The organism is Variovorax glucosi (assembly GCF_051216695.1).
GTDB lineage: Bacteria > Pseudomonadota > Gammaproteobacteria > Burkholderiales > Burkholderiaceae_C > Variovorax.
Genome location: NZ_JBPJZE010000004.1, coordinates 1 through 53300, shown reverse-complemented (window position 1 = coordinate 53300; position 53300 = coordinate 1). Strand labels below are relative to the sequence as shown.

Annotated in this window: 63 protein-coding genes (1 of these 63 running past the window's edge); 21 read left to right on the top strand and 42 right to left on the bottom strand. The window is 64.0% G+C overall.

Annotated features, from left to right (window positions below):
• From ACSFA3_RS18630 to ACSFA3_RS18610, 5 genes are all read left to right on the top strand, one after another.
• Nucleotides 1-380 carry the 3' portion of a TetR/AcrR family transcriptional regulator gene (locus ACSFA3_RS18630; protein ID WP_435506996.1) on the top strand. Its footprint begins 274 nt before the window's first position, so 380 of the gene's 654 nt are visible here — the last part of the coding sequence; its start codon lies beyond the left edge, outside the window; it ends in the stop codon at nt 378-380.
• Nucleotides 381-579: 199 nt separating this feature from the next.
• Nucleotides 580-1074 (top strand): DUF892 family protein, encoded by a 495-nt coding sequence (locus ACSFA3_RS18625; RefSeq protein ID WP_435506995.1) that lies wholly within the window; start codon nt 580-582, stop codon nt 1072-1074.
• Between the two features lie 35 nt (nt 1075-1109).
• Nucleotides 1110-1787, top strand: a complete 678-nt coding sequence (locus tag ACSFA3_RS18620; protein ID WP_435506994.1) for an endonuclease III domain-containing protein — start codon at nt 1110-1112, stop codon at nt 1785-1787.
• An 18-nt stretch (nt 1788-1805) separates the two neighbouring features.
• Nucleotides 1806-2879 carry an alkene reductase gene (locus tag ACSFA3_RS18615; RefSeq protein ID WP_435506993.1) on the top strand — a complete coding sequence of 358 codons (1074 nt, stop codon included), beginning with the start codon at nt 1806-1808 and terminating at the stop codon, nt 2877-2879.
• Nucleotides 2880-2929: 50 nt separating this feature from the next.
• Nucleotides 2930-4237 carry an FAD-binding domain-containing protein gene (locus ACSFA3_RS18610; RefSeq protein WP_435506992.1) on the top strand — a complete coding sequence of 436 codons (1308 nt, stop codon included), beginning with the start codon at nt 2930-2932 and terminating at the stop codon, nt 4235-4237.
• An 84-nt stretch (nt 4238-4321) separates the two neighbouring features.
• On the opposite strand, the gene ACSFA3_RS18605 is transcribed toward ACSFA3_RS18610, so the two are convergent.
• Complete coding sequence (locus tag ACSFA3_RS18605; protein ID WP_435506991.1) at nt 4322-4723, bottom strand: hypothetical protein; 402 nt, start codon at nt 4721-4723, stop codon at nt 4322-4324.
• Between the two features lie 200 nt (nt 4724-4923).
• On the opposite strand from ACSFA3_RS18605, the gene ACSFA3_RS18600 reads away from it, so the two are divergent.
• On the top strand, nt 4924-5139 hold the full coding sequence (locus tag ACSFA3_RS18600; RefSeq protein ID WP_435506990.1) for a TOBE domain-containing protein: 216 nt from the start codon (nt 4924-4926) through the stop codon (nt 5137-5139).
• A 34-nt stretch (nt 5140-5173) separates the two neighbouring features.
• On the opposite strand, the gene oiaK is transcribed toward ACSFA3_RS18600, so the two are convergent.
• Genes oiaK through ACSFA3_RS18585 form a run of 3 tightly spaced genes read right to left on the bottom strand, consistent with a single transcriptional unit; the run spans nt 5174 to nt 8645 of the window.
• The gene (oiaK, locus tag ACSFA3_RS18595; protein ID WP_435506989.1) at nt 5174-6547 is read right to left on the bottom strand and encodes a 3-oxo-isoapionate kinase OiaK; all 1374 of its coding nucleotides are present in this window, start codon (nt 6545-6547) and stop codon (nt 5174-5176) included.
• Complete coding sequence (locus ACSFA3_RS18590) at nt 6544-7788, bottom strand: ribulose-bisphosphate carboxylase large subunit family protein (RefSeq protein ID WP_435506988.1); 1245 nt, start codon at nt 7786-7788, stop codon at nt 6544-6546. The genes oiaK and ACSFA3_RS18590 overlap by 4 nt, the downstream gene beginning before the upstream one ends.
• Nucleotides 7789-7811: 23 nt before the next feature.
• On the bottom strand, nt 7812-8645 hold the full coding sequence (locus ACSFA3_RS18585) for a phosphogluconate dehydrogenase C-terminal domain-containing protein (protein ID WP_435506987.1): 834 nt from the start codon (nt 8643-8645) through the stop codon (nt 7812-7814).
• Nucleotides 8646-8877: 232 nt separating this feature from the next.
• Between ACSFA3_RS18585 and ACSFA3_RS18580 the strand changes: the two genes are divergently transcribed.
• Together ACSFA3_RS18580 and ACSFA3_RS18575 are read left to right on the top strand one after the other, a co-directional pair.
• Nucleotides 8878-9588 carry a transcriptional regulator NanR gene (locus ACSFA3_RS18580; RefSeq protein ID WP_435506986.1) on the top strand — a complete coding sequence of 237 codons (711 nt, stop codon included), beginning with the start codon at nt 8878-8880 and terminating at the stop codon, nt 9586-9588.
• A gap of 106 nt (nt 9589-9694) precedes the next feature.
• Nucleotides 9695-10681 (top strand): Bug family tripartite tricarboxylate transporter substrate binding protein, encoded by a 987-nt coding sequence (locus tag ACSFA3_RS18575; RefSeq protein ID WP_435506985.1) that lies wholly within the window; start codon nt 9695-9697, stop codon nt 10679-10681.
• Here ACSFA3_RS18575 and ACSFA3_RS18570 read toward each other — a convergent pair.
• Together ACSFA3_RS18570 and ACSFA3_RS18565 are read right to left on the bottom strand one after the other, a co-directional pair.
• Nucleotides 10653-11642 carry a delta(1)-pyrroline-2-carboxylate reductase family protein gene (locus ACSFA3_RS18570; protein ID WP_435506984.1) on the bottom strand — a complete coding sequence of 330 codons (990 nt, stop codon included), beginning with the start codon at nt 11640-11642 and terminating at the stop codon, nt 10653-10655. The two genes, ACSFA3_RS18575 and ACSFA3_RS18570, sit on opposite strands and share 29 nt — an antisense overlap.
• Nucleotides 11639-12334 (bottom strand): nitroreductase, encoded by a 696-nt coding sequence (locus ACSFA3_RS18565; RefSeq protein ID WP_435506983.1) that lies wholly within the window; start codon nt 12332-12334, stop codon nt 11639-11641. Before ACSFA3_RS18565 ends, ACSFA3_RS18570 begins: the two co-directional genes overlap by 4 nt.
• Nucleotides 12335-12475: 141 nt before the next feature.
• Between ACSFA3_RS18565 and ACSFA3_RS18560 the strand changes: the two genes are divergently transcribed.
• Complete coding sequence (locus tag ACSFA3_RS18560; RefSeq protein ID WP_435506982.1) at nt 12476-13603, top strand: SMP-30/gluconolactonase/LRE family protein; 1128 nt, start codon at nt 12476-12478, stop codon at nt 13601-13603.
• A gap of 8 nt (nt 13604-13611) precedes the next feature.
• On the opposite strand, the gene rsmI is transcribed toward ACSFA3_RS18560, so the two are convergent.
• Entirely contained in the window at nt 13612-14550 is a 939-nt protein-coding gene (rsmI, locus tag ACSFA3_RS18555; protein WP_435506981.1) for a 16S rRNA (cytidine(1402)-2'-O)-methyltransferase, read from the bottom strand.
• Here rsmI and ACSFA3_RS18550 point away from each other — a divergent pair.
• From ACSFA3_RS18550 to ACSFA3_RS18540, 3 genes are read left to right on the top strand one after another with little or no spacing between them, the layout of a single operon-like run.
• Complete coding sequence (locus ACSFA3_RS18550) at nt 14550-14954, top strand: YraN family protein (protein WP_435506980.1); 405 nt, start codon at nt 14550-14552, stop codon at nt 14952-14954. The two genes, rsmI and ACSFA3_RS18550, sit on opposite strands and share 1 nt — an antisense overlap.
• 21 nt (nt 14955-14975) lie before the next feature.
• A complete protein-coding gene (locus ACSFA3_RS18545) occupies nt 14976-15575 on the top strand; it encodes an SIS domain-containing protein (protein ID WP_435506979.1) in 600 nt (199 codons plus the stop codon).
• Nucleotides 15572-16327 carry a BON domain-containing protein gene (locus ACSFA3_RS18540; protein WP_435506978.1) on the top strand — a complete coding sequence of 252 codons (756 nt, stop codon included), beginning with the start codon at nt 15572-15574 and terminating at the stop codon, nt 16325-16327. The genes ACSFA3_RS18545 and ACSFA3_RS18540 overlap by 4 nt, the downstream gene beginning before the upstream one ends.
• Before the next feature lie 9 nt (nt 16328-16336).
• On the opposite strand, the gene ACSFA3_RS18535 is transcribed toward ACSFA3_RS18540, so the two are convergent.
• From ACSFA3_RS18535 to ACSFA3_RS18520, 4 genes are all read right to left on the bottom strand, one after another.
• The gene (locus tag ACSFA3_RS18535) at nt 16337-17239 is read right to left on the bottom strand and encodes an NAD(P)-dependent oxidoreductase (protein WP_435506977.1); all 903 of its coding nucleotides are present in this window, start codon (nt 17237-17239) and stop codon (nt 16337-16339) included.
• Nucleotides 17240-17261: 22 nt separating this feature from the next.
• A complete protein-coding gene (locus ACSFA3_RS18530; RefSeq protein ID WP_435506976.1) occupies nt 17262-17948 on the bottom strand; it encodes a Fe2+-dependent dioxygenase in 687 nt (228 codons plus the stop codon).
• A 28-nt stretch (nt 17949-17976) separates the two neighbouring features.
• Nucleotides 17977-20307 carry a TonB-dependent receptor gene (locus tag ACSFA3_RS18525; protein ID WP_435506975.1) on the bottom strand — a complete coding sequence of 777 codons (2331 nt, stop codon included), beginning with the start codon at nt 20305-20307 and terminating at the stop codon, nt 17977-17979.
• 188 nt (nt 20308-20495) lie between these two features.
• Nucleotides 20496-23126: a ligase-associated DNA damage response DEXH box helicase gene (locus tag ACSFA3_RS18520; protein ID WP_435506974.1), complete on the bottom strand. Its 2631-nt coding sequence runs from the start codon at nt 23124-23126 to the stop codon at nt 20496-20498.
• A 48-nt stretch (nt 23127-23174) separates the two neighbouring features.
• Between ACSFA3_RS18520 and ACSFA3_RS18515 the strand changes: the two genes are divergently transcribed.
• Both ACSFA3_RS18515 and ACSFA3_RS18510 read left to right on the top strand, forming a co-directional pair.
• Nucleotides 23175-23399 carry an addiction module protein gene (locus tag ACSFA3_RS18515; protein WP_435506973.1) on the top strand — a complete coding sequence of 75 codons (225 nt, stop codon included), beginning with the start codon at nt 23175-23177 and terminating at the stop codon, nt 23397-23399.
• On the top strand, nt 23396-23689 hold the full coding sequence (locus tag ACSFA3_RS18510; protein ID WP_435506972.1) for a type II toxin-antitoxin system RelE/ParE family toxin: 294 nt from the start codon (nt 23396-23398) through the stop codon (nt 23687-23689). The genes ACSFA3_RS18515 and ACSFA3_RS18510 overlap by 4 nt, the downstream gene beginning before the upstream one ends.
• Nucleotides 23690-23700: 11 nt before the next feature.
• Here ACSFA3_RS18510 and ACSFA3_RS18505 read toward each other — a convergent pair whose 3' ends face one another.
• Both ACSFA3_RS18505 and ACSFA3_RS18500 read right to left on the bottom strand, forming a co-directional pair.
• Nucleotides 23701-25371 (bottom strand): ATP-dependent DNA ligase, encoded by a 1671-nt coding sequence (locus ACSFA3_RS18505; protein WP_435506971.1) that lies wholly within the window; start codon nt 25369-25371, stop codon nt 23701-23703.
• Entirely contained in the window at nt 25368-26480 is a 1113-nt protein-coding gene (locus ACSFA3_RS18500) for a ligase-associated DNA damage response exonuclease (protein ID WP_435506970.1), read from the bottom strand. The genes ACSFA3_RS18505 and ACSFA3_RS18500 overlap by 4 nt, the downstream gene beginning before the upstream one ends.
• 200 nt (nt 26481-26680) lie before the next feature.
• Here ACSFA3_RS18500 and ACSFA3_RS18495 point away from each other — a divergent pair, with 200 nt between their 5' ends.
• Complete coding sequence (locus ACSFA3_RS18495) at nt 26681-27910, top strand: fumarylacetoacetate hydrolase family protein (RefSeq protein WP_435506969.1); 1230 nt, start codon at nt 26681-26683, stop codon at nt 27908-27910.
• Between the two features lie 205 nt (nt 27911-28115).
• Entirely contained in the window at nt 28116-30059 is a 1944-nt protein-coding gene (locus ACSFA3_RS18490; RefSeq protein WP_435506968.1) for a sensor domain-containing diguanylate cyclase, read from the top strand.
• Nucleotides 30060-30138: 79 nt separating this feature from the next.
• On the opposite strand, the gene ACSFA3_RS18485 is transcribed toward ACSFA3_RS18490, so the two are convergent.
• The 9 genes from ACSFA3_RS18485 to ACSFA3_RS18445 form a co-directional block, all read right to left on the bottom strand.
• On the bottom strand, nt 30139-30558 hold the full coding sequence (locus ACSFA3_RS18485; RefSeq protein ID WP_435506967.1) for a F0F1 ATP synthase subunit epsilon: 420 nt from the start codon (nt 30556-30558) through the stop codon (nt 30139-30141).
• Nucleotide 30559: 1 nt separating this feature from the next.
• Entirely contained in the window at nt 30560-31975 is a 1416-nt protein-coding gene (atpD, locus tag ACSFA3_RS18480) for a F0F1 ATP synthase subunit beta (protein ID WP_435506966.1), read from the bottom strand.
• Between the two features lie 44 nt (nt 31976-32019).
• Nucleotides 32020-32895 (bottom strand): F0F1 ATP synthase subunit gamma, encoded by an 876-nt coding sequence (gene atpG, locus ACSFA3_RS18475; protein ID WP_435506965.1) that lies wholly within the window; start codon nt 32893-32895, stop codon nt 32020-32022.
• A 32-nt stretch (nt 32896-32927) separates the two neighbouring features.
• Nucleotides 32928-34481, bottom strand: coding sequence for a F0F1 ATP synthase subunit alpha (gene atpA, locus ACSFA3_RS18470; protein ID WP_435506964.1), 1554 nt, complete (start codon nt 34479-34481; stop codon nt 32928-32930).
• 46 nt (nt 34482-34527) lie between these two features.
• On the bottom strand, nt 34528-35058 hold the full coding sequence (locus tag ACSFA3_RS18465) for a F0F1 ATP synthase subunit delta (RefSeq protein ID WP_435506963.1): 531 nt from the start codon (nt 35056-35058) through the stop codon (nt 34528-34530).
• A 7-nt stretch (nt 35059-35065) separates the two neighbouring features.
• Complete coding sequence (locus ACSFA3_RS18460) at nt 35066-35536, bottom strand: F0F1 ATP synthase subunit B (protein WP_435506962.1); 471 nt, start codon at nt 35534-35536, stop codon at nt 35066-35068.
• 33 nt (nt 35537-35569) lie between these two features.
• Nucleotides 35570-35839, bottom strand: a complete 270-nt coding sequence (atpE, locus tag ACSFA3_RS18455; RefSeq protein ID WP_435506961.1) for a F0F1 ATP synthase subunit C — start codon at nt 35837-35839, stop codon at nt 35570-35572.
• Between the two features lie 72 nt (nt 35840-35911).
• Nucleotides 35912-36790, bottom strand: a complete 879-nt coding sequence (gene atpB / locus ACSFA3_RS18450) for a F0F1 ATP synthase subunit A (protein WP_435506960.1) — start codon at nt 36788-36790, stop codon at nt 35912-35914.
• Nucleotides 36791-36813: 23 nt separating this feature from the next.
• Nucleotides 36814-37314, bottom strand: coding sequence for an ATP synthase subunit I (locus ACSFA3_RS18445; RefSeq protein WP_435506959.1), 501 nt, complete (start codon nt 37312-37314; stop codon nt 36814-36816).
• 173 nt (nt 37315-37487) lie between these two features.
• On the opposite strand from ACSFA3_RS18445, the gene ACSFA3_RS18440 reads away from it, so the two are divergent.
• Genes ACSFA3_RS18440 through lipA form a run of 3 tightly spaced genes read left to right on the top strand, consistent with a single transcriptional unit; the run spans nt 37488 to nt 39495 of the window.
• Nucleotides 37488-37802 (top strand): YbeD family protein, encoded by a 315-nt coding sequence (locus ACSFA3_RS18440; protein ID WP_435506958.1) that lies wholly within the window; start codon nt 37488-37490, stop codon nt 37800-37802.
• Nucleotides 37799-38476, top strand: coding sequence for a lipoyl(octanoyl) transferase LipB (gene lipB / locus ACSFA3_RS18435; RefSeq protein ID WP_435506957.1), 678 nt, complete (start codon nt 37799-37801; stop codon nt 38474-38476). The genes ACSFA3_RS18440 and lipB overlap by 4 nt, the downstream gene beginning before the upstream one ends.
• Nucleotides 38477-38514: 38 nt before the next feature.
• Nucleotides 38515-39495 (top strand): lipoyl synthase, encoded by a 981-nt coding sequence (gene lipA / locus ACSFA3_RS18430; RefSeq protein WP_435506956.1) that lies wholly within the window; start codon nt 38515-38517, stop codon nt 39493-39495.
• A 15-nt stretch (nt 39496-39510) separates the two neighbouring features.
• On the opposite strand, the gene ptsP is transcribed toward lipA, so the two are convergent.
• From ptsP to ACSFA3_RS18405, 5 genes are all read right to left on the bottom strand, one after another.
• The gene (gene ptsP / locus ACSFA3_RS18425; protein ID WP_435506955.1) at nt 39511-41316 is read right to left on the bottom strand and encodes a phosphoenolpyruvate--protein phosphotransferase; all 1806 of its coding nucleotides are present in this window, start codon (nt 41314-41316) and stop codon (nt 39511-39513) included.
• Between the two features lie 7 nt (nt 41317-41323).
• On the bottom strand, nt 41324-41593 hold the full coding sequence (locus ACSFA3_RS18420) for an HPr family phosphocarrier protein (RefSeq protein ID WP_435506954.1): 270 nt from the start codon (nt 41591-41593) through the stop codon (nt 41324-41326).
• Entirely contained in the window at nt 41562-42017 is a 456-nt protein-coding gene (locus ACSFA3_RS18415) for a PTS sugar transporter subunit IIA (RefSeq protein ID WP_435506953.1), read from the bottom strand. Before ACSFA3_RS18415 ends, ACSFA3_RS18420 begins: the two co-directional genes overlap by 32 nt.
• 98 nt (nt 42018-42115) lie before the next feature.
• The gene (locus tag ACSFA3_RS18410) at nt 42116-42679 is read right to left on the bottom strand and encodes a hypothetical protein (protein WP_435506952.1); all 564 of its coding nucleotides are present in this window, start codon (nt 42677-42679) and stop codon (nt 42116-42118) included.
• 35 nt (nt 42680-42714) lie between these two features.
• Entirely contained in the window at nt 42715-43419 is a 705-nt protein-coding gene (locus ACSFA3_RS18405; RefSeq protein WP_435506951.1) for a DUF4197 domain-containing protein, read from the bottom strand.
• Nucleotides 43420-43432: 13 nt separating this feature from the next.
• On the opposite strand from ACSFA3_RS18405, the gene ACSFA3_RS18400 reads away from it, so the two are divergent.
• Together ACSFA3_RS18400 and ACSFA3_RS18395 are read left to right on the top strand one after the other, a co-directional pair.
• The gene (locus ACSFA3_RS18400) at nt 43433-43930 is read left to right on the top strand and encodes a TlpA disulfide reductase family protein (RefSeq protein WP_435506950.1); all 498 of its coding nucleotides are present in this window, start codon (nt 43433-43435) and stop codon (nt 43928-43930) included.
• 24 nt (nt 43931-43954) lie between these two features.
• Entirely contained in the window at nt 43955-44542 is a 588-nt protein-coding gene (locus ACSFA3_RS18395; RefSeq protein ID WP_435506949.1) for a GNAT family N-acetyltransferase, read from the top strand.
• Between the two features lie 29 nt (nt 44543-44571).
• Here ACSFA3_RS18395 and ACSFA3_RS18390 read toward each other — a convergent pair whose 3' ends face one another.
• The 15 genes from ACSFA3_RS18390 to ACSFA3_RS18320 form a co-directional block, all read right to left on the bottom strand.
• Complete coding sequence (locus ACSFA3_RS18390) at nt 44572-45078, bottom strand: peroxiredoxin (RefSeq protein WP_435506948.1); 507 nt, start codon at nt 45076-45078, stop codon at nt 44572-44574.
• Nucleotides 45079-45237: 159 nt separating this feature from the next.
• Entirely contained in the window at nt 45238-45507 is a 270-nt protein-coding gene (rpsQ, locus tag ACSFA3_RS18385) for a 30S ribosomal protein S17 (RefSeq protein WP_435506947.1), read from the bottom strand.
• A 2-nt stretch (nt 45508-45509) separates the two neighbouring features.
• A complete protein-coding gene (gene rpmC, locus ACSFA3_RS18380; RefSeq protein ID WP_435507382.1) occupies nt 45510-45725 on the bottom strand; it encodes a 50S ribosomal protein L29 in 216 nt (71 codons plus the stop codon).
• A 58-nt stretch (nt 45726-45783) separates the two neighbouring features.
• A complete protein-coding gene (rplP, locus tag ACSFA3_RS18375) occupies nt 45784-46200 on the bottom strand; it encodes a 50S ribosomal protein L16 (RefSeq protein ID WP_435506946.1) in 417 nt (138 codons plus the stop codon).
• 55 nt (nt 46201-46255) lie between these two features.
• A complete protein-coding gene (gene rpsC / locus ACSFA3_RS18370) occupies nt 46256-47188 on the bottom strand; it encodes a 30S ribosomal protein S3 (RefSeq protein WP_435506945.1) in 933 nt (310 codons plus the stop codon).
• 14 nt (nt 47189-47202) lie between these two features.
• On the bottom strand, nt 47203-47535 hold the full coding sequence (gene rplV, locus ACSFA3_RS18365; RefSeq protein WP_007838134.1) for a 50S ribosomal protein L22: 333 nt from the start codon (nt 47533-47535) through the stop codon (nt 47203-47205).
• Nucleotides 47536-47544: 9 nt separating this feature from the next.
• Nucleotides 47545-47823: a 30S ribosomal protein S19 gene (rpsS, locus tag ACSFA3_RS18360; RefSeq protein WP_062478874.1), complete on the bottom strand. Its 279-nt coding sequence runs from the start codon at nt 47821-47823 to the stop codon at nt 47545-47547.
• An 11-nt stretch (nt 47824-47834) separates the two neighbouring features.
• A complete protein-coding gene (gene rplB / locus ACSFA3_RS18355; protein WP_435506944.1) occupies nt 47835-48659 on the bottom strand; it encodes a 50S ribosomal protein L2 in 825 nt (274 codons plus the stop codon).
• Nucleotides 48660-48661: 2 nt separating this feature from the next.
• Nucleotides 48662-49000, bottom strand: coding sequence for a 50S ribosomal protein L23 (gene rplW, locus ACSFA3_RS18350; RefSeq protein WP_435506943.1), 339 nt, complete (start codon nt 48998-49000; stop codon nt 48662-48664).
• Nucleotides 48997-49617, bottom strand: coding sequence for a 50S ribosomal protein L4 (gene rplD, locus ACSFA3_RS18345; protein WP_435506942.1), 621 nt, complete (start codon nt 49615-49617; stop codon nt 48997-48999). The genes rplW and rplD overlap by 4 nt, the downstream gene beginning before the upstream one ends.
• On the bottom strand, nt 49617-50297 hold the full coding sequence (gene rplC / locus ACSFA3_RS18340) for a 50S ribosomal protein L3 (RefSeq protein ID WP_435507381.1): 681 nt from the start codon (nt 50295-50297) through the stop codon (nt 49617-49619). Before rplC ends, rplD begins: the two co-directional genes overlap by 1 nt.
• A 212-nt stretch (nt 50298-50509) precedes the next feature.
• Entirely contained in the window at nt 50510-51058 is a 549-nt protein-coding gene (locus tag ACSFA3_RS18335) for a hypothetical protein (protein WP_435506941.1), read from the bottom strand.
• Nucleotides 51059-51069: 11 nt separating this feature from the next.
• Nucleotides 51070-52557, bottom strand: coding sequence for a hypothetical protein (locus ACSFA3_RS18330; RefSeq protein WP_435506940.1), 1488 nt, complete (start codon nt 52555-52557; stop codon nt 51070-51072).
• Nucleotides 52558-52843: 286 nt separating this feature from the next.
• A complete protein-coding gene (gene rpsJ, locus ACSFA3_RS18325; protein ID WP_007838118.1) occupies nt 52844-53158 on the bottom strand; it encodes a 30S ribosomal protein S10 in 315 nt (104 codons plus the stop codon).
• A 25-nt stretch (nt 53159-53183) separates the two neighbouring features.
• A partial coding sequence (locus ACSFA3_RS18320) for an EF-Tu C-terminal domain-related protein (protein WP_296314640.1) occupies nt 53184-53300 on the bottom strand: 117 nt, incomplete at its 5' end.

The window sequence follows — 53300 nt, the reverse complement described above, 5'->3', positions numbered from 1 at the left end:
CACCGGCAGGCGGCAGCACCAGCGACCGCCTGAGGCACGTGGGCCTAGAGCTGGCCAAAAGCCTGCTCGTTCCCCGTTGCATCTCGCTCATGCGCATCACTGCGGCGGAGGCAATCAACTTCCCGGACCTGGCGACGATGGCTTATCAGGTCAGCTTCGAGGGTTCCATGCGCTGTGTCCTGGCCGCGATGAAGAAACGCACGGCAAAGCCCTCGAAACGGGATCTGGACATTGCGCGCCGGTTCGTCGAACTGGTATTTCAACCCGTGTCGTTTCAGGCGGCTTATGGTGCTCCGATCGAAGCGTTGCGCCAACGTTGCGCTCTCGACGTCGAAGACGCCTTGCTGCTGCTCAGAACCAAAGGGTGGCTGGACGATTGACTCGTTTGCCTTGGTCAAACGACTCGTCCTCATGGAGAAAGCCTGGTCCTACGTCCGAAGGCGCCATTGGCGATGGCGCCTTCGATTCAGCACTGTAAACTCGTTAATGGACGAAATCGTTCAATAATGCGCCTGAGCACTGCGACGTCGTTCGGTAGTGCCACCGCAACCCTCAACCGAGTCAACCGGGACCATCACCATGGCAAAAGAGAATTTCATCAAGTGGCACATCGCCGGCCTTCACGCCCTGCGCTCCGCCAGCGAACAGGGCGTCGAAGCCGCTCACGAACTGCATGCAAAGGCCGGCAGCGCGGATGTCAGGTCGTTGCTCGAAGCGTACGCTGCGACAGCAGCCAGACAGCAAGAAGCGTTCGTCGGCTTTCTGAAGGAATTGGACGCCGAGCCGAACGACTTCAAGGATCGGATCATGGAAGGCACCAACAAGGGCATCAGCGAGATGGTCAAGGCGGCACCGGATCAGGACCTTGTGGACATGAGCGCGGTACGCGGCGCCATGTCGGGCCTCGATTACTACATCGGCGCTTTCACCGACCAGAGTGCGTTGTCGGCCAAGCTGGGCTACGCGGATCAGGCGCGGAAGCTGTCGTCGCTGAGCGAAGCGGCTCAACAGTTGCGCGATCGATTTGCCGATGCAGCCGACACGATCCGCGAAAAAGCTGCGACCGAAGCGTGACTGCCGGACTTGCATCCAAGACGGAAAGACGCAAGTTGTCGGCTGTCTACGAGCTGATGAGCAAGGCCTACACCACGTTCGACAAGACGGACGATCCATGGATGACCAACGGCCTTTCCTCCACGCCTTTCCGGAGCCTGGTGTCTGGCTGCCTCTCGACCGTGACCGTCACCACGCGGGTGGTCAGCGCCTGCGTGCCGCTCTACAAGAAGGTTTCGACCTTCGAACAGCTGCTTGCGCTGGATGACGAGGAGCTGAGAGAAATCATCAAGCCGGTTGCGCACTACAACCGCAAAACCGAGGGATTGAAGATCATGGCTCGCCAGATCATCGAAGACTTCGACGGCAGGATTCCGGACAACAGAGACGACCTGCTGAAGCTGCATGGCGTCGGCAACAAGGTCGCCGATCTCATGATGAATTTCCTGTTTTCCGAAGAGCGCATCGCAGTGGACACGCACATCCTGCGGCTGTGGAATCGCCTGGGTTTTGTCGAGACCACGTCCGCGGAGAAGGCGACGGAGGCCATCAACGCGCAGACGCCCAAGCGATACAAGCGCCACGCCCACGAATGGCTGATCCAGCACGGCATGAAAGTGTGCGTGGCTCGAATGCCGAAGTGCGGCGAATGCATGGTGACGAAGTACTGCGACTGGTTCAAGCAGCACGAACCGCTGAAGAGCCGCGCGGCCAATGCCGAGATTGCCCCCTGACTTTCCAAGACCCAGAAAATGCCTACTCTCTTCGACCCCATTCGCCTCGGCAGCATCGACTGCAAGAACCGCATCTTCATGGCGCCGCTGACACGCGGGCGCGGCACGCACACCCACATTCCGACCGACCTTATGGTGGAGCACTATCGCCAGCGTGCGTCCGCTGGCCTGATCCTCAGCGAGGCCACCGGCATTTCCCAGCAAGGCCTGGGCGTTCCGTATGCGCCCGGAATCTGGAACGAGGAGCAGATGGCCGGCTGGAAGAAGGTCACCGCTGCGGTTCACGAGGCCGGAGGCAAGATCGTCCTGCAGCTCTGGCATATGGGACGCGTGGTGCACTCGTCGTTCAACGCTGGCTGCCGGCCCGTGTCGGCATCCGCGACGACTTCGCCGGGCCATGGTCACACGTACCACGGCAATGAGGAGTACGAGACCGCACGCGCTCTGGAAATCGGCGAAATCGCGGACATAGTCAGACAGTACGGTGTCGCTGCCCGCAATGGGATGGAGGTCGGCTTCGACGGCGTGCAGGTACATGCCGCCAACGGCTATCTCGTCGACCAGTTCCTTCGCAACTATTCGAATTTCCGGAAGGACCGATATGGTGGCAGGGTCGAAAACCGCATCCGCTTTCTCAGCGAGGTCGTCGAAGGCGTCGTGGGAGCAGTCGGTGCCGATCAGGTTGGCGTGCGCTTGTCGCCGAATGGCGAAATCCTCGGCGTGAACGACACCGATCCGCATGTGCTGTTTCCGGCGGCAGCTACGCGTTTGCGCGAACTCGGCGTCGCTTATCTCGAAGTGCGCGAGGCACCGGCTGGCAAGTACATGCTGTCCTCGGACACCGAACAGGTGCATCCGGCCATGCGCGAAGCTTTCGGTGGCACGTTCATCATGAACAGCGACTTCGACTTCGAGCGCGGCCAGGATATCCTGCAAAAGGGCGAAGCCGATGCAGTGTCGTATGGGCGACCGTTCATCAGCACGCCCAACCTGCCCGAAGCTTTCAAGGCTGGAAAAAAAGTTGCTCCCGGCAATCCCAAGACCTATTACGGTCTTGGTGCAGAAGGCTACATCGACTACCCGGCAGTCTGAATGCCAGCGCTCATCAGGACACCAGGACCCGTCGTGGGCGGATTTCGCGAATGACCAAAGCACTTTTGTGGCTGGCCGACGACCTGAGAATGGAAGACAACCTGGCACTCGACTTGGGATTGAGTGCTGCGTACTCTGGTTGCATGGCGGTGCGGATTCAGCCCGAGGCCAGAGGCCGGCCTCGACGCACGGCAAACCGGCGCGCCTTGGAAGATGCAGCGGAGTCGGCCCTGATCCGAAGCCTTTCCGTGCTTGGGGTTCACTTGTCGTTGCTGGGCAATGGCGACGAGCTTTCACTTGTGCGGCTGTGCCGTGAGTCTGGCTGCAGCGTCGTGATTCGGAACGCGGCGGATGGGTCTCCAGCAGAGGCCGAATGCCGCGATCGATTGGAACGCGAACTTGCAGACGAGGGAATTCCGCTCCTGATCGTCAACGGCGAACTCATCAGGCGTTCAGGTCCAGGAGGTGATCGACCCGATGTACCTCATCTGTCGGACGACGAAAGCGTTGCTCCGTCGCGAATCGCCGCAGACCATCCGATTGCTTTGCTGCGCGCGTTCCTGAAGCGTCTGCCCGACAGCGACTACGAGGCCGGCATGTGGATGCCCGCAAATGACCGGTCGAGCACGAGCCAGCTTTCCACCCACTTTGCCGCTGGTGTGCTGTCGAGCGACCGGGCCTGTCTGGAGACCATGAGGGCCAAGGCACTGTGGCTGGCGCATCACCCGGGTCAGGCGGGCACGGTTGCCGGTAAGTCTTTCGGCGCTTTCCATCGCCGAGTGAATATGCGGAAAGGATTTCTCGCGAGCTACTCGAAACGATGTTCGAAATATCTGCAACCGCTCGCGGCACCTCGTGACAGCCCTACGGCAGCCACAGCAAATTTATGGCGACTCGGTCAAACGGGAATCCCCATGCCTGACGCTGCGATGCGCGAGCTTGCAGCGACTGGCTGGATCAACTTCAGATTGCGACAGCTTGCTGCTTCCTACGGCATTCAGCTGCTCGGTCTGCATCCCGACGAGGTCGGCGTTGCACTTGCCGAAATGTTCGACGACTACGAGCCCGGCATTACCTGGCTTCAGGTTGCGATCAACGAGGGCACGCTTGGTGAGGAGCGCGGTCCCCGAATACTGAACCCGGTGAAGCAGGGGCACGATCTGGATCCTGACGAAGTTTATGTTCGGCATTGGATTCCGGAACTGTCGGATGTTCCCAAAGGACTTGGTCACGAGCCGTGGATGCTTGACTGCAACCCCCTCTCGCCGCCCATCGTGGATCACCGTGCAGCATTGCGTGACGCAAAAGCGAAATGGAACAAGAACAGCAGGGTCTCGCCGCAGCTTGTATTGTTTTAAGCGCTCGTCCCGATCGATAAACGCGTCAGCCACCCGCACTCAACGTGCCGACCATGCCGCGATAAGCAGCGGCAGGACCTCGGATCAGCGCTGCGGGCTCTCGTTCTTCTCCCGCAGCCGCTCTGCCTCTCGCGCCAGTGCAACCGCTTCGACGACCTGCTCCAGCGTCAGCGGCCCGGTCAGCGACACGTCGCCGGCGACGACGCTGTCCAGCGCTTCCTGCCCGCTGCGCCCCGCCACCCAGGCAAAGGCCGATGTGATCGATCCGCCGCCGAAGCTCGCGCGCAGCGCTTTCGATGCGGCGCGTCCGACTTCGGCAAACGCCGCCTGATCCGCTGCAGTCGACGCTGCACGCACGACGAGGCAGAACGCGGCCAGCTTGTCGGCTTCGGTGCGCAGGCGGCGGGCCTTGCCGGCGCTCTGGGGGGTACGAACGGGGGCGGCTGCCGGGTCGGGAGGCAGTGGCGAATTGGAATTGAGCGGCATCTGTGCGTCTGAATGTCAGTAACGGTTCTCGGCTATCGATTGTCATGCGCCACGCTGCGTGCGGAAAACGATGAAGCAACTGCAGTTTTCTTCGTTCGCAAATAACCGCAGTCTGCATAACCTGCGCCTCCTCATGCATTTTTGCAAGTTGCCGCCATGAGCCAGCGCGCCCCTCCCACCAACCTATTCAAGAAACCATCATGAGCATTCAAGCCATCAACGTGCGCAATCAGTTCAAAGGCAAGATCCGCGAGATCATCCGCGGGGATGTCGTCTCGGAGATCGACGTGGAAACGCCATGGGGCATCGTCACTTCCGTGATCACGACAAGGTCGGTCGACGACCTGAGCCTGGTGGTGGGCACGGAAGTGGTCGCGCTGGTGAAGTCGACGGAGGTGTCGATCGCGAAGCTGTAGAAGAAGTCGTTCGGCGGAAGGCGGAAAGCCCGCTTCAGGTCCCCGCGCCGCCCCGCGCAAGACCGAAGAAATCCTCAAGCCCGATCTGGCCGCCCTTCAGCACGATCTCCAGGCCGTCGCGGCTCGGATTCGTCGACCAGGCCCGGCACAGCGGCGCGCCGGGAGACAAGGCGGCACTGACCGTGAGCGCGTCGATATCGAGTGCACTCGCGACCTCGCCGGAGCTGTCGCCGCCCGCGATCACGATCCGTGGCGGCGACGCCCGATCGAGCAACCGCTTCATTACCAAAGCCAGCGACGCCCCGATGCGCCGCGCCGCTTCAGGCCGCGAAAGCCGCGCGTCAAGGGCCAGCCGGTCGAAGCATTTCACGGCCTCGTCTTCCGGCCCCTCCGCGCTGAAGACCAGAGGAGAGATGCCGCGCCGCAAGGCACCGGCTGCGATCCCCACTACGCGCTCGATTTCCGCTTCGCACGTGTCAGGGTCCAAGGCCTGCGCGACATGCATACGTTCGACATGGAAGCCGTTGGCGCGCGCCCATGCGATCTGCGCCGCCGTCACCGGCGAGCAACTGCCGCTGACCGCAGCGATCGCATCCACGGCCGATCGCGCCGGCAACGAGGGCGTTTTCGGCAGCAATCCGAGCTCGCGCCAATGAGCTGCCAGAGCGTATTGCAGGCCGGACGACGATGCACTGAACAGCCCGTCGCCACGGCGCTCCCAGACCAGCCGGCCGGCCGCAGCAAGCGTCTCGTCGTCGAGCAAGTCGATCAGCACGATGGGCACATCGTCGCCTGCCATTGCAGCGGCGCGTCCGTCCGCCGTGCCCTGGCGCAGCTGCAGCAGATCGATCAGCTCGATACGGCGCGTCGTCTGTGCAGCCAGGTGCAGGCGCAGATCGGATTCGCCCATCGGCGTGACCGGATGCCGCGACATCGTCGGATGCCGGTCGAGCCGGTAACCGACCCCGTCGACCGCCGCGAACAGGTTGCCGAAGACCTGGTAGCGCCCGAGACGCGGCGCGCCGACGAGGGTCGGCGACCATCGCCCCGGCATCGCGCGCGTGCCGATGTCGATCGCACGGCCGATGGAACCGGTCTCGGGGGACGAGTCGAAGGTCGAGCAGACCTTGTAATGCAGGATCGGCGCGCCCAGCGCAGCGAGGGCGGCGAAGACCTGCGGCAACTCGGCATCCATCCAGGCCGGGCTGCGTCCGCGGGAAGATCCGGCGATGCCGATGCACCTCGCTTCGGGAAAGCGCGCGACCATGTCGGCCGTCGGCGTCGCGAGAAACAGCACGGTCGGCACACCGGCCGCCGTCATCGCCTCCATCGCATCGGTCGAGCCGGTGAAATCGTCGCCGTAGTAGGTCAGCAACGGGCCATCCGGCCAGATGTCTGGCGCGTTCATCGCCAGAATCCGAGCGCCTGCGCCAGGGCCGGCACGCGTTCGGCATGGGCTTCAAGAGATTCGCCCGACATCGCGGCATCCCAGGCTGCGCGCAGCGCCTCGACACCCGCGGAAACGCCGCCCGGGTGGCCGAAGATGCCGCCGCCCGCCGTATGGATCAGGTCCGCCGAGCCCAGCGCGGCGAAGGTGTCGTACGCCTGAAGCCCGGTCTGGCCCGAGCTGAAGACCGGCATCGCAGGCAACGCCGCACCGGGCATCACCGGCGCCAGCACGGAACGCGCCGCGGCGATCACGCTCTCGTCGGACTCGCTGAACTTGTTGCGCAGGCCGTTGACGTGCAGGTGATCGGCACCGGCGAGCCGCCAGATCTTCTGCAGCGGCGCGAAGTCGAATCCCAGCGCCGGCGACCGGCTGAGGTAGCCCCAGCCGGCACGGTGCGCGTGGATGGGCAGTTGCGAATGGCGCCTCAGCTCGGTCAGCCCGACGAGGCCAATCGCGTTGAGGCACGCCATCACGCAGGTTCCGCCTTCGGCCACGACGAGATCGTGGCGTCGGCGCATCCGGTCCAGGTCGCCCGTGAGGTTGAACGCGACCATTGCTTTCTTGCCGGTCCGCTCGGCCGCATCGTTGACGACGCGCATCACCGCGCGCACGCGTTCGTCGAACGGGCAGTTCGGACCGTCGGCCTGCAGCTCGTCGTCCTTGATGAAATCGATGCCGCCGGCCACCAGTTCGCGGACCTGGAAAGCCGTTTCTTCCGCCGACAGCCCGACGCTGGGTTTGATGATCGTGCCGATCAGCGGCCCGCGAGCGACGCCGGCCAGCCTGCGCGTGCCGTCGACACCGAAAGCCGGCCCCTGGTAGGCCGTTGCGAACGACGGCGGCAGCTGCAGGTCCAACAGCCGGAGCCCGGTGACGGCGCGAAGCTCGTAGAGGTTGCCCGCCACGGTCGCCATCAGCGTCGGCAGGCAGGGGCCGAGATTCTCGATGGGCCACGACAGCTCCAGCAGGCAGCGCGTGTAGCGCGGCGATACCTTCGGCGTGGGCAGGCTCGGCGTGGCCGAGCTGTCGAGCACTTCGAGGCGCTCGATCCGCGCACCGGCGCGGGCCTTGAGTTCGGGCGTCTCGGTCGCCAGCGCGACGAAGGTGCCGCTCGATTGCTCGCCCGCAATTACCTCGGCCGCGCGCGCCGGCTCATCGCCGGTCTCCAGCCAGTAGGTCGCATGGATTCGTTCGCCCATCGATAGGTCCTCGGCTTTCGTGCTCAGGTGATCCGGCGGATGCTCTCGGCAATCTCCGCGCGATCGAACACCTTCAGCCAGTCGTCTCGCATCAGGCGCGGCTTGCCGAAGGTGATGGCCTTGTTGCAGGCGTCGGAGAACGCGCCCGGAATCTCCTTGAAGATCACGGCGGCGAGGATGTTCATGTGGCCGAGCAGGAAATCGCGCGCGCATTGCTCCGGAACCCCGCGCCTGACGGTTTCTTCCATGGCCTCGCGCATGACGTCGAGCAGCGTCGCGCAGACGGTTTCCGACAGGCCCGGCTCCAGGATCGCCATCTGGTCGACCGTCAGCCGGTACGAACGCAGGATGGGCGCGTAGATCACCTTCGCGATGTCCTCGCCCAGATCGAAGGCTTCGGCCGGCCCCTGCATCAGGGCGCTGGTGATCGATTGCTTCGCCGCACCGCCACCGAAATGATCCTTGCGCGCCTCGGGCTTGGTTTCGTCGTTGAAGATCGTCGGATGGCAGGGATGGGCAACGAAATAGGTCAGGTCGGCGCGGTCGGGCAGATGGCCGGCGAACGGCGCTGCGGCGTCGAGCGTCATCACCATCGTGCCGGGCCTGAGGCGGGGCGCGATCTCGTGGACTACCTTGCCGATCAGCGTGTCGGGGATCGCGAGGATGACGACGTCGGCGTTGTCGAGCGCCGCATCCATGTCGACGCATTCGACGCCGAGCTCGTCCTTCAGGCGCGCGCGGCCCACCGGGCTGGGCTCGATGTGGCTGACGCGATAGTCGGACTTGAGCAGGTTCTTCGACAGGCGAACGCCCATCTTTCCGCCGGCGCCGAACAATGCAATTCTTTTTTCTTTCATGGTGAGTTTCCTTGGAGTTGGATGGGACGCGTGATCGGGCCGTTCACTTGGCATGGGATGTCGGCACCAGCTTTCTGCCGCCGAGTCAACTGGTATGATGAGTACACCATTTGGTGTGATCTATCGTCATCGGGGTTAACGTGAGCGGCGTCGACAGGGCCTGATCGGGGCCTTCAGACACCGTGTTAACGTCATCGGAACCTTTCAAAACCGCCCTCGTCGGGCCGATCTGATGCCCGAGACCATTCCGCGCCGCAAGCTTTATCAGGAGGTCCTGGACCGGTTGATGGAAAGGATCCGATCGGGCGCGATCGCGCCGAACACGCACCTGCCTTCGGAACGCGAACTGATGGAGGAATTCGGCGTCGGCAGGCCGGCTGTACGCGAGGCGCTTCAGTCGCTCGAACGGTCGGGCATCGTCGAGATTGCGCACGGCGAGCGTGCGCGGGTCGTGGTACCGACGGCAGCGCAGCTGATTTCGCAGTTCGCGGGTGGCGCCATGCACATGCTGCGCACTCAGCCCGGGACGCTCGAACATCTCAAGGAGGTGCGGGTGTTCCTGGAAACGGGGACGGCGCGCATGGCGGCGGAACGCGCAACAGAGGAAGACATCGCCCGACTACAGCTGGCGATCGCCACGCACCGCGCGTCGATGGTCGACTTGGACCGGTTCATCGAACTCGACATGGCCTTTCACCGCGAGATCGCGTCGATCAGCCGGAATCCGATCTTTCCGTCAACCGTCGAGGCGCTTTTCGGCTGGGCCGGCGAGTATTACCAGTCGCTGGTGCGCGCGCCGGGTGCCGAGGAACTGACGCTGGCCGAGCACCAGCGCATCGTCGATGCCATTGCCTCACGCGATCCCGATGCGGCCGCAGCGGCGATGCATGCGCATCTGACGCGCGCCAACACGCTGTACCAGCAGCTGCTCCGCCCCGCCTGAAAGACTGCAGGCACGAGCGACGGCACAGGAATTGGGCGCAGGAATTGCTTCCTGGTCGTCTCTGCCCCCGAAGAGGGCAAGCCGTTCACCCATCTGGAGCACCGAAATGAACATCCAACGCAGGCACGCCTGTCTCGCAGCAGCCCTCGGCGCCCTGGCGGTCGCAGTTCCGGCGCTCGCCATCGCCGCCGACAAATACCCCGACCATCCGGTCAAGGTCATGGTCGCCCTGCCCGCCGGCGGCGGCGTCGACATGATCGCCCGCCTGGTCGGGCAGAAACTCGCCACGCAGACTGGCCAGCCTTTCCTGATCGACAACAAGGCCGGCGCCTCCGGCCGCATCGGCCTGCCGCTGGTGACCAAGGCGCCGGCCGACGGCTACATGCTGACCGTCTCTCCCGCGTCCTTCCTCACCACCAACAAGAGCATCTTCAAGACGCTCCCTTACGACCCGGAAACCGACTTCGCGCCCATCACCAAGCTCGCGAACCAGTCGATGGTGCTGGTGGTGAAGGACAAGGACAAATTCCCGAACGCCGCCGCCGTGCTGGCCGCAGCAAAAGCCAAGCCCGAAGGCCTGACCTACGCATCGTCGGGCGACGGCAGTCCGCAGCATCTGGCGGGGCTGATGTTCGAATCGCGCATGAAGGTGCGCATGGTGCACGTGCCCTACAAGGGCGGTGCGCTGGCCATCAACGACATGCTGGGCGGCAACGTTGACCTGCTTTTCGCGCCCCTGCCCGAGGCGCTGCCGCACATCAAGTCCGGCAAGCTCGCGGCGCTGGCGATCATGGACGACAAGCGCTCGCCGCTGATCGCCGAAGTGCCGACGATGCGCGAAGGCGGCATCGCCAACATGACCATGATCACCTGGATCGGCATGCTGGCACCGGCCGGTACGCCGCGCCCCATCGTCGACCAGCTCAACCGCCAGGTCCACGCAATCCTTCAAAGCGAGGACGTGAAAGCGCAGTTGCGCGACGCCGGCATGGACGTGGCGCCGACCACGCCGGAGCAGTTCAGGCAGACGATCGCGCAGGAGATCAAGCTGCACGCGGAACTGGTCAAGGCGTCGGGGCTGATTCCTCAGTAACCGAAAGCTGTAGCGATTCCAGCACGCAGTTCGCCGCGGCCAGGTCCCACAGCGCACATCCGACCGACTTAAAGACGATGGGCCGCTGATTCGAATCGGCATCCGCCGGCGCGCCGGTGTCGACGGCCAGTTCCTGAACGGCATCCCAGTCGACGCCGGCCTTGATCAGGTCGCCGGCCTCGGCGAGGCAGGCGGTCAGCGCATCGACGACGACGAAAGAGCGCCGCACCAGCGAAGGCGGCAGCTCGCTCATCTGCGCGGTGAAGGCGCCGACCGCGCAGACGACGGTGCCATCCGCTATCGCGTCGGCCGCTTCGTCGGACATCACCGGCTCCATGCTGTTGGTGGCGGTGACGACGATGTCCGCCGATGCCAGTGCCGCGGCGAGGTCGTCGACCCAGGAAATCTCGACGCCGGCGTTTTGCGCCGACGGCGCCAGCTCCTCGGCGAGGCCGAGAGCGGACGCCTCGTTGCGCGCGTGAATGCGGATCGACGCCACTTCGCCCTGCGCGATGAAGGCTTCCGCATGCGCCCTGGCCTGCACGCCGGCACCGATGATGACCAGGCGCAGCCCGGGCGTCGCGCGCAACGCGGTCGACGGCGCCAGCTTGGTCGCCGCCAGCACCGACAGCGCAGCAGTGCGTCGCAGCGTCAGCACATCGCCATCGAGCAAAGCGATGCGCTGGCCGTTGTCGGACCGCATCACCACCGCTTCGGCCTGCACGCGCGGCAGCGAGAAGCGCGCGTTGTCGGGATGCACGGTGACGGTCTTGGTCAGCGCATGCGTGCCGTCGCCGGCCAGCATCGACAGCAGACGCCCGCCCGCTGCCAGCGGCAGCACGCCGCGCGTCGGGCAGTGCACGAGACCGTCGGTGCGCAGTGCAAGCATGCGGTCGAGAGCGCGCATGAGGGCGTCGTGCGCGATGCGGGCATCGGTTTCGGTGGCGTCGAGTTCGATCATTCTTCGATCCATCGCGCCACTTCGGCGAGCGGTGCACGTGTCGTGCGGAAGCCGTTGGCCGGATGGCCCGGGTCTTCGTAGCCGAACGAAATCCCGCACAGCACCAGCCATTCCGGCGGCAGCTCGAACCATCGTCGCAGGAACTTCGAACGCGCGGCCAGCGCGCCCTGCGCGATGCTGGCGACGCCGAAGCTGCGCGCGGCCAGCATGAAGTTGTTGACGTAGGCGCCGCAATCCAGCACGCCGTAAGTGCCGAGCACGGCTTCGGTGGTGACCAGCGCGAAGTGCGGCGCGCCGAAGAAGCGGAAGTTCTCGGCTGCCTGCGCCGCCGACGCCGCCCGGTCGCCATGCGCGATGCCGACGCTGTCGTAGAGCTGGAAACCGCATTCCCGGCGCCGGTCGCGGAAGCGCCCATCGTAGGCCTGCGGCGGCGCGATGTCGTGCGAGGTGTCTTCGGTGGCGTCGGGTTGCTGCAGCGCATCGCGCAGGCGGTTCGTGGCCACCGCGCCCGTGACGGCGATCTGCCAAGGCTGGGAATTGCACCAGGACGGCGTGCGCTGCGCGAGCGCGAGGATCGCGTCGACGGTGCTGCGCGGCACCGGGTCCGGCAGGTAGCCCCGGCAGCTGAATCGCGTGTCGAGAAGCGCATGGAAATCGGTATCGGGCGGACGGTCGGCGGAAGATTCGGTCATGGCGTCTGGCGGAAGTGGCGTCCCTCCATTGTGGGTGCGGTCGTCGCGCCGACGACGACCCGCACTGCGCATCAAGACCTACAGCGCCTCGCGAGCGGTGCAGCGAAGTTCGTTGGCTTTTCAACTGTCTCGACACTCCCCATGCGACTTCCTCGATCCCTCGCAGCGATCGGCGCCATTGGCGTTGCGGTGCTGCTTGCAGCCTGCGCCCAGAACCCGACCTACCCCGCCTCCGGCAGCGCCACGCTCCAGACCGTGGCCCGCTTCGACCATCAGGTCACCGGCGTCACCGTCGCCAAGGGTGGCCGCATCTTCGTCAACTTCCCGCGCTGGACGGAAGACTCGCCGGTGTCGGTGGCCGAAGTGCTGAAGGACGGATCGATCCGTGCCTTTCCCGACGACCGCTGGAATGCCTGGCGCAACGCCCGCAAGGACGAACTGAACCCGCGCGAGCACTGGGTCTGCGTGCAGAGCGTCGTTGCCGACCGCCAGGGCAACCTCTGGGTGCTGGACCCCGCCGCGCCCGCACAGAGCCTGCTGGTGCCGATGGGTGCCAAGATGGTCAGGTTCGACATGACGACGAACGCTGCCGTGCAGACCGTGACTTTCGACGAAACCATCGCGCCGCAGGGCAGCTACCTGAACGATGTCCGCTTCAGCCCCGACGGTCGCTTCGCCTACATCACCGATTCGGGCGCGAAGGGCGCGCTGGTCGTCGTCGACCTGACGACCGGCCGCTCGCGCCGCGTGCTCGACGGCCATCCCAGCACGCAGGTCGAAAAAGACGTGCAGGTGAAGGCGGACGGCAAGGTACTGCGCCAGACCGACGGCCGTGGCGTCGGGTTTTCGGCCGACGGCATCGCGCTCTCGCCGGACGGCGCGACGCTGTACTGGCAGGCGATCAAGGGCAGGACGCTTTACAGCCTGCCGACGGCCGCGCTCGTCGATGCGGCACTGACGCCGCAGCAGCTCGCGAGCCGTGTCGTACGCGTCGGCGAGAACGGCGTGGCCGATGGCCTGCTGATTGGCCGGGATGGACGCATGTACGTCACCGCGCCCGAAGACGATGCGGTGAAGGTGCGCGACAACGTGAACGCGCCGCTGCGCACGCTGGTGCGCGATGCCCGCCTGCGCTGGCCCGACACGATGGCCGAAGGCCCGGACGGTGCAGTCTATGTAACCAGTTCGCGGATTCAGGACATGAACTGGTTCAACCCGGCAAGCCCGGCTGCGTTGCCGACGATGCTGTTCCGGATCGACGGGCGCTGAGCAGACGGCTACTCGACGCCGCCTTCGCTGCGAATACGCAACGCCGCGTCGTAGAGCACATTGCGAGATCCTCCGCTGATCTCCGCAGCCAGCTTCACCGCGGTCTTCACCGGCAGTTCGGCGAGCAACAGCCGCAACACGCGGTCGGCTTCGGCGACATCGTCGGCTTTCACGGCGACCGGATGCAGCACCAGCGCAAACTCGCCCCGCGTGCGGTCGCGTCCTGCGGCAAACCATTCGGCCAGCTCGCTCGACGCCACCGTCGCGATCTCCTCGAACTGCTTCGTGAGTTCGCGACCGACCGTTATGCGACGCTCGCCCAGAACAGCCAGCGCGCGCGCCAGCGCCTCGATGCGATGCGGCGCTTCCAGCATCACGACGCTTCGCGGCTCGCCCGCAAGCGCCTGCACGGCGGTATCGCGCTCGCCGGTCTTGGTCGGCAGGAAGCCGGCGAAGACGAAGGCGCTGCTTTCATCGCCCGTCGCCACCAGCCCAGCCGCGCCGAGCAAGGTCGTCACGCTGCTGGCGCCGGGCAGCGGCAACACCCGATAGCCGGCTTCGCGCACGGCAGCCACCAGCCGCGCACCCGGATCGCTCACGCCCGGTGTGCCCGCATCGCTCACATAGGCGATGCGATCGCCGCGCGACAGCCGCGCCACCACCGACTGCGCGGCCTCGGCCTCGTTGTGCTGGTGCAGCGCCAGCAACTGCGCATGCGGCCGGTCGATGCCGTAGGCGCGCAACATGCCTTGCGTATGGCGCGTGTCCTCGCAGGCGACCACATCGACCAGTTGCAGCACATGCAGAGCGCGCAAGGTGATGTCGGCCAGATTGCCGATCGGGGTGGCGACGACGTACAACGTCGCCTGCGGATAATGCTGCGCACCCGCGGCATCGCGCGCGGCCGACAGGGCGGCGCCAAACGTGGCAGGGGCGAGTGAATTCAATGGATTTCCTTCGGGACGACGAGACGACGGTATCTAGAACGACCAAGCAGCGCGGCGATGCGGCCGAGGACGCTGCGCTGGCGCATCTGGAGGCGGCAGGCCTGCAGCTGGTGACGCGCAATTATCAAACCCCGGGCCGCGGCGGCGGCGAGATCGACCTGGTGATGCGCGACTCGCGCGATCCGCGTGACGACACGCTGGTCTTCGTCGAGGTGCGGCAGCGCACAGCCGGCACGCACGGCGGCGCGGGCGGCAGCATCACGGGCGCCAAGCAGCGCCGCATCGTCTTCGCTGCGCGGCATTACCTGCTGGGCTTGAAGGCGCTGCCGCCGTGTCGTTTCGACGTCGTGCTGGTCGAAGACGGCATCGAATGGCTGCAGGGCGCATTCGATGCCGTGCGTTAGTGCCGGTTATCATCGCCGCCCATGCTAGAGCAACGGATTCAGCAGCACTTCATCGACAGTGCCGACCTCAACTACCAGGCAGGCCCGGCCCTCAGCAAACCCATATCCCAGGCCATGCAGGCGATGCTGGCCTGCGTCACCAGCGGCGGCAAGATCCTGGCATGCGGCTCGGGCGTCTCGGGTCTGCTGGCTGCACAGTTCGCGGCCCAGTTCGTCAGCCGGTTCGAACGCGAACGACCCGAACTCGCCGCCATCGCCCTGCCCGGCGACCCCACCGATCCTTCAGCCGACCGCTCCGACGCCATCGACCGCGACCGCTTCGCCCGCCAGGTGCGCGCGCTCGGCCAGGCCGGCGACGTGCTGCTGGTGCTGAGCGTCAGCGGCCAGGCTGCATCGGTGCTCGGCGCGATAGAGGCTGCGCACGAGCGCGACATGACGGTCGTCGCCCTGCTGGCCGGCAACGGCGGATCGGCCGGCCGCGCGCTTCGCGAAACCGATGTCCAGGTCAACGTGCCGCACGAACGCGCCGCTCGCATCCACGAAGTCCACCTGCTCACGCTGCACTGCCTGTGCGATGGGGTGGACGCCCAGTTACTTGGCGAACAGGAAGGTTCCACATGACAACGATTCTTTCAATCCGACGTTTCACGCTGGCGATCACCGCCGTGGCCGCACTGTGCGGCGCACTCACGGCCTGCGTGCCGCTCGTCGTGGCCGGTGCCGCAGGCGGCGCGGGCCTGGTCGCGACCGACCGCCGCACCTCCGGTGCACAGCTCGACGACCAAGGCATCGAACTGCGCGGCGCAGCCCGCATCCGCGAAATCGCCAACGACCAGATGTACGTGAGCCTCACCAGCTTCAATCGCCAGGTGCTGCTGACCGGCAGCGTCGGCAGCGAGGCCGACAAGCGACGCGCCGAAGAGGTGGTCCGCCGCGTGGACAACGTGCGTTCTGTCGTCAACGAACTGTCGGTCGGCTTCTCCAGCTCGTTCCAGCAGCGTTCCAGCGACACATTCATCACCGGCAAGGTCAAGGCCTCGCTGCTCGATGCCAAGGACATCTTCGCCACGTCGTTCAAGGTCGTGACCGAGCGCAACGTGGTCTACATCATGGGTCTCGCGACCCGCCGCGAAACCGACCGCGCCACCGACATCGCACGCGGCGTTCAGGGCGTGAACAAGGTGGTGCGCGTGGTCGAGGTGATCACCGAAGCCGAACTCGCCAGCCAGCAGCGCCAGACGCCGTCGCCCGAGTCGTCGGGTTCTGCCGAGACGGTGGCGCCATCGTCGTCGTCTTCGACCTCCAACGTGCCGCTGCCGCCGATGGCACCGCTGCCGTCCAGCGGCGGCGCAGTCGCGACGCCGATCCGCTGATCTTTCTGGTTACTTGAGTCGGGTGATCAGGCTCGACGTGTCCCAGCGGGCGCCGCCGGCCTGCTGCACGTCGGCATAGAACTGGTCGACCAGCGCGGTCATCGGCAGGCGCGCGCCGTTTCGGTTCGCTTCGCCGAGGACCAGGCCCAGGTCCTTGCGCATCCAGTCGACCGCGAAGCCGAAATCGAACTTGCCTTCGATCATGGTCTTGCCGCGGTTTTCCATCTGCCAGCTCTGCGCCGCGCCCTTGCTGATGACGCCGAGCACGGCTTCCATGTCGAGCCCCGCGCGCTGACCGAAAGCCACCGCCTCGCTCAAGCCCTGCACCACGCCGGCGATGCAGATCTGGTTGACCATCTTGGCCAGCTGACCCGATCCGCTGGCGCCCAGCAGCAGGATCGCGCGGGAGAAAGCGGTTGCCGCCGGCTTGATGGCGTCGAAGGTTGCCGCGTCGCCGCCGCACATCACCGTCAGCGCGCCGTTCTGCGCGCCGGCCTGTCCGCCGGAAACCGGTGCATCGATGAACTGCAGGCCGTGTTCGATGGCGAGCGCCGCAAGTTCGCGCGCCACGTCTGCCGAAGCGGTCGTGTGGTCGACGAAGACGGTGCCCTTCGCCATGCCGGCAAACGCACCGTCATCGCCGAGCACCACCGAGCGCAGGTCGTCGTCGTTGCCGACGCAGCAGAAAACGATCTCGGCGCCGGCTGCCGCCTCACGTGGCGTGGCGGCGCTCTTGCCGCCGAATTCGGCCGCCCATGCCGTCGCTTTTGCCGGCGAGCGGTTGTAGACCGTCACGCTGTGGCCGGCCTTGGCCAAATGGCCCGCCATGGGGAAACCCATCACGCCGAGGCCGAGAAAGGCCACTTTGCGGGACGGGACGGAATCGTATGTCTTGGGGTTGGTGCTGGTCATGGGACGACAGCTTAAAGCCAACTCAGGTGTCGCTCCACTTGCGCAGCAGGTTGTGATACGTGCCCGTCAGGGTGCGGCGCGCGGTCTCGTCGGCGCCGCTCTGGTTCAGGCGCTGGATGGCGTTGTCCATGTCAAACAGCAGCGCGCGGTCGCCGGCATCGCGCACGAGGCTCTGCACCCAGAAGAAACACGCCACCCGCACGCCGCGCGTGATCGGCGTCACGCGGTGCACGCTGGTCGCGGGATACAGCACCATGTCGCCGGCAGCCAGCTTCACGGTCTGCATGCCGAGCGTGTCTTCCATCTGCAGTTCGCCGCCGTCGTAGCTGGCGGGGTCCGAAAGGAACAGCGTCGCGGAAAGATCGGTTCGCAGCTTGCGGCCGGTGCGTGGATCGATGCGCACGCCGCCGTCGACGTGCAGGCCGAAGTGCATCCCCTCGCTGTAGCGGTTGAACATCGGCGGATACAGCAGATTGGGCAATGCCGCGCTGATGAACGTCGGATGACGCTCGAGCGCGCCGGCAATGACCGACTGGCATTCCTGCGCGACCCGCGAGAACTCGTCGACCTGCTGGTTCAGCTTGACCGGCGCACCCTGGTGGCCGGCGGTCACCCGGCCGTCGACCCAGGCGTCGCCGGCCGCGTCCAGGCGCGAGCGGACATCGGCGAGCGCATCGGCGTCGAGGACGCGGGGAATGCAGATCAGCATGATTCGGGCATAGGCAGGTTGCGTCGTGTCAGAAGCGGTAGTTGAGCGACACCGTCGCCGAGCGGCCCGAACCGGGCACCGCGCGGCCACCGTCCGACGGGATCAGCGCATCGTAATAGCGGCGGTCGAACAGGTTGAACACGTTCAGGCGGATGTCGTAGTTCGGCTGGTGGTAAGCCAGCAGCGCGTCGAAGCGGACATAGCTGCCGACCTGCACGAGATTGGTGTTGTTCGCGAAACGCCTGCCCGCATACGTGCTGCCGCCGCCGATCTCCCATTGCGGCGTGATGGCGTAGGTCGCCCAGACGCTTGCCGCGTCCTTGGGCGTGTTGAGCGGTGTCTTGCCGAGCGTGCCCGGCGCGATGCCGTTGATGATGGTCGCGTCCAGATGCGTGTAGGCGCCGAAGATCTGCAGCCGGTCGGTGATGCGGCCCGCTACGCCCGCGCGAGCGCCGTTCACGCGCACCGTGCCGGTGGCGACGTAGGTGCCGTCGGCATTCTGCGAGCGGGCGTTGTCCTGCGTGATCTGGAATGCCGCTGCCGTGAACGACAGGTTGCCGCCGCTCAGGTCCCACTTGCCGCCGACTTCGTAGGATTTGTTTTCCTGCGGCGGCAGCGGCTGCGAGGCACCAGTGGTCGCGACGAGCTGCTCCAGCGACGGGTTGAACGACGTGCTGTACGACACGTAGTACGCCTGTTCCTTCGTCGGCTGCCAGAGGGCGCCGGTGCGAACGCTGGTGAAATTGACCGTCTGGCTCTCCGCACCGAGCAGCGTCGCGGTCGGCAGCGAGTTGCCGATATTGGCGCGGTAATGATCCTGGCGGACGCCGGCGACGAGCTTGAATTCGGGCGTGATCTCCAGCGTGTCGTTCACGTAGGCGGCGACGGTGTTGGCGTCGGCGGTCGCGCGGTTGCCTGGCGTGCTCGCGACGTTCGCGTTGGCCGACGGGTTGAGCAGCGGCGTGCATGCAACGTAGCCGGTGGTGGCGCCGACGGCGTTGAGCGCGCGACCGTTGCAGGTGCCGTTGCGGTAATAGTTCTGGTTGTCGTAGGTGTCGCGGCCAAGTTCCAGTCCCGCGATCAGCGAATGCCTGAGCGAGCCGGTCTCGAACTTCGTGCTGAGTTCGGTCAGGTTGAAGAGCGATTTGTCGTGGATCGTGCGGTCGTGGCTCTGCTGGCGCACCCACAGCGCGCTCAGCGGCAGGTTGCTGGCGGCGGCCAGCGGGAATGCCGTGGTTCCCGTGGACAACGCGGTGTAGGCACCGTTCGCCGCAATGGTGCCGATGCCTTGGGCGGCAGTTTCGCGCGCGTCGGTCGTCACCTGGTTGTATTGCGTCTGGTTGCGGATCGACGTGGTCGGCGTCAGCCTGTGCTCGACCAGTGCGCCGAACGCATGGATGTCGGAAATGGTGCGGTCGCTGTCGAGCCCGTAGGCCGTGTTGCGGCCGACATTCGACGGCCGGCCGTTGAGCGGCGGCACGCCGTAGTCGGGCTGGTCGCGGTTGTGCTGCGCCAGCGCCGTGAGCGTGACGCGCGTCGGCGTGCCGATGCCGAACTTAAGCGCGGCATTGAGCCCCGCATCGCGCAGCTTCGTCTGGTCGCGCGTCGTGGCATCGCCGTCCTGCACCATCGCGGCAATGCGGACGGCGGAGGTTTCCGACAGCGGCCGGTTGATGTCGAGTGTCGAACGCACGAGCCCGGTGCTGCTGGCCGAAACGCCGACTTCACTCGCCGCGACCAGCGTCGGCCGCTTGCTGACCTGGTTGATCACGCCGCCGGTGGAGCCGCGGCCGAACAGCATCGACGACGGGCCCATCAGCACTTCCACGGATTCCAGCGCGAAGATGTCGCGGTAGTACTGCGCACGGTCGCGGACGCCGTCGAGGTAGATGTCGGTGCGGGCCGAGAAGCCGTTCAGATAGATGTTGGTGCCGATCTGCCCGCCCTCGGCGCCGCCGATGGTCAGGCCCGGCACGTTGCGCAGGGCGCTCGCCAGCGATGTCGCGCCCTGCGACTGCATCAGCGCCTGATCGATCACCGTGACCGACTGCGGAATGTCGCGCAGTTCCTGCGGCAGGCGGCTGATCGACACCGGATTGGCGCCGAAACCGGTCTTGTCCTGTGCATCGTCGACCTGCACTTCGCGCAGCGTCGCCGGTGCCGAGATGCCGGTCGTCGCCGGAACGGACTGCGCGGAAGGCGCCGTCTGCGCCAGCGCGCCGGTCGCGGGCAGCAGGCTCAGCAAGGCCAGAGAAAGCGACGACAGTGAAGAAAGCGAGGTGCCGGATGCTGTGCGGGAAGCGATACGGGTACTGCGAGGCGTTGTGCGGCGACCAGCGGCACGTTGAATGCGGTTCATGAAATTTCTCGGAGCGGACAGCGAATGAAAGCGAGCGCCACCTGCTGACCTCTCCGGTGGCACCCGGAAAAGCCGTGAGATTAAATACGAATCGTTCTTCTTTACATAAAAATTAGCCGAACGTTTGCTAGCCGCAACAGGAATCAATCGTTGACTTTTCGGTCAGCTTCCAGGCAGCAAGAATTTTCTCAGGAGCGGCGTCTCGCACTCCGTCGCTCAGTCGTTCTGGATGCGCCGGTCGAAGAAGGAAGATCGCCCCGATCCCGGCCGAAAACCATGCCGGCCCTGACATCGCCGACCGGCGCCTCGCCACCCGCCGCTTTCTCCAGGTGCTCGACCATCCGCGCGATGCGGTCGGCCACGCTCTCGTTGCTGAGTTGCTCGCGGAAGCGCTCGACGATCAGCGGAAATCCGAACGGCGTCGGCCGCGCGATGGTGTTGATCACCAGTCGCTGCGCATTCATGTACTGGAGACTTGCGCGCAAGCGGCCGATTTCCAGCTCCTGAGCCAGAAGTTCCTGCTCGGCCTGCAGCAGCAGCTTGTTCTCCGGGTCGTATTTGCGGAACACCTCCCAGAACAGCGACGACGACGCCTGCAGCTGCTTGTTGCTGCGCTTCTCGCCCGGAAAACCCTGCGAAATCAAACCCGACACGCGCGCGATCTCGCGGAAACGCCGCCGCGCGAGTTCGCTGGCATTGAGGCTTTCGAGCACCTCGTGCAGCAGAGCGACGCGTTCGCCCTCCTCCTGCGTGCCGTGCGCCATCGCGTCGAGCGATTGCGCATCGTGGCCGGGACGCAGTACCTGCGGCAGCAGCGTCGGCCAGTCGACCTCGGTCGCGCTCAGCAGCTCGAAACCATAGTCGTTCACCGCAATAGAAAACGTGCGCGGCGCATGCTGCGCGACCCGCCACGCCAGCAGATTGGCGATGCCGAGATGGACATGCCGGCCGGCGAACGGATACAGGAACAGATGCCAGCCTTCGCGCGTCTTCAGCACTTCCGCCAGCAGCGTCTGCGGCGTCGGCAGCGACGACCACTTCTGCTGGATTTCGAGCAGAGGCCGCACGCAGCGAAGCTCCGGCGTGTCGTAGCGGCCTTCCTCGGCCAGCGCGAGCTGCTGCACGAAGGCGGCGGCCAGCGTCGCCGACATCGGAAACTTGCTGCCGCCCCAGCGCGCGATGGCCGGGCGCTTGCCGCTGGCGCGCCGCACCCACGCGGTCATCTCGCGGATGCGCACCAGTTCGAGCGGACGACCGCCGAACAGGAAGCAGTCGCCGGGCTTCATGCGCGCCGCGAAGCTTTCCTCGACCGTGCCGATCTTCGCGCCGCCGACGTACTGCACCGACATGCTCGCATCGCTCACGATGGTGCCGATGTTCATGCGGTGCCGGCGTGCGAGCCGCGCATCCGGCACGCGCCAGACGCCCTCGGCATCGGGCACCGCGCGCTGGAAATCCGGATACGCCGACAGCGACTGCCCGCCCTGCCGCACGAAAGCCAGGCACCAGTCCCAGCTGTCCCGCGACAGGTTGGCGAAGGCGGCCGTGGTGCGCACTTCGTCGTACAGCGCATCCGGCGTGAAGCCGCCGCCGAGCGCGACCGTCACCAGGTGCTGCACCAGCACGTCGAGCGGTTGCTCCGGCGTCGAGCGCGCCTCGATGTGCCCGGCCTTGATCGCCGCGCGCGCCGCAGCGCCCTCGACCATCTCGATGCTGTGCGTCGGCACCAGCGTGATCCGCGACGGACGCCCCGGCGCATGGCCCGATCGTCCGGCCCGCTGCAGCAACCGCGCCACGCCCTTGGGCGAGCCGATCTGCAGCACGCGCTCGACCGGCAGGAAATCGACGCCCAGGTCCAGACTCGACGTGCAGACCACCGCCCGCAACGCGCCGCTCTTGAGCCCCGCCTCGACCCACTCGCGCACGGCGCGGTCGAGCGAGCCGTGGTGCAGCGCGATCACCCCGGCCCATTCGGGCTTCGCTTCGAGGATCGCGTGATACCAGATCTCGGCCTGCGAGCGCGTGTTGGTGAAGACCAGCGTCGTCGGGCTCGATGCGATCTCGGCGACCACCTGCGGCAACATCGTCAGGCCCAGATGGCCAGCCCAGGGAAAGCGCTCGGCGCGGCCGGGCAGCAGCGAATCGATCACCAGTTCCTTCGGCACCTCGCCCTGCACCATCGTCCCGTCGCGATGGCCCAGCAACGTGTGCATCGCCTCGTCCAGATTGCCGAGCGTGGCAGACATGCCCCAGATGCACAGCGCCGGATTCCACTTGCGCAGCCGCGCCAATGCAAGCTGTACCTGCACGCCGCGCTTGTTGCCGAGCAGCTCGTGCCATTCGTCGACGACGACCATCCTGACCGTGCCGAGCACTTCGCTTGCATCGGCGCGCGCGAGCATGACGGACAGGCTCTCGGGCGTGGTGACGAGCACGGTCGGCAGGCGCGTGTTCTGCGCGCTGCGCTCGCCGGAGGTGGTGTCGCCGCTGCGCGCGCCAGCGGACCAGCCGGGGGCGAGAGAGTCGAGCGGTTGCTGGAGCGCGCGGAGCGTGTCGGCTGCCAGCGCGCGCATGGGGGTGATCCAGAGGACGGTGAGCGGCGGCGCGATCTTCCTGGCCGTTGCCCGGTTGCTGGACATCGTCGCCTTGGCCGGGAACGCCATCAAGGCACCGAGCCAGACCGCGTAGGTCTTGCCGGCGCCGGTCGTGGCGTGGAGCAGGCCGGACTGGCCTGCGGCGATGGCTTTCCAGACCTGGCGCTGGAATTTGAAGGGTTTCCAGCCCTTGGCAGCAAACCAGCTTTTGAGCGCATCCTTCATATACTGAAGCTCCAACGTTGCTGATTCGCCAACTCAAGGAGAAAACACATGCCCCTTCCTTTGGAAACCCTTGAAGCCGAAGTGCTGCGTCTCTCGCCAACAGACCGCTCGCAGCTGCTGGATCGCGTCGTCGCCAGTCTTGACGCCGACAAGGCGCTTGACGCAGCTTGGGACGACGAAGCTGCTCGCAGGGATACGGAAATCGACCACGGCTCGTCGACACTCGTGTCCGGGCGTGGCGTGCTGACTCGGCTCAGGGCCGAGTTGGGGTGACTTCTTCCCTTCATCTACAGGTCGAGCAAGACATCGAAATTGCCTTTGTCTACTACCGGACAAATGCCGGCGCCAAAGTCGCATCGCGGTTTCTGGACGAATTCGAACGCGTCGCGGCGTTGCTCGACGCCAATCCAGGTTTTGGCACACCGACCAGCGAGGAGCGACGGTCGTTTCCCCTGCGCGTCTATCCGTATTCGATCATCTACAAACCTGTAGGCGACGGCATCCGGATTCTGGTTCTGCGACATCAGCGGCTGGCGCCTGCGTTTGGATCGCAACGAAACTGAAGCAGCACAAGTCATCCCGGCAGCAACGCAGCCAGCGTCTCCAACGTATCCGCCTCCTCCACCGGCTTGTCCTCCCGCCACCGCAGCATCCGCGGAAACCGCACCGCGATCCCGCTCTTGTGGCGCGAGCTCTTCGCGATGCCTTCGAAGCCGAGTTCGAACACCAGCGTCGGCTTCACGCTTCGCACCGGCCCGAAGCTCTCGATCGTCGTCTTGCGGATCACCGCATCGACCCGTCCCATCTCCACATCCGTCAGCCCCGAATAAGCCTTGGCGAACGGCACGAGCTTGCGATCCGGCTGTCCCGGCGGACCTTCCCAGACGGCAAACGTGTAGTCGCTGTACAGGCTGGCACGCCGGCCGTGACCACGCTGTGCATATATAAGAACGGCGTCGATGCTCAGCGGATCGATCTTCCATTTCCACCAGGTTCCGACATCCTTGGTGCGACCGACGCCGTAATGCGCGTGGCGCTGCTTCAGCATCATTCCCTCGACGCCCATCGACCGCGCGGCCTCGCGTTGCTTCGACAGGTCGAGCCAGCTTTCGCCGGTCAGCATCGGACTCGACAGCAACTGCGGATGCCGCACCTGCTCGACCAGATCGTCCAGCAGCGCACGACGCTGCTGCTGCGGCATGGTGCGCAGATCGCGGCCCTGCCATTCGAGCAGGTCGTAGCCGAGCAGCACGACCGGGATTTCTCGCAGCAGCTTCGGGCCGAGTGTCTTGCGGCCGATCCGGCGCTGGAGTTCGGCGAAGGGCTGCACCAGTCCGATGCTTTCGGGCAGCGCCTCGTCCTTGCGCCAGACGACGATTTCGCCGTCGATGACCGTGCCGTCGGGAAGCGCCTCGCCCATCGCTGCAAGTTCCGGGAAGCGGTCGGTCACCAGTTCCTCGCCGCGCGACCAGAGCGACACGGTACCCGCGCGCTTGACGATCTGCGCGCGGATGCCGTCCCACTTCCACTCGATGATCCAGTCCGACGGCGGTCCCAGCAGCGCATCAAACTGCTCGACCGGCACGTTGAAAGGATGCGCAAGAAAGAACGGATAGGGCTGGCCGCTGGTCTTGAAATCGAGTTCGCCGTCGCTCTCCGGCGCGATCAGGCCGCCGTAATCGTCGGCCGACGGCTTGCCGCTGATGTGCGTGTAGCCCATGAGCCGTTGCGCCACGCGTTTTGGATCGACGCCGCCGACCGCCGCCAGCGCCTGCGTGACCTGCAGCCGCGAGACGCCGACGCGAAAGCTGCCGGTCATGAGCTTGAAGTAGACCAGCCGCTCGTCGGGCGCAAGCTGCCGCCACTGCGTGCGCAACGTGTCGGCGAGCGTTTCGGGCGGGGTTTTACGCAACGGGAGCAGGTGGTCTTCGATCCAGACGGCGAGGCCGAGGTCGTGCTGCTCGGTCGGCGGCGGGAGCAGCAGGGAGATCGTTTCGGCCAGGTCGCCGACGGCTTCGTAGCTTTCGTCGAAGAGCCATTCGGGCAGACCGGCTGCTTCCTGGGCAAGCAGGCGCAGGACCTTGGTGGGGACGAGTTGGCGCGGTTTGCCGCCAGCCAGGAAATAGACGGCCCACGCGGCATCACGTGGCTCGGCGGCGCGGAGATAACGCTGGAGGGCGGCTTGTTTGGCTAGGCTGGACGTGGTGGCGTCGAGCTCGCGGTAGAGGGCGGCGAAAGCTTTCACTGCATTTCTCCTCCCCCTTCCGGGGGGAGGCTGGGAGGGGGGCCGACGGCGGTGGCCACAGCAGGAGCCTCCGCCCTGTCCGCCACATCCTCATCCCCGTACTCCGTCTTGAACCCCTGCGCCTCCAGCCCGTTGTCCGTCAGCCACCGTACAAGCACGGCGATGCTCCCGTGCGTGACGAATACCCGCTCGGCACCCGTCCCCGAAATCGCCTTTTGCAACCCCGGCCAGTCCGCATGGTCCGACATTACGAACCCGCGGTCGACGCCGCGCCGCCTCCGCGTGCCTCGCAGCTGCATCCAGCCGCTCGCAAACGCGTCCGCGTAGTTGCCGAAACGCTTCATCCACGGCGTGCCCTGCGCCGAAGGCGGCGCCAGCACAAGTGCGCGCTTCAGCATCTGCGGGTTGACTTCCGGATCGCTCACCCGGAATGTCGGCGGCAGCCTGACGCCCGCCGCGCGATACACGGCGTTCAGCGGCTCGACCGCTCCGTGCACGACGATAGGCCCGATGTCAGCCTCGACACCGTGCAGCACGCGCTGCGCCTTGCCGAACGAATAGCAGAGCATCACCGACGTCCGGCCGTCGTCTGCATTGCGTCGCCACCATCCGTTGATGTCCTCGAACAGCGCTGCCTGCGTCGGCCAGCGGTAGATCGGCAGGCCGAAGGTCGATTCGGTGATGAAGGTGTCGCACGGCACCGGTTCGAAGGGCGCGCAGGTGCCATCGGGCTCGGTCTTGTAGTCGCCCGATGCCACCCAGACGCGGCCACCGTGTTCGAGCCGCACCTGCGCCGAGCCGAGTACGTGGCCGGCCGGATGCAGCGAAATCTGAACGCCGTTGTGCACGATGGCCTCGCCGTACGGCAGCGTCTGCAGCGTGATGCCGGCGCCAAGACGCGTGCGCAGCGTGCCTTCGCTGTCGGTGTGCGCAAGGTAGTGATCGTGGCCGATCCGGGCGTGATCGGAGTGCGCATGCGTGATGACGGCCCGGTCGACCGGTCGCCACGGATCGATGTAGAAATCGCCGGCCGGGCAGTACAGGCCTTCGGGTCGCGCAACGACCAGATCGTCCGCGCGTGAAGCAAAACTGACGGGTGTGTGTGGCACATGCATGTGAAAAGATAGTAGCCAGCGCGCGGCCGACACGCGCACAAACAGCACCGCAAACCACTGTGAGCACGGGACTACGCATGGTTGATCGGCGTTTTCAGGGTTTACACCGAGCAAATAGCAGCCGTTGGCCGGACTTGCAGCGGCCTTGCGATTGTTGAATATCGGGTGTTCACTGCCAATTGCCACACATTCAGATGACCGATCGCTCTCGCACCCTCGATCCACAGCAGACGCTGCCCCACGACGCCGACCGGGCCGTTCTCGTCGGCCGAGCCTGGCTGGCCGTCAGCGCCGAACGCAGCGCGGACACCGATGCAGCCGGCGGCCCGACGCTCGTCACCGTGCGCGACGGCACGCTGATCGACATAGGCGCCCTCGCCCCGACCACAGCCACGCTGCTCGCCATGCCCGATGTCGCCGCACGCGTTCGCGCCTTCGTCGATTCCGGCCACGGCATACCGCTCGGCCCGCTTTCCGGCTGGCTGGATTCGACCTGCGCCAACCTCGGCGATCAGACACGGGCCCGCCTGCTGTCGCCCAACGATCTGCAGGTCGTGAAGGCAGCCGGCGTCACCTTCGTCGACAGCATGGTCGAGCGGGTGATCGAGGAGCAGGCGCGCGGCGATGCGTCCCGCGCCCAGGCCGTGCGGCGCGAAGTGACTGCAGCCGTGGGCGACAACCTCGCTGCGATCAGGCCCGGCTCCGAGCGCGCGATGCAACTGAAGGAAGTGCTGGTCGCGCAGAAGCTGTGGTCGCAATACCTCGAAGTCGGCATCGGCCCGGATGCGGAAATCTTCACCAAGGCCGCGCCGCTGGCGTCGGTCGGCACCGGCGTGCAGGTCGGGCTGCATCCGAAATCGACCTGGAACAACCCGGAGCCCGAGATCGTGCTGGCGGTTTCGCCGAGCGGCGAGATCGTCGGCGCGGCGCTCGGCAACGACGTGAACCTGCGCGACTTCGAGGGCCGCAGCGCCCTGCTGCTCGGCAAGGCCAAGGACAACAACGGCTCCTGCGCCATCGGCCCGTTCATCCGGCTGTTCGACGAACATTTCGGCATCGACGACGTGCGCAACGCGGTTGTCAGCCTGCATGTCGAGGGCGAGGATGGTTTCACCCTCGAAGGATCGAGCTCGATGTCGCGCATCAGCCGCGATCCGCTCGAACTCGTCGGCCACGCGATGGGTGGTCATCACCAGTATCCGGACGGCATCCTGTTGTTCTGCGGCACGATGTTCGCGCCGATCCAGGACCGGGATGCGCCCGGCGCCGGCTTCACCCACCACATCGGCGACCGCGTCACGATTGCGTCCGAACGCCTCGGCGCGCTGGTGAACTGGGTCGATCACAGCGACCGCATACCGCCATGGACATTCGGCATCGAAGCCTTGATGCGCAACCTGGCACGGAGAGGCCGCTTGGCTTAAGGATCTTTAACATTTGTTGGCGAAGCGCGCCACAATAAGAACCTTGCCCGCGCGCCCGAACCGGCTTCGCGACCTGGCCCGAAAGCCCTGACGCATATCGATTCGCGCGATGTGCACGCCCCTTGAACGATCGATGAGAACTGGCGGACGCAAGCCAAACATCAACCGCAGGATGCGAGACGCCGCCAGCTCGCTGAGGTTGCGAATGACGCTGAGCGGCGTCGCGGCGCTGGCGCTCGGCATCGGACTGATCGCGTTCCTGCTGGTCGGACGGGCCGAGCGCGACATGCTGGCGGTGGAGCGAGAGCGCGAAATCGGAGAGGCCGTGCGAACCGCCACGGTCCTGTCCCACCGGGTGATCGAAGTGCAGCGCACGCTTCAGGCGCTCGCAATGCAAGCTGAAGGCGGATCGCTCGAAGACCCGGCTACGCTGGAGCGCTTCATACAGAGCACGCCGCTGCTGAAAGACATCTTCGCATTGCTCTTCATGACGTCGAAAGAGGGGCGCGTGCGCGTCTACGTCGACGACAAGGGCGTGCAGCATCCCAACATCGATATTTCGGATCGCCCTTACTTCCGCAAGACGCTGAGCGACGGAAAGCCGCAGATCTCAGACGTCATCTACAGTCGACTCGACGGTACGACCGGTGTCGTCTTCACGCAGCCGATACGCAACGAAGCCGGCATTTACGGGATGCTGGCCGGCTCGGTCCGCCTGAACAGCCGCGGTCTGCTCGACAGCGTGGTCACGACACAGTCTGGCTATACATCGAGCGTGACCGTGGTCGTGACGAATGCCGACGGGACGATCCTGGCCCATCCGGACAAGCACCGCGTCGCGCAGTCACTGGCGACCGAACCGCATCTCGAGGATGCATTCCGGGTCTGGACCGACAGTGGTTCGCCGGTCGAACCCCAGGGACTGCTGCTCGCGCAGGCCGGCGAAGTGGTCAGCGTCGCCGGCGTGCCCGGGCCCGACTGGGTGGTCTGGCGCGTCCGCGACGAGGCACAACTGCTCGCGCCGTTGCGCGATGCCAGGCGGCACGCGCTAATCATCGCCGGCGCGCTCGTCATCGTGCTTTCCGTAGCGATGTTCGCGTGGCTCGGCTGGCTGCTGGCTCCGCTGACACTGCTGAAGAATCGTGCGCAGCATCTGTTCGACGGAGAAGTCCAGCCGCAGGAAGGGTGGCCGGCTGCCAGCGGCGAAATCGGCAGCCTGGGCCGCGTGCTGCGACGCGTCGCCATCGAACGCGCGCGGCTGGAAAACCTGAACGCCCAGATGCTCGGTCGCCTGCGTTCGGTGATGAGCGCCGCGCCGGTCGGCATCGCCATCGCTCGGCAGGATCACTTCGAACTCGCGGGCGACACCTTCTGCCAGCTGTTTTGCTGCACCGAACGCGATCTGCTCGATCGATCGACACGCCTGATCTTCGCTTCCGCCGAAGACCACGCCGCTTTCACCGAGCAGGAACGCGAGGCGTTCGCCATCGGCGGCGTCTACGCCGGGGAATGGCGGATGCGGAGAAGCGACGGCACCCAGTTCTGGGCTCGGCTGCGCAGCAAGATGGTCGACGGCAGCGACGCTTCAATGGGCGCGATATGGATCGTCAGCAATATCGACGAGCAGCGGGCGCAGCGCGAGCAGCTCGAATGGTCGGCCACGCACGATCCGCTCACCGGCCTCTCCAATCGCCTGGCTTTCACCGACAAGGCCGAGCAGATGGTCGCCGGTCTTCCGCATACGCTACCGACCGCGCTGGTATTCATCGATCTGGACAACTTCAAGCCGGTCAACGACACGGCCGGCCACCTGGCAGGCGACCTCATGCTGCTGACGGTCGCCACGGCCATCTCCGCACATACGCGCTCGACAGATCTCGTGGTGCGGCTCGGTGGCGACGAATTTGCGCTGGTGCTCGAACGCTGCAGCCATGAAAGCGCTTTGCGGATTGCGGAAGAAGTGCGCGACGCGGTGGCCGGCGTGACGCTGCCCTGGGAAGAAGGCACGCTGCGCGTCGGTGCCAGCCTGGGCGTCGCAAGCCTCACGGCCGAGACGCGCAGCGTAGCGGAATGGCTGGCGGCGGCGGACGCCGCTTGCTATGCGGCCAAGGCAGCCGGCCGCGGAACCGTGCAATCCGCCGGACGGTGAAAAGAACGCAAGGGCAGCGTCAAAAAGCATGAAGCCGCTCGAAAGCGGCTTCATGACCATAGGTGAGAAACGAAGACGCTCAGCGCTTCTGGCGGTACTTGCGAAGCGCAGCGATCTGTGCGGCCATCACGGCCAGCTCGGATTGCGCCATCGCGATGTCGATGTCGCTCTTGGCATTCTTCAGCGCTTCTTCGGCAGCCGACTTGGCCGCATTGGCCTTCTCGTCGTCCAGATCCTTGCCGCGGATGGCGGTGTCGGACAGCACGGTCACGCTGTTCGGCTGCACTTCGAGAATGCCACCGGCCACGAACACGAACTCCTCGCCGCCATCGGCCATCTCGATGCGCACCGCACCCGGGCGGATGCGCGTGATGAGCGGCGTGTGGCGCGGGAAGATGCCCAGCTCGCCGGTTTCACCCGGGAGCGCAACGAACCTGGCTTCGCCGGAGAAGATCGACTCTTCCGCGCTCACCACGTCGACATGAATGGTGTTTGCCATATCAGGCGACCTTCTTGGCCTTCTCGAAGGCTTCGTCGATGGTGCCGACCATGTAGAACGACTGCTCCGGCAGGTGGTCGCACTCGCCGTTCACGATCATCTTGAAACCACGGATGGTTTCCGACAGCGGAACGTACTTGCCCGGCGAGCCGGTGAACACTTCGGCCACGTGGAACGGCTGCGACAGGAAACGCTGGATTTTGCGAGCGCGGGCCACGGCCAGCTTGTCGTCCGGCGCCAGTTCGTCCATGCCCAGAATCGCGATGATGTCGCGCAGTTCCTTGTAGCGCTGCAGCGTGCCTTGCACGGCGCGGGCCACGTTGTAGTGCTCTTCACCGACGACGGCCGGCGACAGCTGACGCGAGGTCGAATCCAGCGGATCCACAGCCGGGTAGATGCCCAGCGATGCGATTTCGCGCGACAGCGCAACGGTCGAATCCAGATGGGCGAAGGTGGTGGCAGGCGACGGATCGGTGTAATCGTCGGCTGGCACGTAGACGGCCTGGATCGAGGTGATCGAGCCGACCTTGGTCGACGTGATCCGCTCCTGCAGACGGCCCATTTCCTCGGCCAGCGTCGGCTGGTAGCCCACGGCGGAAGGCATCCGGCCCAGCAGCGCCGACACTTCGGTACCGGCCAGCGTGTAGCGATAGATGTTGTCCACGAAGAACAGCACGTCCTTGCCTTCGTCGCGGAACGACTCGGCAATGGTCAGGCCGGTCAGCGCGACGCGCAGACGGTTACCCGGTGGCTCGTTCATCTGCCCGTAGACCATCGCGACTTTCGAGTCCTCGAGGTTCTCGAGGTTCACGACGCCGGAGTCGGCCATCTCGTGATAGAAGTCGTTCCCTTCGCGGGTCCGCTCGCCCACACCGGCGAACACCGACACGCCCGAGTGGGCCTTGGCGATGTTGTTGATGAGTTCCATCATGTTCACGGTCTTGCCCACGCCGGCGCCGCCGAACAGGCCGACCTTGCCGCCCTTGGCGAACGGGCAAACCAGGTCGATCACCTTGATGCCGGTTTCCAGCAGTTCCTGCGACGGCGACAGATCGTCGTACGCGGGCGCCTTGCGGTGGATCGAAGCGGTGAGTTCCTGGCTGACCGGGCCACGCTCGTCGATGGGCGCGCCGAGCACGTCCATGATCCGGCCGAGCGTCGCCTTGCCGACGGGCACGGTGATCGGCGCATGGGTGTTGGTGACCATCAGGCCGCGGCGCAGGCCGTCGGACGAACCGAGCGCAATCGTGCGCACCACGCCGTCGCCGAGTTGCTGCTGAACTTCGAGCGTCAGCGCGCTGCCTTCAAACTTGAGGGCGTCATAGATCTTCGGCATCTGGCTGCGCGGGAATTCCACGTCGACCACGGCACCGATACATTGAACGATCTTGCCTTGCACTGCATTGGCTTGAGCCATATCTGCTCCGATAAAAATTTGAATCTGTTGACGTCGGAAGACGCTTAGACGCCGGCGGCCGCGGCAGCGCCCGACACGATTTCAGACAGCTCTTTGGTGATGCCGGCCTGACGGGTCTTGTTGTAGATCAGCTTGAGTTCGCCGATCACGTTGCCTGCGTTGTCGGTAGCAGCCTTCATGGCCACCATGCGGGCCGACTGCTCCGAAGCCATGTTCTCCGCAACGGCCTGATAGACCAGCGACTCGACATAGCGCACCAGCAATTCGTCGATCACGCTCGCGGCGTCTGGCTCGTAGATGTAGTCCCACGCATGCTCGCCGGCTTCCACCTTCAGCGAATCCGAAGCGAGCGGCAACAGCTGTTCGACCACGGACTCCTGGCGCATCGTGTTGATGAACTTGGTGTAGCAGAGGTAGACGGCGTTGACCTTGCCTTCGGCATAAGCGTCGAGCAGCACCTTGACCGGACCGATCAGCTTTTCGAGGTGCGGCGTGTCACCCAGCTGGGTGACATGCGACACGACGCGCGCGCCGATGCGGTTCAGGAAGCTGAAGCCCTTGTTGCCGATGGCGACCGCTTCGACGGTCACGCCGGCAGCCTGCTCTTCGCGCAGCTTGGTCGTCAACGCGCGCAGCACGTTGGTGTTCATGCCGCCGCACAGGCCCTTGTCGGTCGTCACCAGGATGTACCCGGCCGCCTTCGCCTCGTTCGTCTGCATGAACGCGTGCGTGTACTCGGGGTTGGCCTTGCCGAGATTCGCCGCGATGGTGCGGATCTTCTCGCTGTACGGACGCGCCGCGCGCATGCGCTCCTGCGCCTTGCGCATCTTCGACGCGGCCACCATTTCCATGGCCTTGGTGATCTTCTTGGTGTTCTCCACCGATTTGATCTTGCCGCGGATTTCCTTGCCGGCTGCCATAGGTGCTCCTTAAGCCTTGTTGTCGATCGCCATCAGGCGAAGGACTTCTTGAACGTCGTGATCGCAGCGGTCAGTTCGGCTTCGGCTTCCTTGTCGAGCGCCTTGGCCTTTTCGATCTTGTCGAGCAGCGCGACATGGCTGGTCTTCAGGAACTGATGCAGGCCGTGTTCGAAGGCCAGAACCTTCTTGACTTCCAGATCGTCCATGAAGCCCTTGTTCACCGCGAATAGCGTGGCACCCATCAGCGAGACGGGCAGCGGGCTGTATTGCGCCTGCTTGAGCAGTTCGGTCACGCGGGCACCGCGGTCGAGCTGCTTGCGGGTGGCTTCGTCCAGATCGGAAGCGAACTGCGCGAACGCAGCCAGTTCACGGTACTGGGCGAGGTCGGTACGGATGCCGCCCGACAGGCCCTTGATGATCTTCGTCTGTGCAGCCGAACCCACGCGCGACACCGAGATACCGGCGTTGATGGCGGGACGGATGCCGGCGTTGAACAGGTTGGTTTCCAGGAAGATCTGACCGTCGGTGATCGAGATCACGTTCGTCGGAACGAAGGCGGACACGTCGCCGGCTTGCGTTTCGATGATCGGGAGCGCGGTCAGCGAGCCGGTCTTGCCCTTGACTTCACCCTTGGTGAAGGCTTCGACATAGTCGGCATTCACACGTGCGGCGCGCTCGAGCAGGCGGCTGTGGAGATAGAACACGTCGCCGGGATAGGCTTCGCGGCCCGGCGGGCGGCGCAGCAGCAACGAAACCTGGCGGTACGCGACGGCTTGCTTCGAGAGATCGTCATACACGATCAGAGCGTCTTCGCCGCGATCGCGGAAGTACTCGCCCATCGTGCAGCCGGAATAGGCCGACACGTACTGCATCGCGGCCGATTCCGAAGCGGAAGCGGCAACCACGATCGTGTAGTCCATCGCACCGGCTTGTTCCAGCGCGCGCACCACGTTCTTGATCGACGAGGCCTTCTGGCCGATCGCGACGTAGACGCAGGTCACGTTCTGACCCTTCTGGTTGATGATCGCGTCGATCGCCACGGCGGTCTTGCCGGTCTGGCGGTCGCCGATGATCAGCTCGCGCTGGCCACGGCCAATCGGCACCATCGAGTCGATGGCCTTCAGGCCGGTCTGCAGCGGCTGGTCGACGGACTTCCGTGCGATCACGCCCGGTGCGACCTTTTCGATCACGTCGGTCATGGTGGCGTTGATCGGACCCTTGCCGTCGATCGGCTGGCCCAGTGCGTTCACGACGCGACCGATGAGTTCGCGGCCGACCGGCACTTCCAGGATGCGGCCCGTGCACTTCACGGTGTCGCCTTCGGAGATGTGCTCGTACTCGCCCAGGATCACGGCGCCGACGGAGTCTCGCTCGAGGTTCAGCGCCAGGCCGTACGACGGCGTGCCGTCGGCGGTCGGGGTGAACTCCAGCATTTCGCCCTGCATCGCATCGGACAGACCGTGCACGCGCACGATACCGTCCGTCACCGACACCACGGTGCCCTGATTGCGAATGTCGGCGCTGACGCCAAGGCCTTCGATACGGCTCTTGATCAGTTCGGAAATTTCTGCGGGATTGAGTTGCATGACTCTTTCCTTCTTTCAATAAATGGGGGCCGACCGCCTCGCCGCATCAAGCGGTGAGCGCTGCTTTCATTTGCTCGAGACGAGCCTTCACGGAGGTGTCGAGGACTTCGTCACCCACCACGACGCGAATGCCGCCGATCAACGACGTGTCTTCTTCGACACGCGTCGTCAGCTTGCGGCCGAAACGGCGTTCCAGCGCCACGCTCACGTCGCTCAGTTCGGCGTCCGTGATCGGGAAGGCGCTGTAGATCACGGCGTCGGAAGCACCGGCACTTGCGTTTTGCAGGGCGCGGTACTGGACCGCGACCTCTGGCAGTGCGGCGATGCGGCCGTTGTCGATCACGGTACGCAGGAAGTTCTTGCCGGATTCCGGCAGAACATGCGTGGTGAGGCCCGAGATCAGGTCGAAGACCTGTTCGGACGACACCTTCGGATCGGACGCGAACTGCTGCAGCTGCGGCGTGGCGGCGATGGTGGCGAGTTGCTCGATCCAGCCGGCCGTGCCTTCGAGATCACTCGAAGATGCCTTGAACAGCGCATCGGCGTACGGACGGGCAATGGTGGCGAGTTCGGCCATGTCGTCCTCAGAGCTCGGTCTTCAGGCGGTTGAGCAGGTCGGCGTGAACGCCGGCATCGACTTCCTTGCGGAGAATCTGCTCAGCGCCCTTGACGGCCAGCGCGGCAACCTGCTCGCGCAGCACCTCGCGGGCACGCACGGATTGCTGCTCGGCTTCGGCGTGCGCGGCGACCACGATCTTGTTGGCCTCCTCTGTGGCACGGCCCTTGGCCTCTTCGACGATTTGCTGGGCACGGCGCTCTGCATCGGCCAGCAAGGTGGTCGTCTCGTTGCGGGACTTCACCAGTTCTTGCTCGACGCGTTGGTTGGCCGAAGCGAGTTCCGCTTTGGCCTTGTCGGAGGCCGCCAGGCCCGCGGCGATCTTTTGTGCGCGTTCGTCCAGCGCCTTTGCGATGGGCGGCCACACGAATTTCATCGTGAACAGCACCAGCAGCAGGAAGACGATGGCCTGAACGAACAGGGTCGCGTTGATACTCACGGCAACACCTTTCTAGAGTGGCGTTGAACGGGCTTACTTGGGCAGGTTGGCCAGGAAAGTCGCTGCGAACGGGTTGGCGAACGCGAACAGCAGGGCAATGGCCACGCCGATCAGGAAAGCCGCGTCGATCAGACCGGCCAAGATGAACATCTTGGTTTGCAGGTCGTTCATGAGTTCAGGCTGGCGAGCCGAAGCTTCGAGGAACTTGCCGCCCATCAATGCGATACCGATGGAAGCACCGATCGCGCCGAGACCGACGATCAAACCACTAGCCAGTGCGACGAGACCGAGAATGTTTTCCATGATGTTTCCTTAGATTACTGATTGAAAGCGAAAAGATAAGACGAAAGCGAACTGAAGCGTTGAATACCAGGCCTAGTGGCCTTCATGAGCCTGGCCCAGATAAATGAGCGTCAACATCATGAAAATGAATGCCTGGAGCGTGATCACCAAGATATGGAAGATCGCCCAGACGGTTCCGGCAATGATGTGCCCGATAGGCAACAGCACTCCCGAGAACGAGGCCGCCATCGCACCACCCATCAGCGCGATCAGCATAAAAACGAGTTCGCCGGCATACATGTTGCCGAACAGCCGCATGCCGTGAGAGACGGTCTTGGCTACGTATTCGATGATCTGCATCAGCAGATTGATGGGCCAGAGCACGGGGTGCGCACCGAAAGGCGCGGTGATCAGCTCGTGACCCCAGCCGCCGAGACCCTTGATCTTGATGCTGTAGAAAAGGCAGAGCAGCAGCACCGAGGTCGACAGGCCGAGCGTGGTCGAGAGATCGGCGGTCGGTACGACGCGCATGTAGGCGTGTGCCGGATCGCCACCCGTTGCGCCGTGGAACTTGGCCCACAATGCCGGCAACAGATCGACCGGCAGCATGTCCATCGCGTTCAGCAGAAAGATCCAGACGAACACGGTGAGTGCGAGCGGTGCAATGAACTTGCGGCTCTTAGCATTGTGGATGGTCGCCTTGGCCTGGCCGTCGACCATTTCCACCAGGATTTCGACAGCCGCCTGGAAACGACCCGGCACGCCGGAAGTCGCCTTGCGTGCGGCAAGCCACAGCACGAAGCAACCGATCACGCCGATCGCCAATGCGTACAGCACCGAATCGAGATTGATGACGTTGAAATCGACAATGGCTTTTTGAGTGACGGGTTCAAGACCCCAGTTCACCTGCCAATGCTGCAAATGGTGAACGATGTATTCACTCGCGGTCGGTGCGTGTCCTTCTGCGGCCATCTTTCAACGTCTCTTTAAATGAATCAAATCCGGTTCAACAACCTGGGACGCACCACAAGGGCAACCCAGTACATCTTCATCGCTGCCACGACGCCAGCCAGCATCGCCAGCCAGTTTAGGCCGCCGACCAGCCATGGCGCCGACGCCAGAAAGGCGATGGTCAGTCCCAGCTTGATCAGCTCCCAGACAAAAAATCTCAGCATGGCTGCAGAGGCGAGGCCCGCATATTGCGTTCCCCGTTTTGCAACCCTCATGGCACCCCGGACAAACAATGCCGCCGGAATTGCCACTGCCAGTGCTCCATAAAGTGCGGACACGCCAGCAACAAGCCGGCCCGTCCAGACCCAAGCGATTCCAGCCGCGACCAATCCTGCAACCACTTGGGCCACGATCACCCACCAGGGCGACGGTTCGGGATTTGCCTCGCGCAGCTGCTGTGCCTGTTCGGCGCTCAGCGGCTTGAAATCAGAGTCTTCGACATCCATCTCGGTCGAGTCGGGGTTGATGGAAGCGCTTGTTGTCATTGGAATAGCACCGCCTCCCGAATCTAACCGAAGCTGCAGGAACTATTGAAAGTTCCGTGAAAGCTGTCGAAATTTACAAAGCCATTGATTATAAGTAAAAACCCCTGCGATACCGAATGACTGAGCAGCCCGGCAGGGAACTTCCTCCATTTGTTGTACACATCCACCACCTCATGACATCCACAACTCCGCCCGCCGACAAGCCGCTCGACCCTGTTGCGGACACCCGCAAAGAGTCGCTGATCGACTATCCGTCGCTGTTTCCGATCAAGGTGATGGGCGTCAAGACAGACGGTTTCGTTCATGCGATCACGCAGACCGCAGAGCGTTTCGACCCAGCCTTCGACGCGAGCACGATCGAACTGCGACCGAGCAAGGCCGGCAATTATCTCGGCGTGACCATCACCGTGATGGCGACGAGCAGGGAGCAGCTCGACGACCTCTACCGTGCGTTGTCGTCGCATCCGATGGTCAAGGTGGTTCTTTGACGCTGGCCGCACCGTTGTTGCTGGGCCACATCGACTATGCGGAAAGCTACGACGCGATGCGGCAATTCACCGCCGAGCGGACGCCCGACGCGGCTGACGTGATGTGGATTTGCGAGCATCCGCCTGTTTACACACAGGGATTGGCGGGCAAAAGTGCGCACATCCTGAACCCCGGCGAGATTCCGGTCGTGCAGACCGATCGCGGCGGGCAGGTGACCTTTCATGGACCGGGACAGGTTGTCGCCTATCCGCTGCTCGACATCCGGCGTGCCGGGTATTTCGTCAAGGAATACGTCTATCGGCTCGAAGAGTCGGTGCTGCGGACGCTGATGCACTTCGGCGTCACCGGCCATCGCGTAGTCGGCGCGCCCGGAATCTACGTGCGGCTCGACGACCCGTTTTCTCATTCGGCGCTGTCCGGCCAATCCGCATCCGGCACGCTGTTCGACGGACTCGGAAAGATCGCCGCGCTCGGCATCAAGGTCGGTCGCCGCGGCACGTATCACGGCCTGTCGCTGAACGTCGCAATGGACCTCGAACCCTTTTCACGTATCAACCCATGCGGTTACGCGGGCCTGCAAACGGTCGACCTTTCTACAATCGGGGTCCAGACCACCTGGGAAGAAGCAGCGCACGTGCTGGGCCAGAAGCTCGTCGTGCATCTGGCGCCCTAGCGCTTGAGCTGCGACCACCCTCCAGAAGCACCATCCTTATGAGCACCTCCGAAGTCGTCCGCGAAAGCCAGAGCGCCGAGAACTACAACCCGCTCGCCAAGCAAAAGGCCGGCGCCAAGTTGTCGCGCATCCCGGTCAAGGTGATCCAGGGCGAGGTGCTCAAGAAACCGGATTGGATCCGCGTCAAGGCCGGCTCGCCGACCACGCGTTTCTACGAGATCAAGCAGATCCTGCGCGAGAACAACCTGCACACCGTGTGCGAGGAAGCGTCGTGCCCGAACATCGGCGAATGCTTCGGCAAGGGCACGGCAACGTTCATGATCATGGGCGACAAATGCACGCGGCGCTGCCCGTTCTGCGACGTCGGCCACGGCCGGCCCGATCCGCTCGACAAGGACGAGCCGCTAAATCTGGCACGCACCATTGCCAAGCTGCGCCTGAAGTATGTGGTGATCACCAGCGTCGACCGCGATGATCTGCGCGATGGCGGCAGCGGCCATTTCGTCGAATGCATCCGCAATATCCGCGAGCTGTCGCCGATGACGCAGATCGAGATCCTGGTACCCGACTTTCGCGGCCGCGACGACCGCGCACTCGAAATCCTCAAGCTCGCACCGCCGGACGTGATGAACCACAACCTCGAAACCGCGCCGCGCCTGTACAAGGAAGCGCGGCCCGGCAGCGACTATCTGTTCAGCCTCAATCTGCTCAAGAAGTTCAAGGCGCTGCACCCGTCCGTGCCGACCAAGAGCGGCATCATGGTCGGCCTCGGCGAAACCGATGAAGAGATCTTGCAGATCATGCGCGACATGCGTGCGCACGACATCGACATGCTGACCATCGGCCAGTACCTGTCGCCTTCGAATTCGCACTTGCCGGTCAAGCGCTACGTGCATCCCGACACCTTCAAGATGTTCGAGGAAGAAGCCTACAAGATGGGTTTCACGCATGCGGCCGTCGGCGCGATGGTGCGTTCGAGCTATCACGCCGACGAACAGGCGCACGCTGCGGGCGTTTGAAGCGTCGGGCTTGAGCTAGCGCGGCGCCGCCATCAGCGCCGCAGGCTCTTCGGCTTGCAGCACTTCCTGCGCCCAAGCTTTCAGCTTGCCGGTGTCGGCACGCAACACTTCCTGCTTCACAGCCAGGATCTGCGACGGATGCATCGAGAAACTGCGCAATCCGAGGCCCAGCAATAGGCGCGTGAACATCACGTCACCGGCCATTTCGCCGCAGACGCTCACTCCTTTTCCTTGGCGAACGCATTCGGCGATCGTGTCCGCCACCAGCCGCAACACCGCCGGATGCGCCGGATCGTAGAGATGGGCGACGGCTTCGTCGGCGCGGTCGATCGCCAGCGTGTACTGGATCAGGTCGTTGGTGCCGATCGACAGGAAATCGAAGTGCTTCAGGAAGGTCTTGAGCGTGAGCGCAGCCGCTGGGATCTCGATCATCGCGCCCATCTTGACGTGGCCGTACGCGACACCGCGCTGGTCGAGTTGCTCGCGCGCCTGGGCGATCAGCGCCAGCGTCTGGCGGATCTCGCTGGCGTGCGCGAGCATCGGGATCAGCAGATGGATTTCGCCATGCGCCGCGGCACGAAGAATCGCGCGCAATTGCGTCAGGAACATCGCCGGATCGGCCAGACTCCAGCGGATGGCACGCAGCCCCAGCGCAGGATTCAGGTGCTCCTGACGCGATGACTTGGCGTCCAGCGGCTTGTCCGCCCCGATGTCGATCGTGCGAACCGTCACCGGCATGCCCTGCATGCCCTCGACCGCACGGCGGTAGGCGCTGTACTGCTCCTCTTCGTCCGGCAGACGCGTCAGACGCTGCGCCTCGCGACCCATGAAGAGAAACTCGCTGCGGAACAGTCCGACGCCGACGGCACCGGCCTTGACCGCGCCGACAGTGTCCTCAGGCATTTCGATATTGGCGAGAAGATCGACACGTTCACCGTCCAGCGTGACCGCCGGCTTGTGCCGCAGGCGTGCAAGACGTCCGCGTTCCAGGTCGCCCTGCCGCTGCTTGAAACCGTATTCGGCCAGGATGATCGGAGACGGATCGACGATCACCACGCCGGCATCGCCGTCGATGATGACCCAGTCGTCCTGCCGCACCAGCTGGCTCGCAGTGCGCGCGCCGACCACCGCCGGAATGTCCATGCTGCGTGCAACGATGGCGGTGTGCGACGTGCGCCCACCGACATCCGTCACGAAGCCTGCGAACACGCTCTTCTTGAACTGCAGCATGTCGGCCGGCGACAGGTCGTGTGCGATCAGCACCAGCGGCATGTCGATGCCGTCGCCGGAAGTCGGGTCGGCCTGGTCCTCGTCGTCATGCGCGGCAGCGCGCTTGCGTCGCGGCGGACTCGGCGCCAGCACGGCGGCCGTGCCCTTCATTCGATGCAGCACGCGCTCGACGACCTGCTCGAGGTCGGCCTTGCGCTCGCGCAGGTACTCGTCCTCCATCTCGTCGAACTGCCGAGCGATAACTTCCAGCTGGGTCGTCAGCGCCCACTCGGCGTTGTAGAGCCGGCTGGTGATCCACTGCTTGACGCCGGTCGAGAGCGCCTCGTCCTGCAGCAGCATCTGGTGCACTTCGAGCAGCGCCGCAAGCTCGTGCGGCGCGTCGTTCGGCCCCATCAGCGCAACGCTGGCCTGCAGCTTCGTCAGTTCGTCGGAAACGGCGTTGCGGGCACTGCGCACGCGATCGATCTCGGTCTCCACCTGCTCCGGCTTGATGAAGTAATGCGCCACGTCGATGCGGCTCGACACCACCAGCACCGCCCGCCCGATGGCGATCCCGCGTGCGACAGGAAGACCGTGGACCGCGAACGTCATGACGCTGTCACTCGCCTTCGCCGAACTTGTCGTTTATGAGGGCCAGCAGCGCATCCATTGCCTGTTGCTCACGGTCGCCGTCGGTCTCGACAGCCACCGTGACGCCGATGCCGGCGGCCAGCATCATCACGCCCATGATGCTCTTGGCGTTGACGCGGCGATCGCCGCGCGCGAGCCATACTTCGCACGGAAAGCTTCCGGCCAGCTTGGTCAGCTTGGCCGATGCGCGCGCGTGCAGACCCAGCTTATTGCTGATGGTCACGGATGTCTTGATCACTGTGTTTTCTTCTCGCCTGGTTTTGAGGTGCCGATACTGCGACCTGCATGACGCCCGCCGTACCGCCGGCCACCGCGCGATGCACCAATTCATCGAGCGGTTCCTTACGATAGCTCAGCGCGCGCAGCAGCATAGGAAGACTGACGCCCGCCACGAGCCTCGAGCGCGTGCCGTCGACCAGTTTTTGAGCGACGTTGCAGGGCGTCGCGCCGAAGATATCGGTCAGCACCAGCACATGCGAACGCGGTGTCCGCAGCGCCATCTCCAATGTGATCCGGGCCGCAGCAAGGGTCTCCTCCGGCGAAACGTTGGGGAGCACGTCGAAGGCAGTCACGACGTGCTCGCTGTCCGGAAAGACATGAAGCGCACATTGACGCAAGGCGTTGGCCAGCGGCGCGTGGGCGATGAGGAGGATGCTGTTCATGCAGTACGGGGAAGTGGGCGTCGATTATGCGAGCGCGTCCACCACAGCAGAGCATACGGCCCCATGCAAGACGTTGGAAACCGCCGAAGTTTGCACGCTTACGGCAGGCGCAGGCCTTCGAAGAAGGTCTTGAAGACTTCCGGGGACGAAGGCGTTCCGAGCACGGTCGCCTGATAGAGAGAGACGCCGCTGGCCGTACGTTGGGCGAACCACAACACGCGCGCCGGCGCTGCGGCCGTCGCCGAGCCGTTGTGCTGCGTCTCGAGTCGCCACGGCGCCGGCACCGCCAGTGAGCGTGGAATCGTACCGGCCAGCTCTGCGACTTCGCCACCGACCAGCTGAGCGCGCGTCGCCGCACGCCAGGCACGAAGCCAGGCCTCGGCCTGTGCGGCATCGGCAGCAGCGGCATGTGCGACGGCGAAGGTCGCGCCACCGGCTTCGCAACCCGCCATCTCGACCTCGACCGATTCGATGCCTAGCGGCAGGGCCCGTGTGGCGCGGTCCGCCTTGCATGGCAGCAACGCGACGAGACCCTTGTCGGCGATACGAACGTCTCGCCAGTTGAAGGTCGGCGTGCAGGCGCCGAGCACAGCCGTCAGCGCGAGAGCGATCGCGGTATGAGCTGTTGTTTGCCGTATCGGCAGCAGAAAAAAAGTCGGCATGGATGCGCGATTATCGAATCGCACCCCGACCCTTTTCAGCGCAGTGCGCCAAAAACCTTCTGCAGGATGGCACTGCCGCTGCCCACCGGATCCTGCCGTATCTTGCGTTCCTCGTCGCCGATCACGAGGTAGAGGCCGTCGAGCGATTTGCCGGTGACATAGCGCTGGATGTTGGCATCGTCCGCTTTCATCAAGCCCATGCCCGCGGCCTTGCCGGCAATCTTGTTGTACTTGTCGGCCAGCTGGACGCGTGCGGTTGCCGTCGTGACGATCGGCAGGAAGCGCTCGGTGAGCGGTGTGCGGGTCTTGCCGACGAAGAACTGCGTGACAGACGTCTCGCCGCCGGTGAGGATGCCCTTGGCGTCGAATACGCTCATGCTGCGCACGGCACCGAGCAGCAGGTCTTTCGATGCCGGCACCGCCTGTTCGGCAGCGCGGTTCATCGCGGTCACCAATTCGTCGATGCGGTCGCCCTGCCCGACCATCCGCAGCATCTTGACGCCTTTCTCCAGCGAGCCCGGCAGCGGAATTCTCACCCTCGGATTGCCGAGAAACCCGTCCGGCCGACCCAGCAGATCGACGGCGACATTCGCACCTTTTTCGAGTGCGGCCTTGACGCCACTGGACGCATCCCCGGCACTCAGGTCGCCGAGCGACAATGCGTAAGCCTGTTGCGTCGCCAGCAGCACCCAGGCGCCCGGCAATGCCAGGCAGGCGGAAGTAAAATTGCGGCGGTCCATCGATCGGTCTCCCATGAAAAAAATCATCCCTGTCGCAGCTCTCGCCGTCGCCCTGGCTGTAGGTGCTGCAGCTTATGTGAGCACGGGGGCGACCGCGGCACCTGTATCCACCTTCGTCCTGCTCGATGGCAGCAAGCAGACGACGGATGGCCTCAGGGGCAAGGTCACGCTGGTGAATTTCTGGGCCACCAGCTGCGTGACCTGTGTCGCCGAGATGCCCAAGGTGATCGCCACCTACGACAAGTACAAGGCGCAAGGCTACGACACGCTGGCCATCGCCATGAGCTACGACCCACCCAGCTACGTGGTGAACTTCGCGGAAACACGAAAACTTCCTTTCAAGGTCGCAATCGACAACACCGGCGCCGTTGCAAAAGCCTGGGGGGATGTCGCGCTGACGCCGACCACGTATCTGGTGAACAAGCGCGGACAGATCGTGAAGCGCTATGTCGGCGAGCCGGATTTCGCCGAACTCCACAAGCTCATCGAATCGCTGCTGGCCGAGGCCTGAAGCGCATTACCCATCCGCACGACCATGGCCACGGGCTTCCGCGATTCCGGACCCATGCCGCTGACTGGTGACAGGGTGGCCCTGCTGCTGATTCCGGAGAGAAGCGCCGAAATCGAAGCGGTACGCAAGATCTTTCTGGATTACGCGGAAACGCTCGGCGTCGATCTCGGCTTCCAGAACTTCGACGATGAGCTTGCGATGCTGCCCGGCGATTACGCTGCACCGCGTGGCACCTTGTTCCTTGCGCTGGTACGGCAGGAGCAGAGTGCAACGAGCGATCCTGAAAACGGTCTGATGCTCCGCGATGGAAGCATCGCCCAAGTCGCAGGATGCTGCGCGCTGCGACCGCTGGATTCCGCCGACAGTCCCAACTCGGCGGAAATGAAACGTCTTTACGTTCGACCGGCTTTTCGTGGAATGGGCCTTGGTCGACAGCTTGCCGACGCGATCCTCGATGCAGCCCGCCATGCCGGCTACTCCCACGTGCTGCTCGACACCCTGGACGATATGCAAGCTGCCCGGACGCTGTACGAGGAACTGGGATTCTTGGAAATCCCACCCTACTATCACAGCCCGATCGCCAGCTCGCACTATCTCAAGGCGGACCTCTAGCCTGCCCGCTTCAAAAACCTCTCAGCTTTTCAGCCTCGTACCTGGGTCAGCAACGTGTCGGCACCGCTTACCTCGAACTTGCCTGGCGCCTCGACATTCAACGTCATGACTTTTCCGTCTTTCACCAGCATCGAATAGCGGCTGCTGCGCAAACCCATGCCGCGCCCCGTCAGATCGAGTGTCAGACCGGTAGCCTTGGCAAAATCGGCGCTGCCATCGGCAAGCATCCGCACCTTGCCGTCAGTCTTCTGGTCGCGCGCCCAGGCACCCATCACGAACGCATCGTTCACGCTCAGGCACCAGATCTCGTCCACGCCGGCAGCCTTGAACTCTTCCACCTGATCGACGTAGCCCGGGACGTGCTTCGCGGAGCAGGTCGGCGTGAACGCACCAGGCAGCGCGAACAACGCGATCGTCTTGCCGGCCGTCGACTTGGCAACGTCGACCGGGTTGGGGCCGATGCTGCAAGCCTCGCCCTCCACATCCGAATATTCCTGCAACGTGACAGAGGGAAGCGAATCGCCGACTTTGATCATGAAGAACTCCAGGGTTTGAGAAAAAACACAAGCTGATCGGCTGCCTGCCAAACAGCTAAATGAAGCATGCCGCGCACAAAGAGAAACGGCCCACATTGTGGGCCGTTATCGGAGGTGCTGTCAGCGCAATGTCAGCGCTGAATCAGCGCCAGCGCCTCGTCAGACCAGAACGGCCTTTTGGACCAAGCGGGTCACGACCCAGTTCTTGGTCTTGGAGATCGGCCGGCTTTCGGTGATCTCGATGGTATCGCCGAGCTTGTATTCGCCATTTTCATCATGGGCGTGGTACTTGCTCGTCTTCGCCACGATCTTGCCGTAGAGCTCGTGCTTCACACGACGCTCGACCAGCACGGTCACGGTCTTCTCACGCTTGTCGCTTACAACCTTGCCGATCAAGGTGCGCTTGAGGGATTTTTTAGCTTCCGTCATGTTCACTCCTTAGTGGCGGCTTGGGTTTCTTGCTGCTTCTGAGCAAGGATCGTCTTCGCACGAGCGATGTCGCGGCGGGTCACGCGCAACGTCGACGTATTCGACAGCTGTTGAGTCGCCTTCTGCATGCGCAGGCCGAAATGGGCCTTCTGCAGATCCTTGACTTCGGTTTGCAGACCGGCGACATCCTTGTCGCGCAGCGTTGCAGCCTTCGACACCTTGACCGGCTTGGCCGCGGCGTCCTTGTTCTTACGTGTTGCCATCAGTGTTCTCCGATCAGGCGCCGAGCTGGCGAGCGACGAATGTCGTACGCAGCGGAAGCTTGGCAGCGGCCAGGCGGAACGCTTCGCGGGCGAGCTCTTCAGTCACACCGACGATCTCGAACACGATCTTGCCAGGCTGGATTTCGGCGACGTAGTACTCGGGATTGCCCTTGCCGTTACCCATCCGCACTTCAGCAGGCTTGTGGGAGATCGGCTTGTCGGGAAATACACGAATCCAGATACGGCCACCGCGCTTCACATGACGCGAGATCGCGCGACGAGCGGCTTCCAGTTGACGGGCCGTCAGACGGCCGCGGTCGGTACATTTCAGACCGAAATCACCGAAGGCAACCGAGTTGCCCCGGGTTGCGATGCCGGTGTTACGGCCTTTTTGTTCCTTGCGGAACTTCCTGCGTGCAGGTTGCAGCATGTTTGTTTACTCCGTGAGGACTGCCCCAGACGCTTTCGCGTCCGGGAAAGACCGATTACTCGGTCTTGGCACCGTCAGCTGCTGCAGCTGGCGCGGCTTTGCGGACGCGCTTAACGGCGGGTTTCGAGTCTGCACCCGGTGCTGCTGGCGCACCACCGGTCGCTTCTGTGGGCTTGTCGCTGCCATCGGCCGGCGCGGTGTTGCCACCGATCGGGCCACGGGCACCGGCGCGCGGGCCTGAGCTCGGACCACGACGATCGCCACCTGGACGATCGCCACCCGGACGACCATCGCGACGCGGGCCACGTGGACGACGCTCGTCGTCAGGACGCGGCGTTTCGACGGCCGGCAGGTCGTTGCGACCCAGCGTATCGCCCTTGTAGACCCAGACCTTGACGCCGATGACGCCGTAAGTGGTCTTGGCTTCCGAGGTGCCGTAGTCGATGTCGGCGCGCAAGGTGTGAAGTGGCACGCGGCCCTCGCGATACCACTCGCAACGAGCGATTTCGATACCGTTGAGACGACCCGACGACATGATCTTGATGCCGAGGGCACCTAGGCGCATGGCGTTTTGCATCGCACGCTTCATGGCGCGGCGGAACATGATCCGCTTCTCGAGCTGCTGCGTGATGCTGTCGGCGATCAGTTGAGCATCGATTTCGGGCTTGCGCACTTCTTCGATGTTTACTGCGACCGGCACACCCAGCTGCTTGCCGAGTTCGCGCTTGAGGTTCTCGATGTCTTCGCCCTTCTTGCCGATCACGACGCCCGGACGTGCCGAGTAGATCGTAATACGGGCATTCTTGGCAGGACGCTCGATCAGCACGCGCGACACCGATGCGTTCTTGAGCTTCTTCTTCAGGTACTCGCGCACCTTGATGTCTTCAGCCAGCATGCCGGCGAAGTCTTTGTTGCTGGCGTACCAGCGGCTGGACCAATTACGGCTGACCGCGAGGCGGAAACCGGTTGGGTGGATTTTTTGTCCCATAGTCTTCCGGCCTCTTAATTGCCAACCGTCACGTACACATGGCACGTGGGCTTGCTGATGCGATTGCCGCGACCCTTTGCGCGCGCGGTGAAGCGCTTGAGCGTGGCGCCTTGTTCGACGTAGATGGTCTTGACCTTCAGCTCGTCGATATCGGCACCATCGTTGTGCTCGGCGTTGGCGATTGCCGACTCGAGCACCTTCTTGATGATCACAGCGGCTTTTTTCTGCGTGAATTGCAGAACGTTCAGCGCTTGATCAACCTTCTTGCCGCGGATCAGGTCAGCGACCAGACGGCCTTTGTCGACCGAAAGGCGGACACCGCGGAGGACTGCACGTGTTTCAGACATGGTCGTTCCTTACTTCTTCTGGACTTTCTTGTCCGCGGGGTGCCCCTTGAACGTGCGGGTGAGCGCAAATTCGCCGAGCTTGTGGCCAACCATCTGGTCGGTAATGTAGACAGGGACGTGCTGCTTGCCGTTGTGCACGGCAATGGTCAGGCCGATGAACTCGGGCAGAACCATGGAGCGACGCGACCAGGTCTTGATCGGCTTCTTGTCCTTGTTCGTCACGGCCTTGTCGGCCTTGGCCACCAGATGGTGGTCGACGAATGGACCCTTCTTGAGAGAGCGAGTCATTTGCTATCCCCTTATTTCTTGCGACGCGACACGATGAATACCTGCGTGCGCTTGTTGTTACGGGTGCGATAGCCCTTGGTGAGATTGCCCCACGGGTCGACCGGATGGCGACCTTCACCGGTCTTGCCTTCACCACCACCGTGCGGGTGATCCACCGGGTTCATGACCACACCGCGAACGGTCGGACGGATACCCATGTGACGCTTCACACCGGCCTTGCCCAAACGGCGCAGGCTGTGCTCTTCGTTGGCGACTTCACCGATCGTGGCGCGGCACTCGACGTGCACGCGGCGGACTTCGCCGGAGCGCATGCGCACCTGGGCGTAGACGCCTTCGCGTGCCAGCAACGTTGCCGAGGTGCCAGCCGAACGAGCGATCTGCGCACCCTTGCCGGGCTGCAGTTCGATGCAATGGATGGTCGAGCCCACGGGGATGTTGCGGATCGGCAGCGTGTTACCGGCGCGGATCGGGGCTTCCGAACCACTCATCAGGGTTGCACCGGCTTCGAGACCGCGCGGGGCGATGATGTAGCGGCGCTCGCCATCGGCGTAGCAAACGAGTGCAATATGGGCAGTACGGTTCGGGTCGTATTCGATACGTTCGACCTTGGCCGGCACGCCGTCCTTGTTGCGCACGAAGTCGACGACACGGTAGTGGTGCTTGTGACCACCACCCTTGTGACGCGTCGTGATGTGACCGTTGTTGTTGCGGCCGGCCTTCTGGAATTGCGGCTCCAGCAGCGGCGCATGGGGAGCACCCTTGTACAGGTGATCCCGCGAGATCTTCACCGCGCCACGTTGGCCCGGCGAAGTGGGTTTCATCTTGATGACGGCCATGATTAAGCGCCTTCCCCGACGAGGTTGAGCTCTTGACCCGGCTTCAGCGTCACGTAGGCCTTGCGAACGTTGTCGCGACGGCCGATGGACTTGCCAAAGCGCTTGGTCTTGCCCTTGGTGTTGAGCACTGACACGCCCTGGACTTCGACCTTGAACATCAGTTCAACAGCGGCCTTGATCTCGGGCTTGGTGGCGTCCTGCAGGACCTTGAAGGTGACTGCATTCGACTTCTCGCCGACCATCGTTGCCTTCTCGGACACGATGGGTGCGACCAGCACAGCCATCAGGCGACCTTCGGCATACTGGGTCCGCGAGAGCGGCGTAGGATTCATGCGGCTCATGCGAACATCTCCTTGAGCTTGTCGACTGCGCCCTTGGTGACGAGCACCTTCTTGTAGTGCACCAGCGAGACCGGATCTGCATAACGCGGCTCGACGACGAGCACGTTGACCAGGTTGCGCGAGGCAAGATACAGGTTCTCGTCGACTTCTTCGGCGATCACCAGCACGGATTCAAGGTTCAACGCCTTGAACTTGGCTGCCAACGGCTTGGTCTTCGGCGAGTCGACGGTAAACGATTCGACCACGGCCAGACGGCCTTCGCGTGCGAGCTGCGAGAAGATGGACGCCATGCCGGCGCGATACATCTTCTTGTTGATCTTCTGCGAGAAGTTTTCGTCGGGCATGTTCGGGAAAATCCGGCCGCCCCCGCGCCACAGTGGCGACGAAGTCATACCGGCACGGGCACGGCCCGTTCCCTTTTGCTTGAAAGGCTTTTTGGTCGAGTGGTGGACCTGTTCGCGGTCCTTTTGAGCGCGAGTGCCTTGGCGTGCGTTGGCCTGGAATGCAACGACGACCTGATGAACCAGATCTTCGTTGTAGTCACGACCAAACACGGTCTCGGGAGCGTCGAACTTCGACGCGGCCTGACCTTGTTCGTTCAGGAGTTCGAGTTGCATTACTTCGCTCCTTCAGCCGCTTGCGGCTTGGCCTTGATAGCAGGACGCACGGTGACGAAGCCACCCTTCGAGCCCGGAATCGCACCCTTGATCAACAGTAGCTGACGTGCTTCGTCGATGCGGAAAACGTCGAGGTTCTGCGTGGTCACGGTGACGTCGCCGAGGTGGCCCGTCATGCGCTTGCCCGGAAACACGCGACCTGGATCCTGCGCCATACCGATGGAGCCCGGCACGTTGTGCGAACGGCTATTGCCGTGCGACGCGCGCTGCGACCGCATGTTGTGACGCTTGATCGTGCCAGCGAAGCCCTTGCCGATGGAAGTGCCCTGCACATCCACCTTCTGGCCGACCGCGAACACGCTGCCTGCGGCAATGACGCCGCCAGCCTTGTGCTGACCTGCCAGATCGGCGGTCACACGGAATTCCTGGATGATTTCACCTGCTTCTACACCTGCCTTGGCAAGGTGGCCGGCTTGCGGCTTCGTCACGCGCGATGCTTTGCGCGAGCCGAACGTCACCTGGAGGGCGACATAGCCGTCGATCTCTTGGGACTTGATCTGGGTCACACGGTTGTTGGACACATCCACCACCGTGACGGGAACTGCGTCCCCGTCATCGGTGAAGAGACGCATCATCCCCACCTTGCGGCCCAGCAACCCTAGGGAGTTGCTCTGACTCATATGTTTTCTCCAAAAAATGGAAGTCTTCTTCCGCCACTGCCACTTCAATTGGCGACAGCGTTGGCCAACCTGCTGGTTTCCCAGCGTGCAAGCCACGAAAGAAGGTTGATAAAGCTCCAGCCAAGAAACGCGAGAACGCGCAAAGCGGGCAGAGCCGACGATTATAGCCCGCAGCGCTTGATGAGCGCAAGTCGCCGCCTCTGCGGTGACGTTCACCTCACCGGCATGGTCCTGATCGTCTCGCCATCAGGTGTCGATTGCAGGTCGCCTCGGGGCTTCGCCACTGCGGGGGTTCCGACCTGTATGGCTATCGAACTGACGCTCGTGACGCCACGCTGTGTCGTGAAAACGTGGAGATAAGCCAATCCGTCCGAGGTTGGAACGACCTGTACGGTCATGGTCGGTACGGAGACGCCTTCCGGAAACACCGACGCGACTTTGTAGCTCTCGGCAAGAGTCAAACCGGCATCGGCTGCAAACCGTACGCTGGCCCCTGCTTGCGGAATCACGCCTTCGAAGCCCAATGACACCGTCAAGGCTGCGCCGACACGCGGCGTACCGTCGATACGGAATTGCACCTCGATGCCCGATCCGTTCACCTTGCGAGGCGCCGCAACCTTCATTGGAGATTGAGGCGCAACAGCCGATGGCCGAGTGCCTTGGGAAATTACGGTGTCGGCGCACGCGGGCAGGACGCCCACAACGCCATACACGATCGCTGCAGTGAATGCGCGCAGTGCAGAAGTCGAATAACTGTTCATGACTGCTTTCCTCAGTTGATCGATACCGTGAAGCACGACGCCGTTGCGTTTGCGTCGTAGATCACCAGTACGCTTTCGCCGGCGGGCAGCGCGAGCAGCGAATTCTCCGTTCCCGCGGCACCGCCGTAACTTCCAGCAGTGCGACCGGCTTGGTAGACCTCGAAATCGGGATCCGCAGAAGCCGGTCCGGTCACCGTGATGCGATGGTTGCCACTGTTGGCCAACGTAAAACGTACATAGGCAAAACGCCCCAGCTTGTTGCCCTGCCCAGCCTGGCTTGTCACGCATGCCTGGCGGTTCGTTTGCTGGTAGAGGGGTAGCGCCAACGCGACTCCGCCGTTGTTGGTTTCGGAATCGCCCCACGGATCGGCGGTCGAGGTGCTGATCGACTGGCCCTGGAGCAGGCTGGCAAGCGATCCGGCTTGCGAAGGCGTCGCGACGGCATAGGCTGCGGCGAAAGGGTGAATCGACGTCATCGGCAGACCACTTTTGAGCGCACCCGTCATGGCTGCATGGATCGGCCCGAAGCCGGCGATCCGCTCCAGGTTCCAGAAGATTGCCTGAATCGATGTCTCTCTGAACCAGCCGCGGTTGCTCTGTGGGCCCGTGGTCAGATCGAGAGAGTAGCCAATCTGTTGGCCGGCACCGACGGCGTCGGTGTACGTCGACCGCGCCAGGGCAATGCCCGACCACGCATTGCCCCAACCCTCGGAGAAAGCAAGGCGTCGGTCCAACAGATCGACCTCGCCATGCGCACCGCCGGGCGAGTCGTCGCGGCTGAACGCCGACTGGTAGTAGTGCCCCCATTCGTGAGAAACCACCGATGCGTCGTACTCATCGGTGTCGATGTCCGCCATGCCGAGCACATAGATCGATCGCGTTCCGTTGCCACTGTCGAGAAACGACGTGGTGCCGATCTGCCCCAGCGTCCGGTCGCCGGACGCCCCGATGTTCGATGGACTCCAGAACACGCGCAAGGCGGGAAACCTGGCTGTCGGCGCCACCGCGACCACCTTCATGGCATTGGTGTAAACAGTGTCCAGCAGTGCGAACGGACCGGCCGCACGCGTGGCGCTGTAGCCCGTACCGTTCCAGCCGGAGGGCGCGTTGATGTCCCGTTGCAATGCAGCAGCGGAACCGCTGGAGAAGGTCGACGACGCGATCGCGTAGATGGCCTCGGACGCGGTGTTGTCGCGCACGGTGAAATCCCACTGGACAGCATCGCTGCGCAACAATTGAGTGCGCACGCGAAGCTGCATTTGTGCGTTCGCAGGAACAGCAAGCGAATAGCTGCCCGTCTCGGTGGTCTTGCCGCTTGCAAGCACGGACCCGTCAATACCGATCAATTCGATGGTGGCACCGCGAATCGGCTTGGCCGTGATCGCCGCGTAGTCGAGCCGACCGTTGGCAGCGCTGGGTACGAAGTCGAATGTCGCGACACCTCGAACGACCACACCGGACACCGCCGCCGACGCGACGGGATCCGCCGCCGACGCCAAGGTCGTGCCTCCGGCGGCACCGGCCGAAGCACCGGTGCTGCTGTCACTGCCACCCCCGCCCCCACCCCCACCGCATGCGGCCAGGGCAAATACCGTTGCCAGCATGCACGCCCGGGAAAAAAACACAGTCTCCATGAGTCACCCCTTGTCCAGTCCCTGCTACCGACTGCAAGGATTCGACACAAAGAATGCCACAGCTGTGATGCGATTCAGCCGACCAAACAAAAAACAAAGCCCATCGGCAGTGATGCCGATGGGCTTTAGGAAAAGCGCAGAAACGAATTACTTACTGCAGCTTGATCTCGACGTCGACACCGGCCGGCAGGTCGAGCTTCATCAACGCGTCGACGGTCTTGTCGGTCGGGTCGACGATGTCCATCAGACGCTGATGCGTGCGGATTTCAAGCTGGTCGCGCGACGTCTTGTTGACGTGCGGCGAACGCAGGATGTCGAAACGCTTCATGCGGGTCGGCAGTGGCACGGGGCCCTTGACGATCGCGCCGGTGCGCTTGGCGGTGTCGACGATTTCCGCGGCGGACTGGTCGATCAACTTGTAATCGAAAGCCTTCAGGCGGATACGGATCTTTTGCTTCGTTGCCATGGTGTTATGTCCTTAGCCGTATGAATTAAGCGAGAACCTTGGCCACGACGCCGGAGCCGACGGTCTTGCCGCCTTCGCGGATGGCGAAGCGCAGGCCTTCTTCCATGGCGATCGGGTTGATCAGCTTCACGGTGATGCTGAC

Excerpts from the sequence above, each read along its gene's own strand:
- ACSFA3_RS18625 (WP_435506995.1), top strand. The coding sequence starts at position 580 with ATGGCAAAAGAGAATTTCATCAAGTGGCACATCGCCGGCCTTCACGCC.
- ACSFA3_RS18615 (WP_435506993.1), top strand. The coding sequence starts at position 1,806 with ATGCCTACTCTCTTCGACCCCATTCGCCTCGGCAGCATCGACTGCAAG.
- ACSFA3_RS18610 (WP_435506992.1), top strand. The coding sequence starts at position 2,930 with ATGACCAAAGCACTTTTGTGGCTGGCCGACGACCTGAGAATGGAAGAC.
- ACSFA3_RS18605 (WP_435506991.1), bottom strand. The coding sequence starts at position 4,723 with ATGCCGCTCAATTCCAATTCGCCACTGCCTCCCGACCCGGCAGCCGCC.
- ACSFA3_RS18600 (WP_435506990.1), top strand. The coding sequence starts at position 4,924 with ATGAGCATTCAAGCCATCAACGTGCGCAATCAGTTCAAAGGCAAGATC.
- oiaK (WP_435506989.1), bottom strand. The coding sequence starts at position 6,547 with ATGAACGCGCCAGACATCTGGCCGGATGGCCCGTTGCTGACCTACTAC.
- ACSFA3_RS18590 (WP_435506988.1), bottom strand. The coding sequence starts at position 7,788 with ATGGGCGAACGAATCCATGCGACCTACTGGCTGGAGACCGGCGATGAG.
- ACSFA3_RS18585 (WP_435506987.1), bottom strand. The coding sequence starts at position 8,645 with ATGAAAGAAAAAAGAATTGCATTGTTCGGCGCCGGCGGAAAGATGGGC.
- ACSFA3_RS18580 (WP_435506986.1), top strand. The coding sequence starts at position 8,878 with ATGCCCGAGACCATTCCGCGCCGCAAGCTTTATCAGGAGGTCCTGGAC.
- ACSFA3_RS18575 (WP_435506985.1), top strand. The coding sequence starts at position 9,695 with ATGAACATCCAACGCAGGCACGCCTGTCTCGCAGCAGCCCTCGGCGCC.
- ACSFA3_RS18570 (WP_435506984.1), bottom strand. The coding sequence starts at position 11,642 with ATGATCGAACTCGACGCCACCGAAACCGATGCCCGCATCGCGCACGAC.
- ACSFA3_RS18565 (WP_435506983.1), bottom strand. The coding sequence starts at position 12,334 with ATGACCGAATCTTCCGCCGACCGTCCGCCCGATACCGATTTCCATGCG.
- ACSFA3_RS18560 (WP_435506982.1), top strand. The coding sequence starts at position 12,476 with ATGCGACTTCCTCGATCCCTCGCAGCGATCGGCGCCATTGGCGTTGCG.
- ACSFA3_RS18550 (WP_435506980.1), top strand. The coding sequence starts at position 14,550 with ATGGATTTCCTTCGGGACGACGAGACGACGGTATCTAGAACGACCAAG.
- ACSFA3_RS18545 (WP_435506979.1), top strand. The coding sequence starts at position 14,976 with ATGCTAGAGCAACGGATTCAGCAGCACTTCATCGACAGTGCCGACCTC.
- ACSFA3_RS18540 (WP_435506978.1), top strand. The coding sequence starts at position 15,572 with ATGACAACGATTCTTTCAATCCGACGTTTCACGCTGGCGATCACCGCC.
- ACSFA3_RS18535 (WP_435506977.1), bottom strand. The coding sequence starts at position 17,239 with ATGACCAGCACCAACCCCAAGACATACGATTCCGTCCCGTCCCGCAAA.
- ACSFA3_RS18530 (WP_435506976.1), bottom strand. The coding sequence starts at position 17,948 with ATGCTGATCTGCATTCCCCGCGTCCTCGACGCCGATGCGCTCGCCGAT.
- ACSFA3_RS18525 (WP_435506975.1), bottom strand. The coding sequence starts at position 20,307 with ATGAACCGCATTCAACGTGCCGCTGGTCGCCGCACAACGCCTCGCAGT.
- ACSFA3_RS18520 (WP_435506974.1), bottom strand. The coding sequence starts at position 23,126 with ATGAAGGATGCGCTCAAAAGCTGGTTTGCTGCCAAGGGCTGGAAACCC.
- ACSFA3_RS18515 (WP_435506973.1), top strand. The coding sequence starts at position 23,175 with ATGCCCCTTCCTTTGGAAACCCTTGAAGCCGAAGTGCTGCGTCTCTCG.
- ACSFA3_RS18495 (WP_435506969.1), top strand. The coding sequence starts at position 26,681 with ATGACCGATCGCTCTCGCACCCTCGATCCACAGCAGACGCTGCCCCAC.
- ACSFA3_RS18490 (WP_435506968.1), top strand. The coding sequence starts at position 28,116 with ATGACGCTGAGCGGCGTCGCGGCGCTGGCGCTCGGCATCGGACTGATC.
- ACSFA3_RS18485 (WP_435506967.1), bottom strand. The coding sequence starts at position 30,558 with ATGGCAAACACCATTCATGTCGACGTGGTGAGCGCGGAAGAGTCGATC.
- atpD (WP_435506966.1), bottom strand. The coding sequence starts at position 31,975 with ATGGCTCAAGCCAATGCAGTGCAAGGCAAGATCGTTCAATGTATCGGT.
- atpG (WP_435506965.1), bottom strand. The coding sequence starts at position 32,895 with ATGGCAGCCGGCAAGGAAATCCGCGGCAAGATCAAATCGGTGGAGAAC.
- atpA (WP_435506964.1), bottom strand. The coding sequence starts at position 34,481 with ATGCAACTCAATCCCGCAGAAATTTCCGAACTGATCAAGAGCCGTATC.
- ACSFA3_RS18465 (WP_435506963.1), bottom strand. The coding sequence starts at position 35,058 with ATGGCCGAACTCGCCACCATTGCCCGTCCGTACGCCGATGCGCTGTTC.
- atpE (WP_435506961.1), bottom strand. The coding sequence starts at position 35,839 with ATGGAAAACATTCTCGGTCTCGTCGCACTGGCTAGTGGTTTGATCGTC.
- atpB (WP_435506960.1), bottom strand. The coding sequence starts at position 36,790 with ATGGCCGCAGAAGGACACGCACCGACCGCGAGTGAATACATCGTTCAC.
- ACSFA3_RS18445 (WP_435506959.1), bottom strand. The coding sequence starts at position 37,314 with ATGACAACAAGCGCTTCCATCAACCCCGACTCGACCGAGATGGATGTC.
- ACSFA3_RS18440 (WP_435506958.1), top strand. The coding sequence starts at position 37,488 with ATGACATCCACAACTCCGCCCGCCGACAAGCCGCTCGACCCTGTTGCG.
- lipA (WP_435506956.1), top strand. The coding sequence starts at position 38,515 with ATGAGCACCTCCGAAGTCGTCCGCGAAAGCCAGAGCGCCGAGAACTAC.
- ptsP (WP_435506955.1), bottom strand. The coding sequence starts at position 41,316 with ATGACGTTCGCGGTCCACGGTCTTCCTGTCGCACGCGGGATCGCCATC.
- ACSFA3_RS18415 (WP_435506953.1), bottom strand. The coding sequence starts at position 42,017 with ATGAACAGCATCCTCCTCATCGCCCACGCGCCGCTGGCCAACGCCTTG.
- ACSFA3_RS18410 (WP_435506952.1), bottom strand. The coding sequence starts at position 42,679 with ATGCCGACTTTTTTTCTGCTGCCGATACGGCAAACAACAGCTCATACC.
- ACSFA3_RS18405 (WP_435506951.1), bottom strand. The coding sequence starts at position 43,419 with ATGGACCGCCGCAATTTTACTTCCGCCTGCCTGGCATTGCCGGGCGCC.
- ACSFA3_RS18400 (WP_435506950.1), top strand. The coding sequence starts at position 43,433 with ATGAAAAAAATCATCCCTGTCGCAGCTCTCGCCGTCGCCCTGGCTGTA.
- ACSFA3_RS18395 (WP_435506949.1), top strand. The coding sequence starts at position 43,955 with ATGGCCACGGGCTTCCGCGATTCCGGACCCATGCCGCTGACTGGTGAC.
- ACSFA3_RS18390 (WP_435506948.1), bottom strand. The coding sequence starts at position 45,078 with ATGATCAAAGTCGGCGATTCGCTTCCCTCTGTCACGTTGCAGGAATAT.
- rpsQ (WP_435506947.1), bottom strand. The coding sequence starts at position 45,507 with ATGACGGAAGCTAAAAAATCCCTCAAGCGCACCTTGATCGGCAAGGTT.
- rplP (WP_435506946.1), bottom strand. The coding sequence starts at position 46,200 with ATGCTGCAACCTGCACGCAGGAAGTTCCGCAAGGAACAAAAAGGCCGT.
- rpsC (WP_435506945.1), bottom strand. The coding sequence starts at position 47,188 with ATGGGACAAAAAATCCACCCAACCGGTTTCCGCCTCGCGGTCAGCCGT.
- rplV (WP_007838134.1), bottom strand. The coding sequence starts at position 47,535 with ATGTCTGAAACACGTGCAGTCCTCCGCGGTGTCCGCCTTTCGGTCGAC.
- rpsS (WP_062478874.1), bottom strand. The coding sequence starts at position 47,823 with ATGACTCGCTCTCTCAAGAAGGGTCCATTCGTCGACCACCATCTGGTG.
- rplB (WP_435506944.1), bottom strand. The coding sequence starts at position 48,659 with ATGGCCGTCATCAAGATGAAACCCACTTCGCCGGGCCAACGTGGCGCG.
- rplW (WP_435506943.1), bottom strand. The coding sequence starts at position 49,000 with ATGAGCCGCATGAATCCTACGCCGCTCTCGCGGACCCAGTATGCCGAA.
- rplD (WP_435506942.1), bottom strand. The coding sequence starts at position 49,617 with ATGCAACTCGAACTCCTGAACGAACAAGGTCAGGCCGCGTCGAAGTTC.
- rplC (WP_435507381.1), bottom strand. The coding sequence starts at position 50,297 with ATGAGTCAGAGCAACTCCCTAGGGTTGCTGGGCCGCAAGGTGGGGATG.
- ACSFA3_RS18335 (WP_435506941.1), bottom strand. The coding sequence starts at position 51,058 with ATGAACAGTTATTCGACTTCTGCACTGCGCGCATTCACTGCAGCGATC.
- rpsJ (WP_007838118.1), bottom strand. The coding sequence starts at position 53,158 with ATGGCAACGAAGCAAAAGATCCGTATCCGCCTGAAGGCTTTCGATTAC.